Annotated in this window: 32 protein-coding genes and 1 pseudogene (1 of these 33 running past the window's edge); 3 read left to right on the plus strand and 30 right to left on the minus strand. The window is 70.1% G+C overall.

Annotated features, from left to right (window positions below; translation table 11 throughout):
• The 5 genes from JJ683_RS02030 to JJ683_RS02050 form a co-directional block, all read right to left on the minus strand.
• On the minus strand, positions 1–1441 hold the 5' portion of the coding sequence (locus JJ683_RS02030) for an acyl-CoA carboxylase subunit beta (protein ID WP_200170993.1). The gene continues 170 nt to the left of window position 1, outside the view; the window shows 1441 of its 1611 coding nt (coding positions 1–1441); its start codon is at positions 1439–1441; its stop codon lies beyond the left edge, outside the window.
• Entirely contained in the window at positions 1438–2658 is a 1221-nt protein-coding gene (locus tag JJ683_RS02035; RefSeq protein ID WP_372435220.1) for an acyl-CoA dehydrogenase family protein, read from the minus strand. Before JJ683_RS02035 ends, JJ683_RS02030 begins: the two co-directional genes overlap by 4 nt.
• On the minus strand, positions 2655–4415 hold the full coding sequence (locus JJ683_RS02040) for an acyclic terpene utilization AtuA family protein (protein WP_200170994.1): 1761 nt from the start codon (positions 4413–4415) through the stop codon (positions 2655–2657). Before JJ683_RS02040 ends, JJ683_RS02035 begins: the two co-directional genes overlap by 4 nt.
• Positions 4412–5224 carry a TIGR03084 family metal-binding protein gene (locus JJ683_RS02045; RefSeq protein WP_307810632.1) on the minus strand — a complete coding sequence of 271 codons (813 nt, stop codon included), beginning with the start codon at positions 5222–5224 and terminating at the stop codon, positions 4412–4414. The genes JJ683_RS02040 and JJ683_RS02045 overlap by 4 nt, the downstream gene beginning before the upstream one ends.
• Before the next feature lie 222 nt (positions 5225–5446).
• Complete coding sequence (locus tag JJ683_RS02050; protein WP_200170996.1) at positions 5447–6958, minus strand: hypothetical protein; 1512 nt, start codon at positions 6956–6958, stop codon at positions 5447–5449.
• A gap of 219 nt (positions 6959–7177) precedes the next feature.
• Between JJ683_RS02050 and JJ683_RS18820 the strand changes: the two genes are divergently transcribed.
• Complete coding sequence (locus tag JJ683_RS18820; RefSeq protein WP_242474313.1) at positions 7178–7951, plus strand: DnaJ family domain-containing protein; 774 nt, start codon at positions 7178–7180, stop codon at positions 7949–7951.
• Positions 7952–7955: 4 nt separating this feature from the next.
• Here JJ683_RS18820 and JJ683_RS02065 read toward each other — a convergent pair whose 3' ends face one another.
• The 9 genes from JJ683_RS02065 to JJ683_RS02105 form a co-directional block, all read right to left on the minus strand.
• The gene (locus JJ683_RS02065; protein WP_200170997.1) at positions 7956–8948 is read right to left on the minus strand and encodes an MDR family oxidoreductase; all 993 of its coding nucleotides are present in this window, start codon (positions 8946–8948) and stop codon (positions 7956–7958) included.
• Between the two features lie 144 nt (positions 8949–9092).
• A complete protein-coding gene (locus JJ683_RS02070; protein ID WP_242474327.1) occupies positions 9093–10262 on the minus strand; it encodes a lipase family protein in 1170 nt (389 codons plus the stop codon).
• Positions 10263–10437: 175 nt separating this feature from the next.
• Positions 10438–12060 (minus strand): hypothetical protein, encoded by a 1623-nt coding sequence (locus tag JJ683_RS02075; RefSeq protein WP_200170999.1) that lies wholly within the window; start codon positions 12058–12060, stop codon positions 10438–10440.
• Between the two features lie 87 nt (positions 12061–12147).
• Positions 12148–13011 carry a class I SAM-dependent methyltransferase gene (locus JJ683_RS02080; RefSeq protein WP_200171000.1) on the minus strand — a complete coding sequence of 288 codons (864 nt, stop codon included), beginning with the start codon at positions 13009–13011 and terminating at the stop codon, positions 12148–12150.
• Between the two features lie 101 nt (positions 13012–13112).
• Positions 13113–15377: an acyl-CoA dehydrogenase family protein gene (locus JJ683_RS02085; protein WP_200171041.1), complete on the minus strand. Its 2265-nt coding sequence runs from the start codon at positions 15375–15377 to the stop codon at positions 13113–13115.
• A 5-nt stretch (positions 15378–15382) separates the two neighbouring features.
• Positions 15383–16252, minus strand: coding sequence for an SDR family oxidoreductase (locus JJ683_RS02090; protein WP_200171001.1), 870 nt, complete (start codon positions 16250–16252; stop codon positions 15383–15385).
• A gap of 62 nt (positions 16253–16314) precedes the next feature.
• Entirely contained in the window at positions 16315–17235 is a 921-nt protein-coding gene (locus tag JJ683_RS02095) for a MaoC/PaaZ C-terminal domain-containing protein (RefSeq protein WP_200171002.1), read from the minus strand.
• Between the two features lie 9 nt (positions 17236–17244).
• Positions 17245–17676 carry a type II toxin-antitoxin system Rv0910 family toxin gene (locus JJ683_RS02100; protein ID WP_200171003.1) on the minus strand — a complete coding sequence of 144 codons (432 nt, stop codon included), beginning with the start codon at positions 17674–17676 and terminating at the stop codon, positions 17245–17247.
• An 86-nt stretch (positions 17677–17762) separates the two neighbouring features.
• A complete protein-coding gene (locus JJ683_RS02105) occupies positions 17763–18977 on the minus strand; it encodes a lipid-transfer protein (protein ID WP_200171004.1) in 1215 nt (404 codons plus the stop codon).
• Between the two features lie 159 nt (positions 18978–19136).
• Here JJ683_RS02105 and JJ683_RS02110 point away from each other — a divergent pair, with 159 nt between their 5' ends.
• Entirely contained in the window at positions 19137–19838 is a 702-nt protein-coding gene (locus JJ683_RS02110) for a TetR/AcrR family transcriptional regulator (protein ID WP_200171005.1), read from the plus strand.
• A gap of 32 nt (positions 19839–19870) precedes the next feature.
• Here the strand turns inward: JJ683_RS02110 and JJ683_RS19555 are convergent, their stop codons facing one another.
• The 7 genes and pseudogenes from JJ683_RS19555 to JJ683_RS02145 form a co-directional block, all read right to left on the minus strand.
• The gene (locus JJ683_RS19555) at positions 19871–20773 is read right to left on the minus strand and encodes a PaaI family thioesterase (protein ID WP_200171006.1); all 903 of its coding nucleotides are present in this window, start codon (positions 20771–20773) and stop codon (positions 19871–19873) included.
• A 130-nt stretch (positions 20774–20903) separates the two neighbouring features.
• Positions 20904–21464 carry a DUF3558 domain-containing protein gene (locus JJ683_RS02120; protein WP_200171007.1) on the minus strand — a complete coding sequence of 187 codons (561 nt, stop codon included), beginning with the start codon at positions 21462–21464 and terminating at the stop codon, positions 20904–20906.
• A complete protein-coding gene (locus tag JJ683_RS02125) occupies positions 21461–22018 on the minus strand; it encodes a DUF3558 domain-containing protein (protein ID WP_200171008.1) in 558 nt (185 codons plus the stop codon). Before JJ683_RS02125 ends, JJ683_RS02120 begins: the two co-directional genes overlap by 4 nt.
• A 12-nt stretch (positions 22019–22030) precedes the next feature.
• A complete protein-coding gene (locus JJ683_RS02130) occupies positions 22031–22312 on the minus strand; it encodes a sortase family protein (protein ID WP_200171009.1) in 282 nt (93 codons plus the stop codon).
• Positions 22313–22426: 114 nt separating this feature from the next.
• Positions 22427–22770: pseudogene (locus tag JJ683_RS02135) on the minus strand (IS30 family transposase); the annotation flags it as partial.
• A gap of 656 nt (positions 22771–23426) precedes the next feature.
• A complete protein-coding gene (locus JJ683_RS02140; RefSeq protein WP_200171011.1) occupies positions 23427–25016 on the minus strand; it encodes a DHA2 family efflux MFS transporter permease subunit in 1590 nt (529 codons plus the stop codon).
• A complete protein-coding gene (locus JJ683_RS02145) occupies positions 25013–25507 on the minus strand; it encodes a MarR family winged helix-turn-helix transcriptional regulator (RefSeq protein ID WP_200171012.1) in 495 nt (164 codons plus the stop codon). The genes JJ683_RS02140 and JJ683_RS02145 overlap by 4 nt, the downstream gene beginning before the upstream one ends.
• 136 nt (positions 25508–25643) lie before the next feature.
• Here JJ683_RS02145 and JJ683_RS02150 point away from each other — a divergent pair, with 136 nt between their 5' ends.
• A complete protein-coding gene (locus JJ683_RS02150; RefSeq protein WP_200171013.1) occupies positions 25644–26168 on the plus strand; it encodes a SixA phosphatase family protein in 525 nt (174 codons plus the stop codon).
• Positions 26169–26263: 95 nt separating this feature from the next.
• Here the strand turns inward: JJ683_RS02150 and JJ683_RS02155 are convergent, their stop codons facing one another.
• The 9 genes from JJ683_RS02155 to JJ683_RS02195 form a co-directional block, all read right to left on the minus strand.
• Entirely contained in the window at positions 26264–30244 is a 3981-nt protein-coding gene (locus tag JJ683_RS02155) for a DNA-directed RNA polymerase subunit beta' (RefSeq protein ID WP_200171014.1), read from the minus strand.
• 127 nt (positions 30245–30371) lie between these two features.
• The gene (rpoB, locus tag JJ683_RS02160; protein WP_200171015.1) at positions 30372–33863 is read right to left on the minus strand and encodes a DNA-directed RNA polymerase subunit beta; all 3492 of its coding nucleotides are present in this window, start codon (positions 33861–33863) and stop codon (positions 30372–30374) included.
• A gap of 435 nt (positions 33864–34298) precedes the next feature.
• Entirely contained in the window at positions 34299–35033 is a 735-nt protein-coding gene (locus tag JJ683_RS02165) for a hypothetical protein (protein ID WP_200171016.1), read from the minus strand.
• 11 nt (positions 35034–35044) lie between these two features.
• Positions 35045–35797 (minus strand): hypothetical protein, encoded by a 753-nt coding sequence (locus JJ683_RS02170; RefSeq protein ID WP_200171017.1) that lies wholly within the window; start codon positions 35795–35797, stop codon positions 35045–35047.
• Between the two features lie 228 nt (positions 35798–36025).
• A complete protein-coding gene (locus JJ683_RS02175) occupies positions 36026–37273 on the minus strand; it encodes an MlaD family protein (RefSeq protein ID WP_200171018.1) in 1248 nt (415 codons plus the stop codon).
• A complete protein-coding gene (locus tag JJ683_RS02180; RefSeq protein WP_200171019.1) occupies positions 37273–38706 on the minus strand; it encodes an MCE family protein in 1434 nt (477 codons plus the stop codon). The genes JJ683_RS02175 and JJ683_RS02180 overlap by 1 nt, the downstream gene beginning before the upstream one ends.
• Positions 38706–39938 carry an MCE family protein gene (locus JJ683_RS02185; protein WP_200171020.1) on the minus strand — a complete coding sequence of 411 codons (1233 nt, stop codon included), beginning with the start codon at positions 39936–39938 and terminating at the stop codon, positions 38706–38708. The genes JJ683_RS02180 and JJ683_RS02185 overlap by 1 nt, the downstream gene beginning before the upstream one ends.
• Positions 39939–39941: 3 nt before the next feature.
• A complete protein-coding gene (locus JJ683_RS02190; protein WP_200171021.1) occupies positions 39942–40943 on the minus strand; it encodes an MCE family protein in 1002 nt (333 codons plus the stop codon).
• On the minus strand, positions 40940–42010 hold the full coding sequence (locus JJ683_RS02195) for an MCE family protein (RefSeq protein ID WP_200171042.1): 1071 nt from the start codon (positions 42008–42010) through the stop codon (positions 40940–40942). The genes JJ683_RS02190 and JJ683_RS02195 overlap by 4 nt, the downstream gene beginning before the upstream one ends.
• Positions 42011–42151 lie beyond the last annotated feature (141 nt).

Consider the following 42151-nt stretch of genomic DNA (forward strand, 5'->3'; position numbering starts at 1 on the left):
CCATGGCGCGCATCCCGGCGTCGGCCTCCTCGTCGAACGGCCGGCCCTTCGCCTCCGCGCTCGCGCGGCTGACTATGGAGATGACCCCGGCCAGTTGTGCGGGCCCCATCACCGCGGATTTGGCGCTCGGCCAGGCGAACAGGAAGCGCGGGTCGTACGCCCTGCCGCACATCCCGTAGTGGCCGGCACCGTAGGACGCGCCGATGAGCAGGGATATGTGCGGCACCGTCGAGTTGGAGACCGCGTTGATCATCATCGCGCCGTGCTTGATGATCCCGCCCTGCTCGTACTCCGCGCCCACCATGTAGCCGGTGGTGTTGTGCAGGAACAGCAGGGGGGTGTCCGCGCGGTTGGCGAGCTGGATGAACTGCGCCGCCTTCTGCGCCTCCTCGGAGAACAACACGCCGCGCGCGTTGGCGAGGATGCCGATGGGATAGCCGTGCAGCCGCGCCCATCCGGTGACCAGCGACGAGCCGTAGAGCGCCTTGAACTCGTCGAACTCGGACCCGTCGACGATGCGCGCGATCACCTCGCGCGGGTCGAACGGCACCTTGAGGTCCTCCGGCACGATGCCCAGGAGTTCCTCGGTGCCGTGGAGCGGCTCGCGCGCACGGCCTTCGGGGCCGAGGTCCGGCGCGGGCCCCTGCTTGCGCCAGTTCAGTCGCTTGACGATGGACCGGCCGATGCGGAGGGCGTCGTACTCGTCCTGCGCGAAGTAGTCGGCCAGCCCGGACGTGCGGGCGTGCATCTCCGCGCCGCCGAGCGACTCGTCGTCTGCGACCTCCCCGGTGGCCATCTTCACCAGCGGCGGCCCGCCGAGGAACACCTTGGAACGGTCCTTGACCATGACCACGTGGTCGGACATTCCCGGAATGTATGCGCCGCCGGCGGTGGAGTTCCCGAACACCAATGCCACCGTGGGGATTCCCGCAGCCGAGGCGCGGGTGAGGTCGCGGAACATCCGCCCGCCGGGGATGAAGACCTCCTTCTGCGTGGGCAGATCGGCGCCCGCCGACTCCACGAGCGAAATGACCGGCAGCCGGTTCTGCCGGACGATCTCGTTGACGCGGAACGACTTCTTGATCGTCCACGGGTTCGACGCCCCGCCGCGGCTGGTGGGGTCGTTGGCGACGATCATGCATTCGACGCCCTCGACCACGCCGATCCCCGCGACCACGTTGGCGCCGACGGGGAAGTCGGTCCCCCAGGCGGCGAGCGTGCACAACTCGAGGAACGGGGAGTCCTCGTCGATGAGCAGCTCGATGCGTTCGCGGGCGAGCAACTTGCCGCGCTTCCGATGCCGCTCGACGTACTTCTCCCCGCCGCCGGCGAGCGCCTTGTCCACCTCGGTGCCGATCTCGTCGAGCTTGCGCCCCATGGCGTCGGCCGCGGCGCGGTACTCCTCCGACCCGGTGTCGAGAAGCGTCTTCAGTGTGCTCATCGCTGGAACCCCAATCGCTTTGCCGCCAGTCCGTTCAGGATCTCTGTGGTGCCGCCGCCGATGCCGAGGATGCGCATGTCCCGGTACTGGCGTTCCACCTCGCTCTCGCGCATGTACCCCATTCCGCCGAAGAGTTGGACCGCCTTGTGCGCCACCCATTCGCCGGTCTCCACCGCGGTGTTCTTCGCGAAGCAGACCTCCGCCACCAAGTCGGTGTCGCCCGCCGCGTAACGGTCCACGACGTGCCGCGTGTACACCCGGGCGATGTCGATGCGGCGGGCCATCTCCGTCAGCGTGTCCTGCACCGACTGGCGCGCGATGAGCGGTCTGCCGAACGTCTCCCGGTCGCGGCACCACGCCAGGGTCAGGTCGAGGCAGCGCTGGGCCGCCGAGTAGGCCTGCGCGGCCAGCGCGACCCGCTCGGTGACGAAGGCCTGCGCGATCTGCAGGAAGCCGCTGTTCTCGGGGCCCACGAGGTTGCCCACGGGTACCCGGCATCCGGCGAAGGACAGCTCGGCCGTGTCGGAGGCCAGCCAGCCCATCTTGTCGAGTCTGCGGGCCACCTCGAACCCGGGCGTGCCCTTGTCCACCACCAGCAGCGACACGCCTGCGGCGCCGCCGCCACCCGGTGCGCCGGGGTCTCCCGTGCGCACCGCGGTGACGACGAAGTCGGCGCGCACGCCGGAGGTGATGAAGGTCTTGGCACCGTCCACCACGTAGTGGTCGCCGTCGCGGACCGCGCGGGTGCGCAGGTGGCCGACGTCCGAGCCGCCGCCGGGTTCGGTGACCGCGAGCGCACCGATCGCCGTGCCCTCCAGCGTGGGTCGCACCCACCGGTCGATCTGCCCGGCGTCGCCGGCCGCGATGAGGTGCGGCACCGCGATCCCACAGGTGAACAGCGAGGCGAACAGCCCGCCGGAGCAGCCGTCGTAGTGCATCTGCTCGCAGATGATCACCGCGTCCCGCGGCGACCCGCCCCCGCCCCCGGCGGATTCCGGGAACGAGGCGCCGAGCAGCCCCAGCTCCCCCGCCGTGCGGTGCAGGCTCCGGGGGAGTTCACCGGCGCGTTCCCACTCGTCCTGTTGCGGCCGCACGTCGCGGGCCATGAAGGCGCTCACGGTCGCGCGCAGCGCGGACGCGTCGGGGCCGTTCCACAGGTCCTGCGCCGGACCCACGCTCGCCGTGTCCCCCGTACTCGTCATGTTCCCTGTGCTCACAGCGCGGACTCCTCGACGTCGATTCCGGTGGCCGCGACGGACGCGGGCATGTCGATGCGGCGCGAACGCAGCCACTCGGCCAGGCCCTTGGCCTGCGGGTCGAATCGCGCATTGTAGGCGACGCCCTGTCCGAGGATCCCCTCGATCACGAAGTTGACCGCGCGCAGATTCGGCAGCACCGTGCGCGTGATCGGCAGGCCCGCGGTCTCCGGCAGCATCCTGCGCAGTTCGTCGATCGTCAGCGCGCGCGCGAGCCAGCGCCACTGCGCGTCGGTGCGGACCCAGACGCCGATGTTGGCGTTGCCGCCCTTGTCGCCGCTGCGGGCCGCGGCCACGGCGCCCAGCGGAAGATTGCGCGTCGGACCGGGATCTCCGTCGTCCCCGCTCTCGGCCTCCGGCGGACCGGGATCCCGGACCGGTTCCAGCCCGCGGGTCTCGTCGGCCGGCGGAATGTCCACCCGCGTCCCGTCCGGCAGCACCGCCACGTGCGGCACCTTGTGGCGGTCGACGTACCCGGCCGTGAACACGCCGTAGGGTGCGGCCTTCCCGGGCATCGACGTGAGCGTGGCACCCGGGTACCCGGCCAGCGCGAGCTCGACGGCGACATTGGAGAACGCCCGGCCCACCGTGTCCGGGTCCCGGTCCCGCACCGCGCAGGTGAGCAGCGCGCTCGCCTGCTGCTGAGTGGGGGCGTCGGGCCGGTCCACCCGTGCAAGGTCCCAGGTGAGCTCCGCGGGGCGGACGGGCAGCCACGATTCGAGCTGCCGCCGGGACAGCTCCGCCTTCGCCTCGATGTCGAGCCCGGTCAGCACGAAGGTCATCTCGTTGCGGAACCCGCCCAGCGAGTTCAGCGAGACCTTGAGGTCCGGCGGCGGGGGCTCGCCGTGCACCCCGGTGATCGACACGCGGTCGGGGCCGTCCTGCGCGAGGGCGACCGTGTCCAGGCGCGCGGTGGCGTCCGGATTGGCGTAGCGCGCGGTCTGGATCTCGTACATCAGCTGCGCGGTGACCGTGTCGACGGTGACCGCACCGGCCGTGTCCGGATGCTTGGTGATCACCGACGAGCCGTCGCGCCGGATCTCCGCCAGCGGGAAGCCGGGCCGAGACATGTCGGCGATCTCGCGGAAGAACGCGAAGTTGCCGCCGGTGGCCTGCGTGCCGCACTCGATGACGTGCCCTGCGACCACGGCCCCGGCGATCGCGTCGTAGTCCGTGCGCCCCCAGCCGAAGTGGGCGGCCGCCGGGCCGACGATCACCGACGCGTCGGTGACCCGCCCGGTCACCACCACGTCCGCACCCGAGCCCAGCGCCTCCACGATCCCCCACGACCCCAGGTATGCATTGGCGGTGAGCGGTTCGCCCAGTCCCAGCTCCGCGGCGCGCGGCGCCAGGTCGTCGCCCTCGACATGCGCGACCGTCGCGGTCAGCCCAAGCTCCTGCGTCAACTCCCGCAGCCGCGCGGCGAGTCCCGCGGGGTTGAGTCCGCCCGCATTCGCGACGATCCGCACCCCCTTGTCCAGCGCCAGGCCCAGACAGTCCTCGAGCTGACGCACGAAAGTCTTGGCGTAGCCGAGCTCGGGATGCTTCATCCGGTCGCGGCCGAGGATGAGCATGGTGAGCTCGGCGAGGTAGTCGCCGGTGAGCACGTCCACATCGCCGCCATCGAGCATCTCGCGCATGGCCGAGATGCGGTCGCCGTAGAAGCCGGAGCAGTTGCCGACGCGGATCAGGTCCGGGTCGGGTGCCAGAGAAATCATCGGGTCTCCTCCCGTCGCGGCCGTTCCGAATGCGGCGGGCGCCCGCCTCCCGGTGCGCCCGCGAACGCCTGCGCGATCGTCATCCATCGCCGCGCGTCGTCGCCTTCGGCCTTGATGTCGAGGTCGTCGGGATGCCGCCGCTGGGTGACGAGCAGGCAGAAGTCCAGCGCCGGGCCGGTGATCCGCTGCGCCGCGTCGTCGGGACCCCACACCCAGTCGTCGCCGTCGGGGGCCGTGAGTTCCACTCGGAACGCCTCGGCCGGCGGCGGCAGTTCGTGCACCGCATACGCGAAGTCGCGCGTGCGGACGCCGATGTGGGCGACGTGCCGCAGCCGGCTCGTCGGTGCCTTTGCCACACCCAGCGCGTCCGCGACGTCCTCGCCGTGCGCCCAGGTCTCCATGATCCGCGCGGTGGCCATGGACACCGGGCTCATCGGCGGGCCGAACCACTGCACCTTCTCGCCTGCCGGCCTGTCGCGCAGCGCCTGCGTGAGCGCGGCCCGCCCCTCTCGCCAGCGCGTGAGCAGCGCTGCGGGCGCGATGCTCGCCCACCGGTCCGCCCCCGCGTCGACGAACCCGGTCGGGTCGGCCCAGGCCTCCGCGACCAGTTCCTGAAACCGGGGCTCGTCGGTCGCGGCGGTCAGCGATGCGGCATCCGTCCAGGCGAGATGTCCGATCTGGTGCGCGATGGTCCACCCGGCGGCCGGAGTCGGCGTGGACCAGTCATCAGAGTCCAGGCCGGCGACGAGAGCATCGAGTGCGTCGCCTTCCGCGTCGAGGTCCGCCAGGACCGGTTCGAGTTCAGCCACGTGCACAGCATCACACAGGATCAGCGAACAATCAAGCATGCTTGATTGTTTTGGAGCGAGGATCCACAGCTCCGATGCGAAGCCCGCGCCTCGCACGTGCACGGTGTTCGGCAGGTTCAGCGCCTCGCTCGCCGGGCAGGGATAAGGTCCGTCGTGGCCGACGGAAGCGAGTAACGGGGAGCTCAGGGGGCCGGCGGCGCCCCGTCGGCTCCCTGCCCCGTTCTACAGCCGCGCCATCCCCAGCAGCGCCGCGAACCCGAGCACCGTCTTCGGCTCATACCCGGAACGCCACAGCCCCCCGTGCGCCGCCTGATCCGCGAAAAGGCGCTCGGGATGCGTACGCGTGCCGGCATCGTGGTGGAGATCGTGTGCCAGCAGCGCCGCCATGAGCACGCGGGTGGTGTCGGCCGCGAAGATCTCGACCCCGAAGTGCCGCGCCCCCTTGTAGGCGGATGCCAGCACCTTGTTCTTGGTCACCGAGCGGGTCCACGACGCCGGCGCCACGTTGAACGACACCGTGTGCCCGGCACGCTCGGCGGTGACGCCGCGCCATCGCTGCAGCCGCTTGGCCATCGCGTAGCTCGGCCCCTGCTGCGGCACGAGGATGTCGGCCACGCCGGTGCCGTCGGTGTGCACGGACCTGTACGACGGCTCGAACAGCGCGCCGCGGCCCGCGAGGCGCAGCGGCGCCTGCAGATACCGCTTGGCGTCGCGGCGGTCCCAGGCCCCGTGCCCGGCTGCGACCACCTCGGGCGGCACGACGAACGCGTCCGTCGGCGTCTGCAGATAGGCGAGCGCGGTCGACGGGTGCCCGGCCAGGAGCCGCTCGATGATGAGGTCGGTGGCCATGCTGATGCGCACGTGCGCGCCCCGGTCCGCGTAGGCGTACATGCCGAACACCATCCGCGATCCCGCGGCGTCGCCCGCGCCCGCGTGCCCGCCCAGCCAGGCGGTCGCCGCGGCGGGCTCGCCGACGATGTCCAGACCCGGGGCCCCGTCAGCGGACACCGGGAAGCGGACACGCCCCGCCCCCCGCTCCGCCGTCCGTATGATCCGGTCCCACACCCGCTCCGCCGGCAGGTCGACGGCGAGGATGTCCGCGCCCCACCGTGCGAAGGGTTCGAGCGGGCTCAGCTCGCCGCCCGCGCCCATCATCGCGATGGTGCGCCCGGGCAGCGCGAGCCACTCCGGGTTCTCCACCACCCGCGTGATCGCCGCCGCGAACGAGGGCTCGACGGCCCCCGCCGCCACCCACCGGTCGAGCTGTGCCACGAGCGCGTGACCCTCGAGGAGGCCGTCCCGATACGGCACGCGCAGCACCGGGTCGGGCGTCGCCGTGCCGATGACCTGCCCGGTCGCCGGGGCCGGGACCGACCATTCCGCGTCGCCGACCTCATCGAGCGGCACGGCGCCTTCGACGGACTCCCAGACGAGCCGGCGGCGCGCCTGCGCGATCCCGGCTTCCGCGATGGCCCACGCCGTGTCCGCGTCCCGCGCAGAAAGGGAGGTCAGCTCCGCCATCAGCGGAGCGTAGTCCGTGCGCCAGTCGCGGCGGCGCTCCACGCGCGCAGCGAGGTCGTCCGACGCTGCGCCCGCCGCGGCGGCGAGCACGCTGCGCATCGGGTCCGTCGTCGGCCGCGAGTCCCCCGCACGGGCGAATTCCACCCCCGCCGGAGGCGCCGTGGCCGGTGCGTCCGTGCCGTGCGCTCCCGCGGTTGCGGCCGTCTCGCTCATCAGGGTCCTTCCGGTTCGACGGGTCGCGGATCCGGCGGCCCTCCCCCGATCTATACCGGCCGAGAACCGTACGGGCGAGTACACGGTCCGCCGGCAAGACTGCGCACGGCGCTTGCCGCGCCGGGCGCTCACGCCGACAATGTGCACCAGGCGGGGCGAGAGGCACCAGGCGGGGCGAGAGCCGGAGAACCCCGGGATATCGGCCGGAGGGACGGATCCATGACCGAGCGCAAGCCGGCGGGCGTGACCATCGAATCCTGGGTGGAACGGCAGATCCGCGTCGCGGCCGAGCGCGGCGACCTCGACGGACTGCCCGGAGCGGGCAAGCCCATCCCCCCGTCGCCCGTGGAGGACGATACGGGCTGGGTGCGCCGCAAGCTCGAAGAGGAGGGCCTGTCCACCGATGCGCTGCTGCCGATGTCGCTGCAGCTCCGGCGGGAGATCGACCGTCTGCCCCGCACGCTCGCGGACATCGACCCGCGTGCACCCGGCGCGGAAGCCGAGGTGCGCACCCACGTCGCCGACCTCAACCGCCGCATCGCGGAATGGGTGCGCGCCCCGTCGCCGCCGGTACTGCCGATCGCGCCGGTCCCCGTCGACGCCGCCGTCGCCCGGTGGCGTGCGGAGGGCCCGGCCGCCGGTGCGCCCGTCCCCGGCGCCGCACCGATCACCCGCCCCGTACGCGAGGAAGCGAGCCCTGCCACAGTGACCGACGACCCCCGAACCGACGGCTCCCGCCCTCCCGACCGCGAAGTCATCGTCTATTGGCGCCCCGGCTGCGTGTTCTGCCAACGCCTGCGCGCGATCCTGTGGGCCCGGCGGCTGCGCCCCACGATGATCAACATCTGGGACGACGCTCGGGCCGCCGCCTTCGTCCGATCCGTCGCGGACGGCGACGAGACCGTCCCCACGGTGGTGATCGACGGGGTCGCGCACGTCAATCCGGCCCCCAAGACGGTGGTGGCCGCACTGCGGCGGGGACGGCCCGCCTGACCGATCACCCGTTGATGTCGATGACGACGCGCCCGCGTGTCCTGCCCGCCAGAATGTCCTCGGCGAGCTGCGGGATGTCCGCGAACCCGCGCGTGGTGGTGAGGCGCGCCAGCAGGTCCTGCGGGAGGTCCGCGCCCAGCCGGGCCCACGCCTCGGTGCGCACGTCGGCGGGGCACTGCACCGAGTCCACTCCCAGCAGCGACACCCCGCGCAGGATGAACGGCAGCACCGTGGCGGGCAGGTCGTTGCCGCCGGCGAGCCCGCACGCGGCGACGGAACCGCGGTATGCGGTCTGCGACAGCACGGACACCAGCGTCGTGCTGCCCACCGCGTCCACCGCGTGCGCCCACCGTTCCTTCTGCAGCGGACGCCCCGCCCCGGACAGTTCCGCGCGGTCCACGAACGACGCCGCGCCCAGGTCGGTGAGATACCCGTGCGACTCCGGGCGGCCGGTCGCGGCGACCACCTCGTAGCCGAGCTTCGCGAGCACAGCAACGGCCACACTGCCCACTCCGCCCGACGCGCCGGTGACCAGCACCGGCCCTTGGCCGGGTGTCGCCCCCGACCCTTCGAGCGCGAGTACGCACAGCATGGCGGTCAGCCCCGCCGTCCCGATCGCCATCGACTGCTCCGCGGTGAGCGCTTCCGGCCGGGCGACCAGCCACTCCCCGCGCACCCGCTGGCGCGTGGTGTAGCCGCCGGGATGCGTCTCGGAGAGCCCCCATCCGGTGAGCACCACGTCATCGCCCGGCTTCCAGCGCGGCGACTTCGAGGCGGACACCGTACCCGCCAGGTCGATCCCGCACACCATCGGCAACCTGCGTGCGATGGGCCCCTTGCCCGTCACTGCGAGCCCGTCCTTGAAGTTGAGCGACGAGTGCGTGACGTCCACCGTCACGTCGCCGTCCGGCAGGTCCGCATCGGTCAGCCGCCGCAACCGCGCGGGCTCGCCCTTCTCTTCGACGACGTACGCAGGATAGGTGCCGTCTGCGCTCATGTGGCTGCTCCCGTCTGTGCGGCTGCTGTGACCGTGCTCGCCCCCAGACTGCCACGCGCACGCCCGCCGCCGCGCGGCCGCGGCGTCAACATGCCGTTCCATCGGGCCGTCGTACTCCGCCGGGCCGTTCCACCCCTGGAGCGTCTATTCCGCCGAACCGAACGACGGTGCGGGCGGGTTCCCGTCGAACAACGCCCGCACGAACGGTGTGCTGTCCGGCAGCGACGCCGCCATGGTGCCGCTGTGGTCGGTGGGGTACGTCCGGAAGGTGAGCGGCTGTCCGTTGCGCCGCAGCGTCTCGGCGTAGATCAGCGTCGACGGCATGATGATGTCGGTGTCCTTGAGCCCCTGCCCGATGAAGAACGGCTGGCCGAAGCCGTCCTCCGGCATCTTCATGTAGTCGAACAGCACGCGGTGGAAATCCGGCAGCGACGACAGCGGCGCGGTGAACAGCGAGCCCAGGACGGTCCCGACCGCGGTCTCTTCGAAGTCGCCGAGGCATTGCACCTTCGCCTGGCCGAGCAGCGCGCGGCCCTGCTCGGTGAGCACGGAGGGAATGCCCAGCTCGGGGTGCGCGGTGTCGAGGCCCGCGAGGATGTAGAGGCCGTAGGCGGTCATGCCCTTCGGCAGTGCGATCGGCGGCATGCCGGGACCCGCGATCGCGACGATGTTCTCGATGTACGCTGGCACCCCGGTGCCGACCGCGCCCCGATAGTCGAGGTCCGGCCCGCCGTACTCGTCGGCGTAGCGCGCCGTCGTGATGGCCGCGCCGCCGCCCTGCGACTGGCCGATCACCACCCACTCGCGGGACAGGTCCGCCCCGGCGACGTTGCGCCCCGCCTTGACCATGTCGACGACGTTGTGCGCCTCGACCTTGCCGTCCAGGTAGGGCATTCCGCCGGGCGTGCCGAGGCCCGCGTAATCGGTGGCGACCACCGCATAGCCCTGGCCCATCCAGTGCGCCAGGTAGTCGAGGTCGCGCTGCGACCACCCGGTATCGGACGGCGCGCAGGAGTCGCCGAGGCCTGTGGTGCCGTGCGCCCACGAGACCACCGGCCATCCGCCCTCCGGCGCCTGCCCCTCCGGTACATACACCGTGCCGGTGCTCGCCGCGGGCCCGTCGCCGGACGTCGATGTGCGGTACTCGAGCTTCCAGGCCCGCGCGGCGCCCGGGATCCACAGCGCACCGCCTGCGGCGGACGGGTCGATCTCGACGGGGGAGGACAGGAGCGTACCCGGCGCGAGCTGCGCGAGCGCCCCGGCCTGCGCCGCCGCCGGCGCAGGCGCCGGCGCGGCCGACACCGTGGGCGCCAGCGTGAGCGCACCGACCGCGACGAAGGCCGCACTCGCCGCCGCGAAGCTCCGACCGCGGCCGGCCGTCGCGCGGGTATGCGATGCCCGTCCACGGAATCGTGCCGTCAGGTCTCGTGCAACCACTGCTCGCCTCGCCTTCATGCCGCTTCGGATCGTCGCAAACTATACACCCGTCCTATGACGTGCCCCACAGCATTCGCCGCGCCGCGCGGATCGCGATCAGCGCGTAGGCGATGGCGCAGGCGACCACCATGAGCACCATCGCCACACCGACCCCCGGCGACGCCCCGTCCGCGCCGGCCCCCGCCAGGGCGCCCCCGGGCAGCCCGCGCAATTGCGCCGACACCGTCTCCGACAGCGCTGCCGGGGCGGACGTGACGAACAGCAGCGCGGCCGCCGGCACCGCATGCCGTGCGCGGCATCGGGTGCCGGCACAACCGCCAGCCCAGGGGACCGGCGATTCCGCGGAACCGGGCCCCGCCGGCAGCTGCACGACGCACGACGACAGCAGATACGCGCCCCCGACCGCCGCCACCAGAAGCCGGAACACGACAAGCGTCTGCAGATCGCCGAACGTCACGACGCCGAGAACCCCCGGCACGGCCAACACTGCGAAGCCGAGCCCCGCCGAGGGCCACCGCACCCCCGCCACCGCGGCCGCGCCCCCGAGGACGACGAACGCGACGACCACCGGCATCCCCAGGATCATCGTGCCGGCCGCCTCCGCCGCGAGCGGCGCCGCCACCACCGTCGTCGCCAGCGCCGCCGGCAAGATTCCGCCGTCACCGCCCAGCAGCAGGCCGCACAGCGCGAACAGCACCACGGTCAGCGCGAGCGCCGGCGCCATCGCGCCCCACCCGTCCGCCGACCGGGCGAGCCGGTACAGGCCGAATCCGCCCGCCACGAGCAACACCATCGCTCCGGACCGGGCCCCTGCGGCGCGGTCGACGCCCGAGATCTTCGTCGACCGAGGCGCGGTGGCGCCGGCCCGTCGCGTCGGCCGCAGAGCCTCCGCAAGCGCCGCGGCAATGATCAGGGCCCCGGCGACGGCGAGCGGCAGCCACCACGAGCCGGATTCCGGTGCCGCGCCATTGGACAGGAACGCGGACGACCCGCCGCTGAACGTATCCATCGCCCAGGTCACCGCGGCAGGCCGCGCGAGCACGCATGCCACCGCAGCGCCCCCGACGAGCATGGGCAGCGCCCACCGCCGGCCGCTCGAGGCCTGTCCCGCCGCGCCGAGCAGGACTCCCGCGCCCACCGCGAGACCCACCGCCGTCGCCGCGCGTGCGCCGGGCGTGACGACGCCGCGGTCGGCCGCGAGCAGCACGGCGAGCAGGACGACGCCGGCGAGCGCCACCGACCAGGATGCGACGCGCCGGGGCACCGACCTGGCGGGCTCGCCGCCCGAGCCGCCGCCTGCGGATCGTCGCTCTCCGAGTTCGAGCAGCGCGCAGACGCCCACCGCGACCAGAACTCCTATTCCGGGCGCCAGATGCTGCAGCCATTCCCAGGGCACGCGGACGATCCCGCCGTCGGCCCCGGGAACGCCGGAATCGACGAAGGCGAAGTTCACCCGCCTCGGTGCGTGCGGAAACTCGGCCCCCGCCAACACGAACCCGCCGAGCAGCGCGCTCGCCAGTGCCGCGCCCGCGGTCGTGCCGGTACGCAACGGGCCGTCGCCCGCGGCTCCGCCGCCGCCCGCAGCACCGCGTCCGTTCTGTCGCCGGGAATCCTGTTGCCCCCCAGAATCTTGCGGTTCGGCTCCGCCGTCGCCCACCGAATCATCCCCGTTCACAGCCGCTACGGTAGCGGACCCGGGCGCCGCGGCGGCGCACTTCCGCAGGCACCGCCCGATGCCCGCAGGGGTCAAAGGAGCGGCCGGTCAGCGGGCGCGGGCGGTCACCAGCCACGCCGCCGCGCCCAGGTGGACGCCGCCATCGCCGGCGTGCTCGGCCAACTGCTCGCGGATGCGCGCAGTCACCTCGTCGACCTCCGCGGTCGGCTGCCGCGCGAGCAGCCGCCTGGCCATCGGCCCTGCGAGGTAGTGCGCGAGAACTTGGTCGACGTCGTCGCCGACGCGCAGTTGCTGCTCGATCGGCGCGCACTCGACATCACCGAATCCGGCGTCGGCGAGCAGCGCGCGGACATCGTCGGGCTCGGCCATGCTGAACGGCGGCTGGGGGGTGTCCCGGGGCAGCGCGTCGGGGAACGCGGTGACGATGGCGCGCATCGGCAACGAGATGTGCGGGTTGCGACGGGCGGACTGCCAGCACACGAAGGCCAGGATACCGTCTGGTCGCAGGGCGTGTGCGAACGCGCGGAACGCGGTGGGCGGGTCGTCGAAGAACATCACGCCGAAGCGGCTGATCACGGCGTCGAACGTGGCCGGCGCGAAGGGGTGCGCCTGTGCGTCGCCCTGCACGAAATCCACGCCCTCGATCCCCTGTGCCACCGCCAGTTCCCGCCCGCGGGCGAGCATCGCCGAGGACAGATCGAGCCCCACCACGGGGGCCGCCCCGCGCTCGGCGGCCGCCCGCGTGGTGGCCCCGCAGCCGCATCCCACGTCCAGCACCGCGGTGCCAGCCTCGACCCCGGCCGCATCGAGCAGGGGCGCGACGAACGGCCGCAGTACCGCGTCCTGGTGCTCCTGCTCACGCACCCAGAACGCGCCGTGCTCACCGTCCCAGTCCAGAGCTCCCGCCGGTCCCGCTGCCCCTGCAGCGCCGGTTCCTGCATCGTCGTCCATGTCGCGCATCCCGCCTCCCGTCTCGGCCCGATGCACCCATGATCGCCGAAAGCCGCGCAGTCCGTTGGCCTGCCGCGCGATCCCTTCGCGTGGCAAGGCCGTCAGTCCCGCGGCAGGCCCAGCATCCGTTCGGCGATCACATTGAGCTGCACCTCGGTGGTGCCGCCGTAAATGGTGGTGGCCCGCCCGGCGATGAGCTGCTCGATCGCCTTGTCGCTGGGCATGCCCGGCACCGCCACCGCTCCGGCCGGGCCGAGCTGCGCCACCACGTATTCGGCGATCGACTGGCCCAGCCCCATCGCCAGCAGCTTGCCCACGCTCGACGTGGTGCTCACGTCCGCGCCGGAGAGCTGGCCCAGTACCGTGCGCACGCCGAGCAGGTCCACCGCCTGACTCTCCGCCACCAGCTCGCCGAGCTGGTGGCGGCCCACCGGGGTGAGCGCCCGGCCGCGCGCGAAGGCCAGCAGGTCAGCGTCGGTGGCGTAGGCCTCCATCTTCTGGCTCAACGCCACACGCTCGCCTGCGAGGGTCGTGCGTGCGACGTGCCAGCCGTCGTCCACCGCCCCCACCACGTCCGAGTCCGGAATGAACACGCGGTCCAAGAACACCTCGTTGAACAGCGCGGAACCGGTCATCTCGCGCAGCGGCCGCACCGTCACCCCGGGAGCGGACATGTCGAGCACGAAGTAGGTGATGCCCTCGTGCTTGGGCGCCTCCGGGTTCGTCCGTGCGATGAGCATGGCCCACTGTGCGAGCTGGGCGACGGTGGTCCAGATCTTCTGGCCGGTGATCTCCCAGCCGCCGTCGACGCGCACGGCCCGGGTGGTCAGGGACGCCAGGTCGGAACCGGCACCCGGTTCACTGAACAGCTGGCACCACACCACCTCCCCGCGCAGCGTGGGAACGACGAGTTCGCGCTTCTGCCGCTCGGTGCCGTGCGCGACGATCGCCTGGACGGCCCAGCCGCCCATGAGCAGCTGCGGCATGGCGATGCCCGCCGTGCCGATATCCTCGGAGATGACGATCTGCTCAAGGGGCCCCGCCCCACGCCCGTACGGCCGCGGCAGGTGCGGCTGCACCCAGCCGCCGTCGCCGAGCGCGACCAGCTGCTCATCCTCGTCCGCTATCGCCGCGATGTCCCGCAGCGCGTCCGCGATGGGCCCGCGCAGCGCGTCGGCCTCCTCCGGAAGTTCGAGCGCGCACTCGCGGCGGGCGCCGGCGAGCGCGGCGGCCGCCACCCGGCCCGCGCGCTCCTCCCTGGTGCCCAGGACGGCGCGGATCGCCAGCGCCCGCCGATAGTACAGGTGCGCGTCGTGCTCCCAGGTGAAGCCGATGCCCCCGTGGACTTGGATGCACTGCTGCGCCACCTCCACCGCCGCGTCGGGCACCACAGTGGCGGCGATATCGGCGGCCAGCGCAGCATCGCCGTCGTCCGCGTCCAGCGCGCGGGCGGCGTCCCACAGCGTCGCCCGCGCCTTCTCCAGTGCGATGCCCATCCGTGCACAGGCGTGCTTGACCGCCTGAAACCCGCCGATGGGGCGCCCGAACTGCTCGCGTGTCTTCGCATACTCCGCTGCCGTGGACACGCACCAGGACAGCACGCCCAGCGCCTCGGCCCCGAGCAGGACCGTCGCGATGGCGCGCACACGATCGGATTCCAGCGCCGCCAGCACCCGGGACTCCGGCACCCGCAGCCCGGTCGCCTCGATCCGCGCCGACCGGCGCAGCAGGTCCACCCCGTCCTGCTCGGTCCGTCGCAGCTGCGGGCCGTCGACCGCGACCCACACAGCTTCCGTGGCCCCGCCGGCCCCCTCGCCACCGTCCCCCTCGACCACCGTCACGGGCACGACCACCACGTCCGCCGCCGCGGCGCCCAGCACCGCGTCGAGGACACCGTCCAGCACCAGCCCGTCCGCGTCGCGGCGGCCCGTGATCCCCGCGGCCCCCGCGACGGCGGGCCCCAGTGCCACCGCACCGGTCCGCCCGCCGGAGATCAGGCCCGGCAGCAGGTCGATCCCCGCCTTGTCGTCCGCCGCGGCGAGTACCGCCGACGCGAGCACCGTCGGGACGTACGGCCCCGGCGCGACGGTGCGCCCGAGCGCCTCGAGCGCCACTGCGGCGGTGAGCAGCCCGCCCCCGGAACCTCCCTGTTCCTCGGGCACGTGCAGTCCCAACAGGTCCTGCGCGGACAGGTCCGGCCAGTACCACGGGAACTTCTCCTCGGCGGGCGCCGCGAGCGCCGCCCGCACCCCGTCGGCGGTGATGACGCGCTCGGTGAAGGCGCGCACCGATTCCGCGAGGGCTGTGTGCTCCTCGGTGAGACCGAGCCCCAGCTCGTATGCGGCGCGGCGGCGTTCGGCGGCCATGGCGCTCACCCGAGCCTTGCCGCGAGGTCATCGAGCTCCCAGGGGCCGTCCGCCTCGATGGTCGAGACGTCGTGCCATCCCGCGAGCTCCGAGATCGCGCCGCCCTGCACCGCGAACACCTTGCCGGTGAGCGAGCATTTCTGCGACGCCAGGTGCGCGACGACGGGGGAGATGTTCGCGGGGCTGAACGCGTCGAACTCCCCGGCGGGCACCTCCTGGGCGAACAACGCGCCCATGCCCGGCGTCGCCAGCGTCAGCCGCGTGCGTGCGATGGGCGCGATGGCGTTGACGCGCACCCCGTAGCGGTCCAGCTCGTCCGCCGCCACCAGTGTGAGTGCGGCGATGCCGGCCTTGGCAGCGCCGTAGTTGGCCTGGCCCGCGTTCGGCATGAACGTCCCCGAGGCGGAGGCGGTGTTGACGACCGCCGCGTCCACCGGCTCGCCCGCCTTGGTCTGCGCCTTCCAGTACGCGGCCGCGTGGTGCAGCATGCCCGCGTGCCCCTTGAGATGCACCGCCAGCACCGCGTCCCACTGGTTTTCGTCCATGCCCGCGATGAACGCGTCGCGCAGGATGCCCGCGTTGTTGACGAGGATGTCGAGCCGGCCGAACTCGTCGACCGCCTGGTCGACGGTGGCCGACGCGTCGGCCCACGAGGCGACGCTGCCGATGTTCGCCACGGCCTCCCCGCCCGCCGCGCGGATTTCGTCGACCACCTGCTGGGCCGGCCCCGCGTCGGCCCCCGAGCCGTCGTTGGCGCCGCCGACGTCGTTGACGACGACCCGCGCCCCCTCACGGGCGAAGAGCAGCGCGTGTTCGCGGCCGATGCCGCGCCCCGCGCCGGTGATGACCGCTACGCGTCCGTCCAGGATTCCCATATGCAGCTCTCCCTTGCGATGTCGTGGTGGATGGCGGCGCCCGCCATGATCGGGCACGCCGGTCAGGCGTCGGCGATGACGGCGAGCCCGTCGGTGATGACCGTCGCCTCGGGCGCGTCCGCACCGCCCGGGACGACGGTCTCGTACGAATAGGCGGTCTCGCCGGCACCTGCGAGGCCCGGTGCAGCACGCCAGAACCGGGTGTCGATGGTCTGCCCGGGAAGCACCGGGCGCGCGAACCGCACGGCCAGCCGCCGCAGCCGCGCGGTGTCGGCGCCGGCGAGTTCGGTGAGCGCGGCCCACGAGGTGAACGCCATCGTGCACAGGCCGTGATTGATGATTCCCGGAAGGCCCGCCATCTGCGCGATCTCGTCGTCGAGGTGGATCGGCATCGGGTCGCCGGAGGCCGGTGAGTACCGGAAGGTCTGGTCCTCGTCGATGCGCTGGCGCACCTCCGCCGCCGGCGCGGCGGCGCGCAGCGCCGGGTCGAGCGGGTGCGGCGGGGCCTGTTCCCCCTCCCCCGGGCCCGCGTCGACACCGCGAAAGAACGCGGTGAGCCACTGCTCGCCCACGAGTTCCCCGGACTCGGTGCGTGTCTCGGCGTGCACGGCCACGCTGGACCCGCTTCCCCTGCCCGCGTAGCCGACGGGGCGGGCCCGCGCGACGAGCGTGTCACCGGGGACGATGGGCCGGTGGAACCGGAAGTCCTGCTCTCCGTGGACCAACTTCATCAGCAGTTCCGGCGGCGCCACCGACAGCGCGGCCGGCGCCATCGACAGGAACACCGGTACCACTGCGAACACCGGCGGGGCGACGCGTCCCGCCCGGTGCGCGTCGATGGGATCGTTGGTTGCGGCGGCGTACTCGGTGATGCGCTCGGCCGTCACCTCGAAGCGTTCCGGGTCCGTCCACACCCCCAGCCCTGCGCCGTCGAACGCGACAGGCTCGGCGGGGCGCGCTGCCCGCGTGTCCGATGAGGTCACTGCCCCGCCTCAGCCGAAGATCTCGGCGAAACGTGCCAGCGACGCCTCGAGGTCGCCCTTGGCGTTCTTCGCCACCGACTTGCCGATGGGCCCGACGATCATGGTGCCGGTGAACGACGCGTCGATCACGGCGCGGGAACCCTCGCCGTCCGGCTGGACCTGCAGCGTGAACTGCACCTTCACCCCTGCCATGCCGGTGCCCTCGATGGTGACGGACTGCGGGACGGTCACCTCGGTGACGGTCCACTCGATCTTGTTGGCCATGCCCATGACCGAGACGACCTCGGTGAACTGCGCGCCCACCGCCACCTCGGCGGGCAACTCGCTCTTCCACGACTGATGGATGGTCAGCCACTCCTCCCACCGGGAGAGATCCGAGAGCGCGTCCCAGGTCTTCTCCGGCGCGGTGGGCAGGGGCGCGGAGACGGATACCGATGCCATTGGTGAAGCTCCTTCGCTGTGCGTGCTGTTTCCGGTGTGCTGATCTTCGGTGTGCTGCTGATTCCGGCGCGGTGCGCCGCGCGCCTTCAGCGCTCGGCGGGCCGGTATGCAATGACGACGACCGCGCCGCCGAGACCGATGTTGTGCTGCAACGCCACCCCGGACGGAGCGGCGGCCGAGGCGACCTGACGCGCGTCCGCGGCCCCGCGCAGTTGCCAGGTCAGTTCGCTGCACTGGGCCAGGCCGGTGGCGCCCAGCGGGTGCCCCTTGGAGATGAGCCCGCCGGACGGGTTGACCACCCAGCGGCCGCCGTATGTGGTGTCGTCCGCGTCGACCAGCGCTCCGCCCTCACCCGGGTCGCAGAGCCCCAGCGCCTCGTAGGTGAGCAGTTCGTTGGTGGAGAAGCAGTCGTGCAACTCGATCACGTCGACGTCGCCGGGGCCGATCTGCGCCTGCTCATACACCCGCTGCGCGGCCGTGCGGGTCATGTCTGCGCCGACGAGGCTGATCACCGACCTGTCCTCGAAGGTGCTCGGCAGATCGGTGACCATGGACATCCCCGCGATCTCCACGGCCCGCCCGGCGAGCCCGTGCCGGTCGACGAAGTCCTCCGAAACGACGACCACCGCGCCGGATCCGTCCGAGGTGGGCGAGCATTGCAGCTTGGTCAGCGGCCCGTGGATGGGGCGCGAGCCCAGGATCTCCTCCAGCGAGTACTCGTCGCGGAACTGGGCGTGCGGGTTGTTCTTGGAATGCCGGTGGTTCTTCACCGCGATTTTCGCGAACTGCTCGGCCGTGGTGCCGTAGCGCTCGGTGTGCTCGACTCCGGCCGCCCCGAACATGTAGGGGGCGGGCGGCATGGCGAACTCCTGCAGCTCCGCGGTGGCCAGCAGGTGCCGCATCATCGGCTGCTCACGGTCGTCGTAGGTGGCGCCGAGCGATCCCTTTTGCATTTTCTCGAAGCCCAGCGCCAGGGTGCAGTCCACGAGCCCGCCCGCCACGGCCTGCGCCGCCAGGTAGAGCGCGGTGGACCCGGTGGAGCAGTTGTTGTTCACGTTGACGATCGGGATGCCCGTGAGGCCCAGTTCGTATACCGCGCGCTGCCCGGACGTCGACTCGCCGTAGACGTAGCCGACGTAGGCCTGCTCGACCTCGCCGTACCCGATGCCCGCGTCGGCGAGCGCCGCCGTTCCCGCCTCGCGTGCCATGTCCGGGTAGTCCCATTCGCGCGCGCCGGGTTTGACGAAGTCCGTCATCCCGACGCCCACCACGAACACGCGCCGTCCGCGTGGATTCCGCATATGCGGTCCCATCGTCACCGTCCCCTCGGTAGTCTCGGCGCCCCGGAGAGTGTGTGCGACGCCACGTCTCATAAACATAAGTGAGACAGGGTGTCGCGTCAATCTTCGGATGGGTACTGTGATCACGTGCCCGACGACCCCAGGACTGACGAACCGCGAATGACGGCAGAACCCCCCACCGGCGCCGGGCAGACGGACGGGCGCTCCACCCGATGGGCCGGCCACAAAGCGGAACGGCGCGAACGCATCCTCACCGCGGCGGTGGAGGTCATCAGCGAGTCCGCCGACGACGTCGGCGTGCAGGCGATCGCCCGGCGCGCCGGGATTCCCCGCTCCGTCGTCTACCGGCACTTCTCCGGCCGCGGGGACCTCGATGAGCAGATCCGCGAGCGCATCATCGGGATGCTGCTGGAGGCGATCTCACCCACACTGATCCCGCAGGGCACCGTCCGGGAGGCCATCGACGACGCCGTCTCCGCCTACATGCGCTGGATCGTCGAATCGCCTCGATTGCACCAGTTCCTCGGCGTGGGGTCGGCATCGCACCGCACGGTGGGGTCACGCGTGGTGACCGGGACCAAGACGGCCATCGCCGTGCGCCTTTCAGACCTGATCTCCGAGGTACTGGCGGCGCTGGGAAAACCCGCCGACATCGCTGAGACGCTCGCCTTCGGCGTGACCGGCCTGGTGGACTCAGCCGTCAACCGGTGGCTCGGCAACCCCGCGTCCCCGCTCACCATCGACCGGCTCGGCGACTTTCTGCGCGTCGCCATCTGGCAGGTCCTCGACGGCGCACTGCGCGGCGCGGGAGTGTTCATCGATCCCGACGCGCCCGTGGCGGACCTGGCGCCCACCGCCTGATCCGCGGCGCCGGGACCGCCGACGCGCTGACGTCACATGCGCAGCACCGACGCCGAGGCGCGGGTCAGCAGCCGTCCGTCGTCGGTGGCGATGCGGGCTTCCACCAGCTCGATCCGGCGGCCCACGCGCACGACGTTGGCCTCGAGCCTGATGTCGGGGCCGGTGACCGCCGGCGAGCGCACGAAATCGGTGCGCAGGTCCAGCACGCGGTACCCCTCGCCCGGATCCGTGGCGGTCTCGGCAGCGAGACCGCAGATCAGGTCGGCCGCAGCCAGCAGAATCCCGCCCTGGAGGGTGCCCATGCTGTTGGCCATCCACTCCTGCGGGGCGAGAACGGCAGTGATGGCTCCGGTCTCGACGATCCGCACTTCTAGCCCCATGAGCTCGGCCATCGCCCCGCGGGGGATCTCCCCCAACGCGATGCCCTGCACCACGTCGAGCCCCAGCCGATCGCGCAGGTCCTCCCCCGACGCCGGCTCCGTGACGGGCGGCAGCTCGGGGGCGCCGGACTCGGCCCCGTGGTCGAAGTTCCGGTCCACCACCACCCCGCGCGCGCTGACGATCGCGCACACCGTCCCGTCCTCGTCGCGCAGTGAACCGGAGGCCACCCCGATTCCTGCTTCGGTGTCCAAGTTCTCGATGCGCCCGTACACGGCGACCGTCCCCGCCACGGGGACGGGACCGGCCGAGGAGACGGTGAGCGACGCGGCAACGGACCGCTTGCCGGACGGCAGCGCCGCGTACACCGTGCCCGCGACCGCGGTGTCCAACAGCACCCCCACCGAGCCGAGCGTGGACAGCCCCCGATGGTCGTGGAAGCGCGCGCCCAGCGCCTGCTCATACACCAGCCCGCCCTGGCCCTGCTCCCGCAGCTGTACGCCCAGCGCGGCGTTGACTGGATCCAGAAGCGGGGTCTGCCGTGCATCGAAAGTCACATCCCCATTTAAGTCGGCGCGCCGCGTCCGTTTCGACCCGGGTCGGTCAACCGCAGCGGCCGCGCGCCTGTAGCGTCGAAGGGTCGGCCACTGCCGGGGCGCCGAGGCGAACCTCCGGCGCGCCGGGCCGTCACAGCGCGCGGTTGATGCTCAGTTCCACCAGCTTGCGCGCGGCTGCACAGGGGTCCGTTCGCACCCCATGCACCCACCAGCCGACCACGCCGGACTCGCCCGCGCGCGCCACCGCACCGCAGGACGCGGGATCATCGGGCGGGCGCATGACGTAGGCCGACGCCCCGGCAACGCGCACCGCCTCCACCGTGTAGCCGAGCCGCTCCGCCACCGCCTTCTCCCGATGCACCGTGCCGCTTTCGAACCAGTTCAACTGGACGTCGGTATCCCCGTCGAGCGACACCCATCGGCATACGGCGCCCGAAAAGGTGGAATACACACCCAGCACGCCCACCGCCTCCGCGATCGTCTCCGTCGGGACCACGGTGCATTCCCTCAGCAGGTTGACGTACTCCTCGCCGGCGGGGCCCGTGCCCGCCCGGGCCACCGTCGCCTCCCCCGGGATCGCCTGCGTACACCCGGCCGAAAGCAGGCATGCGGCGAGGACTGCGGGCACGCCCCACCGGTGCACGGCAAGCGCCGCACGCCGGGTGCGCGGAGGCCGGAGGTGCGCGTTCATCCGGCACGCTCCGCGGTCATCGTCGCCAACGTCATCGCCACGCCGCACACGCCCCCCGCCGGCGGACTGGGCATGTCCACCCCGTAGGAGACCGACCAGAGGAAGAAGTCCGCACCGTATTGGACGCCCACCTCGCACAGCGACGAATCGGACTGCGAGGAGAAACCGGGCCTGCCGCCGACAGCCACCTCCTGCACGTCGCGCCCCACCGCGCCGTCGATGGCGCGCTCGCGGCCGATGGGGCTGCCCCGGTACCAGGTGAAGCTCACGTGCGATCCCACATCGACCAGCCCGACATCCCATTGGCAGCCGACGGTGTCGCGCACCGCCTCAAGCGGCAAGGTGATCCCGGTGGTCGCGGCCACTTCTCCATCCGTGACGGACCCGCACATCCCCAAAGCCGGGCCGGGCTCGCCGGTCGAGGGTGCAGGTGATACCGATTCCGACGGGTCTGCCGCAAGCGCATCACCGGCCGATCCTCCCGACCCGCCGCACGCCGCCACGGTCACCCCGACGGTGACCGCGAGCGCCCCTCCCCAGACACTTCGCTTCACCCGGCGAGGGTATCAGCGCACGGGTGCGGCATACAGGTAGACGTTGTCCGCGTAGTCGCCCACGCCGTCGGCGTAGGTGCGTTCACCGCCGCAGGCGTAGGCGAGCTCACAGCCGCAGGCGTAGGCGAGTTCACAGCCGCAGGCGACGACAGCCAGGCGGCGCGGGCCGTCCGGCCCGTCGAACACGCTCGGCTCCACCCCGTCCGCCTTGGGCAGCTCGGTCACCGCCGTCACCCGGCACTCGGTGGGCGCACCTGTGTCGTCCGCGGAGTAGATGATGCCCCCGGGGCGCATGCGGGCAAGGTCGAACAGCGCGCCCGACCCCCTGCTACCGCGGCGGCGACTCGGCGGGCCCGGCGACCGGCGCCCCCCGCATCATCCACACTCCGATTCTCCAGCACCGTGCGACGGCCGCTGATCTGCCACGCTTGCCGACGATCAGCTCCCCTTCCCACCAACCGGGAACCGACCGGTCGGATGCCTGCTCGGGTCGGTCGTCCATGGAAATCATGCCGCCGATCCGCCCGCCCTTACGTTCGCCGAGCACCTTTAGGAGATTGTGCCGGGGCCGTGTGGAGCGCAACAGGATTCCCGACTTCGCCCACTCGCCGTTCGGGAGGGCGTAGATCCACCGGTAGATCGCCTCGTGCGAGACGGTCCAGCCTGCGGCATCAGGGGAATGCACCTCGGCGTCCGCGCCGGCGTCCGGCGCCTCGAGGCGCCGGCCGGCCGGCGATCTGTCGGGGCGTGCGGAACGGTCAGCCGATCATCCGGCTTGTTGCCGTAGAGCGGCACGACGTACCCGTTGTTGTCGTTCTCGAGGAGCTCGCCGGCGAGGTTGATCCGCTCGGGCAGCGGCGGGAAATCGGTGCCCTCGCCGAGCGGCGCCGTGAATGCATCCCCTGGCGCCGCGGTCGCCATGCCCGCACCCGCGGCACCGCCCCCGCACCCACCAGCGCGAGTACGCCGACGGTGGCCACCGCCGACCGCACCGCGTGCACGGTGAATTCATCCGACCCGCCACCATGACAGCCGTACTGGAACAGCACGACAGCAAGACTCGCACGCATTCACGCACCGATCGCGTTCCACTTCTCCACGCAGCACGGCGCATGGAGAGCACAATGTTTCCAACGCGTTCCGCGCACTGCAGATCAATGCGTTGTGCACGTTGCGTTGCGGCGGATATCGGCGATCGTCTCACGCCGGACGCGACGCACTCGCCGTCCGGTCACCCCCGAAGCGGGGTGTCCTAACGGCCGGGGCGGGGGCGCAGACGCTACGAGGCCCCACCCGGTGCCGGGTGGGGCCTCGTAGCCGGGAGGACGACTACGTCTTACCTCCTGCTAACTGCGGGCGCGGCCCCTTCGGGACGGCGCGGCGCAGAAACGGCGTCAGGACGTCGCCGTCACTTCGCGACCAGCTCGCGCTCGTCGTCCGTGCCCGCGACGGCGGACGGCGCCGCGCCCGCCTGCTCCGACGGCGCCACCTTCTGCCGCGACAGGAACATCGCGGGGATCAGTGTGCACGCCACGATGACGACGCTCACGACGAAGGTGTCGCTGAACGCGCCGGCCGCGCCGGTGAGCAGTTCCTGGATCTTCGCCGCCATGTCCGCCGGCACCGGGCCGCCCCCCGCCGCCCCGGCGCTCTGCATCGCCGCCGCGTCGACGCCGTGGCTCGTCATCTGATTGGTGAGGATCACCGACATGGTCGCCGCACCGATCGACGCGCCCGTCTGCTGGACGATGTTCATCAGCGTCGAACCCCGTGCCACCTTGTGCTCCGTCAGAGTCGCCAGGGCGGAAGTCATCAGCGGCATCATCGTGAAGCCCATCCCGATGCCCATGATGAGCAGCGAGCCGCTGGTGTACCAGAGGGAGGTGTCGGTCCCGACCTGCGTGAACAGGCCCAGCCCGACGACGATGAGCGAGATGCCGGGGAGGACCACGAACTTGGGGCCGATCTTGTCTATCAGCTTGCCGCCGATCGGCATCGACATCATCGCGCCGAGCCCCTGGGGCGCCACCAGCAGGCCCGCCATCAGCGTCGACTCACCACGCACCTGCATGAAATAGCTGGGGAGCAGCATCATCGTGCCCATGAAGGCGATGACGAACAGGAGCAGCGTGATCACGGAGACCGTCAGGTTCCTGTCTTTGAACAGCGACAGGTCGATGAGCGCGTTGTTCTTGCGCAACGCGTGCAGGACGAACAGCACCATCAGCGCCAGCCCTGCGATGCCGGGGCCGAGCACCCGGACGGCCGCCACCGTGCCCTCGTCCGGGATCGAGGAGACGCCGAAGAGAAACAGGGCCAGTCCCGGCGAAAGCAGCAGCATCCCGAGGAAGTCGAACTTCTCACCAGGATGCGTCCTATCGGACGGCAGGACGACGAACGCGGCCAGGATCGCCAGTGCGCCGACCGGCACGTTCACCAGGAAGATCCAGTGCCAGGAGACCGAGTCGATCAGCCAGCCGCCCAGGATCGGACCGCAGATCGGGCCCAGCAGCATCGGCACGCCCAGCAGCGCCATCATGCGACCGATGCGATGCGGCCCTGCCGCCCGGGTCAGGATCGTCATACTCAGCGGCATGAGCATGCCGCCGCCCAGGCCCTGCAGCACGCGGAAGCCGATCAGCGCCTCCAACGACCACGCCGTGCTGCAGGCGACCGAACCGACGACGAACAGTGCCAGCGCCGTCAAGTACAGGCGTTTGGTCCCGTAGCGATCCGCGGCCCACCCGGTGAGCGGAATGACCGTGGCCAGCGACAGGGTGTAGGCGGTGACCGCCCACGCGACGTTGGCGTAGCTCGCGTTGAAGGCGTCCTGGAAGGTGGGGATGGCGACGTTGACGATCGTCATGTCCAGGGTCGCCATGATCGCGCCGAGGACCACGACGCCGGCCACCTTGAGCAGCCGCGCGTCCAGGGCGGTCGCGCCCGCCGCGGCGTCGCCGGGCGGCGCTGCCGTGCCCGGGGAGTTTTCTGATGTCATGAGGAAGTCCTGACTTGGTCGGGTGAGCAGGCGGCACCTGCACGGAGATGTTCTGGAGTGGCGGCGATGGCGGCCGCAACAGCCTCTCTCAGTCCGTCGGCAACATCGGCGGGCAACGCACGGGAGAACGTACGGATCCGCTCACGCATTCCCTCGCGCTGCGTGTCCGCCAGCCTGCGACCTTCCGCGGTGAGCGAGACGAGTTTGCTGCGACGGTCGTCCGGGTCTTCGCGGCGATCCACCATGCCGAGCGTCACCAGGCGGTCGACGGTGCGGCCCGCCGTCGCAACCGAGACGTTGAGCCGCTCGGCGACCACGTTGATCGGCAGTTCGCTGCCGTGCATCGCCAGCATGAACACGACGCGCACCTGCGTGAGAGTCAGATCCATGCTCACGAACACGTCGAGCACATCCGCGTCGCAGCCCTTGTGGAGAATCCCGATGAACGTGTCGAATACATCGGCGAGGTCTACTTCCGCTGCAACATCCACAGCGAAATACTACCGTTGATGCGACTACTTCACCATTGCAAGCATTGGGGAACGGATCACACCAGACCGCTCGAGGGGTCCCGGTCACATTCCGGACGGGCGTGGCGGCCGCCGGCCTCGCGCTACCGTCGCAGGCATGTCACGCACTCTGATTCTCCTCCGTCATGGTCAGGCCGCTCCGGCCGCCGGCGCACCCGATCACGACCGCCCACTGACCGAGCACGGCGCCGCGCAGGCCGAGGCCGCCGGCGAATGGATCGCCGCGCACGGATGGCAGGTCGGTGCCGCATTGTGTTCCACGGCGGTGCGCACCCGCGAGACCCTCCGCGCCGTGGCCGTCGCCGCCGGCTGGAGTGAGGCCGCAGTCGCCTGCAGCGCCGAGCCCGCGCTGTACGACGCCGGTGTCGACGATGTCCTCGACGCCATCGCACCGGTGGGTGACGACGTGGACACCCTCGTGGTCGTCGGCCACTTCCCCGGGCTGCCCCGAACCGCACTGACCCTCGCGCCGTCCGGCCCTCTCACCGACCAAGTCCGCGACGGAATGCCCACCGGCGCGTGCATCGCGATCGCGACCGACGCCGCGTGGTCCGCGCTCCCCGACGTGCTTCGCGGCACCTCGGATCCGTACGGCACCATCACCGCCGTCCTCACTCCCTGACCCCGCGGCGGCACGGCCGTCGCCGGACAGACCACGGCCCCCGGATCCTGCGCGGATCCGGGGGCCGTGTCTGCGGTTCTGCCAGGCGGGGCGTGCTAGCGGTAGTCGCCGGAGAACGGGAAGTCGTCCAGCGGCACCGCGGCACCGGTGGCGCTGCCGAAGCCACCGTCCGGTCCGTAGAACGCGTCGTCGTACGCAGGCACCGCGTATGCGGCGGCGCGCGCCTCCTCCGTCGGCTGCACCTGGATGTTCCGGTACCGGTTGATGCCGGTGCCGGCCGGGATCAGCTTGCCGATGATCACGTTCTCCTTGAGGCCGACGAGGCTGTCGCTGCGGCGGTTGATCGCCGCATCGGTCAGCACGCGCGTGGTCTCCTGGAAGGAGGCAGCGGACAGCCACGAATCGGTGGCCAGCGACGCCTTGGTGATGCCCATGAGCACCGGGCGCCCGGCCGACGGCTCTTGCCCCTCCTGCACGGCCCGCTTGTTGGCCGCGTCGAAGTCGGCGCGCTCGACCAGCGACCCGGGCAGGAACTCCGTGGCCCCGGAGTCGATGATCGTCACGCGGCGCAGCATCTGCCGCACGATGACCTCGATGTGCTTGTCGTGGATCGACACGCCCTGGGCCCGGTAGACCTCCTGCACCTCGTTGACGAGGTGGACCTGGACATCGCGGGGACCCATGATCCGCAGCACCTCGTGCGGGTCGGCAGCGCCCTCGAGCAGCTGCTGTCCCACCTCTACATGATCGCCGTCCTGCAGGACCCGCTCGTACTGCTCGCCCTCGGGACGATGCTTGGCCAGGCGCTGCCGCTTGGACAGCTTGTCGTAGACCACTTCTTCGCCGCCGTCGTCGGGCGTGACGGTGATCGTGTAGAAACGGTCGTCGTCCTCGATGCGAACCCGGCCCGACTGCTCGGAGATCGGCGCCTTGCCCTTGGGCACGCGCGCCTCGAAGAGCTCCTGTACGCGCGGCAGACCGCCGGTGATGTCGTCACCGCCCGCACCACCCTGGTGGAAGGTGCGCATGGTCAGCTGCGTGCCCGGCTCACCGATCGACTGCGCCGCCACGATGCCCACTGCCTCGCCGATATCCACCAGCTGTCCGGTGGCCATCGAACGGCCATAGCACTTGGCGCACACGCCCGTTCCGGTGGCACAGGTCAGCACCGAGCGGACCTTCACCTTCGTGACGCCGGCGGCGAGCAGCTTCTCGATCGCCGGGTCGCCCAGGTCGCTGTCTTTCGCCACGACCACGTCGCCGTCCGCGTCGAGCGCATCGGAGGCGAGAGTGCGGGCGAACGCGGAGGTCTCCACGTGCGCGTCGCGGACCAGGTTGCCCGTGGGCTCCCCGGCCGCGTCGAGCTCGGGCTCGGCGATGGCGATCGTGATGCCGCGCGGCGTCGCGCAATCGACCTCACGCACGATGACGTCCTGCGAGACATCGACCAGGCGACGGGTCAGGTAACCCGAGTCGGCCGTGCGCAGCGCCGTGTCCGCCAGGCCCTTGCGGGCGCCGTGCGTGTTGATGAAGTACTCGAGCACGGTCAGGCCCTCGCGGAACGAGGACTTGATGGGCCGCGGAATGAACTCGCCCTTGGGGTTGGTCACCAGCCCCTTCATGCCGGACAGAGAGCGCACCTGCGTCATGTTGCCCGCAGCGCCCGATTTCACGATCATCGGGATCGGGTTGTCGTCGGGGTAGTTGGCCTCCATGGACTTGGCGACCTCTTCGGTGGCCTCCGACCAGATCTTGACCAGCTCGCTGTTGCGCTCCGACTCGCCGACCGCGCCGCGCTGGTACAGCTTCTCGGTCTGGTCGGCACGCTTCTCATACGCCTCGAGGATCTCGGTCTTCTGCGGCGGCACGAGCACGTCGGACATGGCCACGGTGACGCCCGAGCGGGTCGCCCAATAGAAGCCGGTGTCCTTGAGCTTGTCGACCGTCTGGGCGACGGTGATCATCGGGTACCGCTCCGCGAGGTCGTTGATGATCGCGGCCTGGCGCTTCTTCGGCATGACCTCGTCGATGAACGGGTAGTCCACCGGGAGCAGTTCGTTGAACAGCACGCGGCCCAGCGTCGTCTCGGCCATCCACGTATCGCCGGGGGTCCAGCCGTCCGGGAACTGCTCGGCTTCGATCGCCGCCGGGGGACGCTGACGGCTCAGGCGCACACGGATGCGCGCCTGCATCGCCAGGTCACCCAGGTCGACGGCCATGATCGCCTCCGCGGGCGCCGAGTACACGCCCGTCGCCGCCTGGTCCGTCACCGACGGGGTGTAGGCGCCCTTGGCGTCCTCCACCTCGCGGGTCAGGTGGTACAGGCCGGTCACCATGTCGAGGCGCGGCATGGCCAAGGGGCGGCCGGACGCCGGCGACAGGATGTTGTTGCTCGACAGCATCAGGATGCGCGCCTCGGCCTGCGCCTCCGACGACAGCGGCACGTGCACGGCCATCTGGTCACCGTCGAAGTCGGCGTTGAACGCCTCGCACACAAGCGGGTGCAGCTGGATGGCCTTGCCCTCCACCAGCTGCGGCTCGAAGGCCTGGATGCCGAGGCGGTGCAGGGTCGGCGCGCGGTTGAGCATGACCGGGTGCTCGTTGATGACCTCTTCGAGCACGTCCCACACCTGCGGACGCTGACGCTCGACCATCCGCTTGGCAGACTTGATGTTCTGCGCGTGGTTGAGGTCTACCAGGCGCTTCATGACGAACGGCTTGAACAGCTCGAGCGCCATGAGCTTCGGCAGGCCACACTGGTGCAGCTTGAGCTGCGGGCCCACGACGATCACGGAGCGACCCGAGTAGTCGACGCGCTTGCCCAGCAGGTTCTGGCGGAACCGGCCCTGCTTGCCTTTGAGCAGGTCCGACAGCGACTTGAGCGGGCGGTTGCCCGGGCCGGTGACGGGCCGGCCGCGCCGGCCGTTGTCGAACAGCGCGTCCACCGACTCCTGGAGCATCCGCTTCTCGTTGTTGACGATGATCTCGGGCGCGCCGAGGTCGATCAGCCTCTTGAGACGGTTGTTCCGGTTGATCACCCGCCGGTACAGGTCGTTGAGGTCGCTGGTGGCGAACCGGCCGCCGTCGAGCTGCACCATCGGGCGCAGCTCCGGCGGGATCACCGGCACGGCGTTGAGGACCATGCCGGCCGGGTCGTTGCCCGAGCTCTGGAAGGCGGCGACGACCTTGAGCCGCTTGAGCGCGCGCAGCTTCTTCTGCCCCTTGCCGGAGCGGATGGTCTCGCGGAGGTTCTCGGCCTCGGCCTCGATGTCGAACGCTTCGACGAGCTTCTGGATCGCCTCTGCGCCCATCGTCCCCTCGAAGTACTCGCCGAAGCGGTCCTCGAGCTCCCGGTAGAGGCTCTCATCGATGATGAGGTCCTTCGGCGCGAGCTTGGTGAACGTCGTCCAGATTTCCTCCAGACGGTCCAACTCACGCTGCGCACGCTCGCGGATGTGCCGCATCTCGCGCTCGCCGGCGTCCTTGACCTTGCGTCGCGCGTCGGCCTTGGCGCCCTCCGCCTCGAGCTCGGCCAGGTCGGCCTCGAGCTTCTGGGCGCGCTCCTCCAAGTCGGCGTCACGCTGATCCTCGACGGCCTTGCGGTCCACCGTCATCTCCGCCTCGAGCGTCGACAGCTCGTTGTGGCGCAGCTCCGCGTCGACGGCCGTGATCACGTACGCCGCGAAGTAGATGATCTTCTCGAGGTCCTTCGGCGCCAGGTCCAGCAGGTATCCGAGGCGGCTCGGCACGCCCTTGAAGTACCAGATGTGGGTGACCGGCGCGGCGAGCTCGATGTGCCCCATGCGCTCGCGACGCACCTTGGCGCGCGTGACCTCCACGCCGCAGCGCTCGCAGATGATGCCCTTGAAGCGGACGCGCTTGTACTTACCGCAGTAGCACTCCCAGTCCCGGGTGGGACCGAAGATCTTCTCGCAGAAAAGGCCGTCCTTCTCGGGCTTGAGCGTGCGGTAGTTGATGGTCTCCGGCTTCTTGACCTCGCCGAAGGACCAGTTGCGGATGTCCTCGGCGGTGGCGAGACCGATCCGGAGTTCGTCGAAGAAGTTGACGTCGAGCACGTAACTTCCTTTCCCCGCTTGCGGGATATGGACCCGTATACCGTGCGGTCGGGGTCCTGACTGCCAAAAAAGTTGAGTATCCGTTGCGCCCTCCCCCGGCCGGAGCGTCTCCGGCCGGGGCGGGCACCTAGTTCACCAGGTCGTCCACCGTGGCCGATTCGTTCTTGGACAGGTTGATGCCCAGGTTCGCCGCGGCCCGCTCGAGATCCTCGTCGTCGGAACTGCCCATCTCGATTGCCATGCCGTCGGAGGCGAGCACCTCGACGTTCAGGCACAGCGACTGCAGCTCCTTGAGCAGGACCTTGAACGACTCGGGGATGCCGGGCTCCGGGATGTTCTCGCCCTTGACGATGGCCTCGTACACCTTCACGCGGCCCACCACGTCGTCCGACTTGATGGTCAGCAGCTCCTGCAGGGTGTAGGCGGCGCCGTAGGCCTGCATCGCCCAGCACTCCATCTCACCGAAGCGCTGGCCGCCGAACTGCGCCTTACCGCCGAGCGGCTGCTGCGTGATCATCGAGTACGGCCCGGTGGAACGGGCGTGGATCTTGTCGTCCACCAGGTGGTGCAGCTTGATGATGTACATGTAGCCCACGGCCACCGGGTACGGGAACGGCTCGCCGGAGCGCCCGTCGAACAGTGTCGCTTTGCCGTCCGGGCCCACCATGCGCTCGCCGTCGCGGTTCTTGAGCGTGCAGCCGAGCATGCCCTCGATCTCGGACGGCTCCGCGCCGTCGAACACGGGGGTGGCGGTAATCGTGTCCGGGCCCGCCTCGTACATCTCCTCCGGAAGCCGCTCGGCCCACTCGGGGTCGCCTTCGACCTTCCAGCCGGTCTTGGCGATCCACCCCAGGTGGGTCTCCATGATCTGGCCGATGTTCATACGCCGCGGCACGCCGTGCGTATTGAGGATGATGTCGATCGGCGTGCCGTCCGGCAGGAACGGCATGTCCTCCTGCGGGAGGATCTTGCCGATGACGCCTTTGTTGCCGTGCCGGCCGGCCAGCTTGTCCCCGTCCTGGATCTTGCGCTTCTGCGCCACGTACACGCGCACGAGCTCGTTGACGCCGGGTGCCAGCTCGTCATCGTCGTCGCGCGACACGACGCGGACACCGATGACCTTGCCTGACTCGCCGTGCGGCACCTTCAGCGAGGTGTCGCGGACCTCGCGGGCCTTCTCACCGAAGATCGCGCGCAGCAGACGTTCCTCCGGGGTCAGCTCGGTCTCGCCCTTCGGCGTGACCTTGCCGACGAGCACGTCGCCGTCGCGCACCTCGGCGCCGATCCGGATGACGCCGCGCTCGTCGAGGTCCGCCAGCACCTCGTCGGAGACGTTGGGGATGTCCCGGGTGATCTCCTCCGCGCCGAGCTTGGTGTCGCGGGCGTCGATCTCGTACTCCTCGATATGGATCGAAGTGAGGACGTCCTCCTCAACGATCCGCTGGGAGAGGATGATCGCGTCCTCGTAGTTGTGGCCCTCCCACGGCATGATCGCCACGAGCAGGTTCTTGCCCAGCGCCATCTCGCCTGAATCCGTGCACGGACCGTCCGCGAGGACCTGACCGGCCTCCACGCGTATGCCCTCGTCCACGACCGGACGCTGGTTGGCGCACGTGCCCTGGTTGGACCGCTCGAACTTCTCAAGCCGGTGAGTGGCGCGGCTGCCGTCGTCCGCCATGACGGTGATGTAGTCGGCCGAGACCTCCTCGACCACACCCGCTTTGGCCGCGACGATGACGTCGCCGGCATCCACGGCCGCACGCAGCTCCATGCCGGTGCCCACCAGCGGCGCCTCGTTGCGGACCAGCGGCACGGCTTGACGCTGCATGTTGGCGCCCATCAGCGCACGGTTCGCGTCGTCGTGCTCGAGGAACGGGATCATGGCCGTCGCTGCCGAGACCATCTGACGCGGCGAGACGTCGACGTAGTCGATCTCCATCGGGCTGACGTACTCGACCTCGCCGCCCCGCTTGCGGACGAGGACGCGTTCGTCGGTGAAGTTGCCGGCCGCGTCGGTGGTCGAGTTCGCCTGCGCGACGACGTGGCGGTCCTCTTCGTCCGCGGTGAGGTAGTCGACCTGATCGGTCATCACGCCATTGTCGACCCTGCGGTACGGCGTTTCGATGAACCCGAACGGGTTGACCCGCGCATACACCGAAAGCGAACCGATGAGGCCGATGTTCGGCCCCTCCGGCGTCTCGATCGGGCACATGCGACCGTAATGCGACGGGTGGACGTCGCGCACCTCGAGGCTGGCGCGCTCACGTGACAGGCCGCCCGGCCCCAGAGCCGAGAGCCGACGCTTGTGGGTCAGACCCGACAGCGGGTTGTTCTGGTCCATGAACTGCGACAGCTGAGAGGTTCCGAAGAACTCCTTGATCGCCGCGACGACCGGACGGATGTTGATCAGCGTCTGCGGCGTTATCGCCTCGACGTCCTGGGTGGTCATGCGCTCACGCACCACCCGCTCCATGCGGGAAAGGCCCACCCGGATCTGGTTCTGGATCAACTCGCCGACCGTGCGCAGGCGGCGGTTGCCGAAGTGGTCGATATCGTCCACCTCGACCGGAACCTCGACGCCGTCGGGGGAGACCATGGAGGTCTCGCCGGCGTGCAGACGCACGAGGTATTCCACCGCGGTGACGATGTCCGACTCGGTGAGCACCAGCGGGTCGTCCGCGCCCGCGGAGTTCAGACCCAGTTTCTTGTTGATCTTGTAGCGACCGACGCGGGCCAGGTCGTAACGCTTCTCCTTGAAGAACAGGTTCTCCAGCAGCGCCTGCGCACTCTCCTTCGTGGGCGGCTCGCCCGGGCGGAGCTTGCGGTAGATGTCCAGGAGCGCCTCGTCGACGCCGCCGGTCGCGTCCTTCTCCAGCGTGGACATCATGATCTCCGAGAAGCCGAACCGCTCGGTGATCATTTCGCTCGTCCAGCCGAGCGCCTTGAGCAGCACGGTCACCGGCTGGCGCCGCTTGCGGTCGATGCGGACGCCCACGGTGTCACGCTTGTCCACGTCGAACTCGAGCCACGCTCCGCGGCCCGGGATGACCTTGACGCTGTGCAGTTCCTTCTCGGTGGACTTGTCGATCGAGTCGTCGAAGTACACGCCGGGGCTGCGCACCAGCTGAGACACGACGACGCGCTCGGTGCCGTTGATGATGAACGTGCCCCTGTCGGTCATCATCGGGAAGTCGCCCATGAAGACCGTCTGGCTCTTGATCTCGCCGGTCTCGTTGTTGATGAACTCGGCGGTCACGAACAACGGGGCCGCGTAGGTGATGTCCTTCTCTTTGCACTCCTCGATGGACGCCTTGACGTCCTCGAAGTGCGGTTCACTGAAGGAAAGCGACATGGTGCCCGCGAAGTCCTCGATGGGCGAGAGCTCGGTGAGGATCTCCTCGAGCCCGCCCTGCCTCTGCGTGTCACCACGGGCGGCGACACGGTCGCGCCATGCCCCCGAACCGATCAGCCACTCGAATGAATCCGTCTGGATGTCCAGGAGCCCGGGCACCTCGATCGGCTCTTGGATCTTTGCGAACGAGATCCTCCTGGGGGCCCCGGGAATCGTCGATTCTTTCCTGGTCTGGCGGGAGACTGCCAAGATGCGTCCTTCCAGCACCTCACGCGCGCCACCCTCGAATCGGGCGGCCGCCGCTGTACCTGTTCTGCGGATTCTGCCGGATGCGCTCCCGACAATTCCGCACCTTCAGGTGACCAGCGGCCTGATCCATGCTCAAGGGGCCCGCACCGCGTTTCCGCACTGCAGTTCCGCAAGAGGACCAGGCGCCAGGACCCGCCGGAGACGGTAAGTGGACAGGAGGCAGCCAGCGCAACGTCCAACGGTAGCGCAATCCGGCAGCGATGTCGAATCCGCTCACGACCACCGGACCCGCCGCCTCCGAGGAGACGCGGCGGGCATCCGCCACCGGGACCCGCGCCGGAAATCTGCACCGGCGATCGGATACGGCCTTCTGTTCCCGGATCAGGGTGACCGGTCCGCGCCGCCACGTCAAGACTCGGCCCGGCGTTTCGTCTCCGGCGGCCCGCTCAGCCCTCAGAGCAGGCGCATGTCCGTGGCCTTCCACCGGCCGTCGACCTTCTCCATCTGCACACGAAGAGGCGCGGCGTCCGAGATCTGCTGGGAGTCGCCGTTGGTTCCGGAACGCTCCATGATCACCACCGCAGTGGCCTCGTCGCCGTCGAGCTTCTCGATCCCGACGTTCCCCTCGCCGACGGTGGCCTTGATGGTGGTTTCGGCCTGCGTGATGATCTGGATGTTCTGATCTGCGGTCTGCTGATAGCTCGCCAGCATGTCCTTGTTCAGGAACTTCGCCAGCGAAGCCTGGTATGCATCGAGGTCCTGGTACGAGTATGAGAAGACCCCTTGGACGATGTCGCGCGCGGACTGCGCGGCCTGCGCCGTCGCGGACTGGTCGACGAACGCCGTGTTGACGTCCGCCGGATGGGGCCCGTTGTGCTCGGCCCACTGCCATCCCGACAACGCCGCTGCAAGCGTGAATACGACGGCGCCCGCCGCTGCGGTGATCATCGCGAGCCGGCGACGCCCGCCCCGCGCCGCGTCGACCTTCCGCTCGCCGTCCGCCGCTGCGTCGGCGGAAACGTCAGCCTCCCCGACTTCCTGCGCATTCCCGCTTTTCTGCGCGTCGGCGTCCGTCTTCGTAGAGCCCGTCTCCGTGCTATCCGTCCTCAGAGCGTCCGTCGGCTCCGGACCATCCGGTTTCTCCACTGCGTCCGCCGACGAGTCGCCGGGCTTCTTGCCGAACCTCATCGAAAGCCTCCTCACGACCCTGCCGGATTCTGCTGGTCGGTGCCCTGCGCCGGGCCGCCGCCCGTACCGGCCGCGCCGTCACCACCCGCACCGTCACCACCCACACCGTCACCACCGGGTATCGGCGCGTCCGCGCCGGGATCGGCGGGCGCCGGCTGCGCGGGCACATCCCCGGCCCCCGTGTTCTTCCCTTCCGCGTCGCCCACGCCGGCGAAGCGCGTGTCGAAGTCCGACACCTTCCACGCGCCGTCCTGCTTGGTCAGCGACATACCGATCCCCTGCCGCAGCACCCGCTCCTGCCCGTCGGTGAGCGTCTGCGTGCGCACGACGAACGCGAGCGCCGAGGCCGTGTCCTTGGAGTCGTCGAAGGACGTCAGCACTGCCGAGTTGAGATCCGTCCGCATCGACACGCCGGTCTCCTTGAGCGCCGCCGCCAGGTCGTCCCTGGCCGTGCCGGGGGCGAACTGCTGCGCGAGCTCACCCGCGGTGACGTCGTACATCCCGTCGAGGCTCTTGTCGATGTCGTCCATCGACACCGTCGTCAGCGCCACGGCGGCCTTGCCGGCCGCCTCGGCCGCCGCATTGCGATCCGCGGCGACGGCATTCTCCGTCGAACCGGACTGCACCGCGGCGACGGTCCACAGCGTCGCCATCACCACCGCCGCCACGAGCGCGGCTGAACACAATGCGACGGTCACGATCAGGCCCTTGTCGCGCGAGCGCTTCCCGCTGTCCGTCGAGGACGCAGCTTCGGTCACAGTCATCCAATCTGGTGTTTCGACTATTCCGGGCCTCCCGGACGGCCCCGGCGCGCACGCACCGGCCACGCGACGCGGCATAGTGCGGGCCTGTCTGCCGGCACGCCCGGCACGCGGCCCCGGACACTCCTGCAGGCTACGTGCCGCGACCGCGCAGCGCCCGTACCGGTTCGCCGGCACCGCATCGCGCGGCCGCGGCGACGCCCCGGCCCGGGAGCGACGTCGCGCCGAAAATCAGCGCGGCGTCACGCCCAGCAGCGCCGCCACCTGCGATGCAATCGGCCGCAGATACAGCTTGTCCGGATCCTGCTTGGGCTTGTCGTCCCACGGCTGCACCGTATCCGGATCCGCGTACTTGATCCGGTCCGAACTCCGCACGCCCGTGGGATTGCCGAGCGGCACGTCGCACGAGGCGTCGAGGTTCACCGGGAACTCGTCCGTGGTGTCGTCGAAGTCGGGGTTCTTCGCCTTCATATCGGCGAGGATCTGCTGCGTGCCCTCGTAGCCACGCGTGCATGCGACCGGGTTGTTGGTCTCCAGCACGACGCCCATGTGGATCGTGTCGTCGCCGGGGGCGACGGTGGGCGACGCCGCGCCCAGCGCCGGCAGCGCGGCCAGCAGGACCCGCAGTCCTTCCCACACGTCGTCGGCAACGCCGCTTATCACGTTGGCACCCGCGAGCAGCGAGGCGATGTCGTCGCCGCTCTCACCCACGAAGTCCCCGACCTCGTCGCTGGCGTCCTTTGCGGTGCCGATGAGCCGCCGCACGTCCGGGTCGCTCGACTTGAGCTGCCGGGTGATGCGGTCCAGATCGGCGCTGTAGGACTGGATCGCCGAGGACTGGTCCGCCTGCGTACCGAGCACGGTGACGCTGTCCGTTATCAGGTCCAGGGTCTGCGGCAGGTTCTTCGACGCCTCGTCGGTGAACGAGTTGACGGATTGCACCAGCGAGCGCAGATCGTCGCCGCGGCCGTTGAACGCCTTGCCCAACTCGGTGAAGGCCGTCCTGAGCGCATCCACCGGGACGGAATCCATGAGCCCCGACACGGACTGGAACAGATCCTCGATGGGGATCGGCGTGGAGGTGTGGTCCGCCGGGATGGTTTCCCCGTCGTCCAGGTACGGCCCGGAATCGCTCACCGGCTGGAAGTCCACGTACTGCTCGCCGATGGCCGAACGGTTGGCCACGACGACGTGGGTGGCTTCCGGGATCTTGGGCCCACCGTTCTCGAGTTCCAGGTCCACCTGGAGCCCGTCCGGTGTCAGCCGCATCTCGCCGACCCGGCCCACGGGGACCCCACGGTAGGAGACCTCCGCATTGGGGAAGATCCCGCCGAAGTGGTCGAGGTTCATGTGCACGGTGTACCGGCCGACGCCGACCAGGTCGTCCAGGCGCGCGTACTTGCCGCCGACGTAGACGATGCCCAGCACGGCAATGACGACGAACGCGATCAGTTGCACTTTCATCAGTCGGGACAGCATCAGTCGCCACCTTCCTGGCCGTCTGCCGGACCGCCCGCACCCGCCTGCTCGTCCTGAGGCGGGGTGGCGACCTGGCCGATCTGCGGCAGCGCGTCGGCTGCGCGGTCCCATCCGTCCTGCACCGCTTGCGTGCCCTGCCGCACGGCCTCCGCCGCGTTGTCGACGACGCCGAGAGGCAGGCTCGCAGGATTACGCTGGAACGGCGGGGCGGTGTCCGCCAAAGGCAGCAGCGTGACCGTGGGCCAGCCGCGCCGCGGCCCGTTCCCATTGATCCATGGGTTGCTCAGATCGACGGGCACCTGGTGCGCGCCGTACGGCTTGACGTACCGGGGATCCGGCCGCCCCACGCCGAGGTTCGCGAGCGTCTCGCCGATGCGCAAGTCGGCCGACACCCACACGTTCGCGTAGCCGCCCTCGATCCCCTGCAGGATCTCGTCGGGAATCGGGAAGGTCGGCAGGATGGGCAGGGCACCCACGAGCGACGGGACGTTGTCGGCCAACGCCTGGATCGTCGGGCGCATCGCGCGCAGGTCGCGCAGCACGTCCTCACGCGTCGTCGTGATGACGTCGGTGCCGGCCTTGCCCAGACGGTCGAGCTGGTTGAGAAGCGCGACGAAGTCGGGGCGCTGCTCGCTGAGGATCCGGACCCCCTCCGGCAGTTCTTCCAGGATGGCCTGAATCTGCTCGCGCTGGTTGCTGACCGTGCCCGTGAGCGTCTGCAGGCTGTCGAGCGCTTCGCTGATCGACTGTCGCTGATCGTTGACGCCCGCGACCAGGTCGGTGAACTGGCCGAGCAAGTCCCGGGTCTGCAACTCGCGACCGCCGATAGCCTTGTTCATCTCCTCGACGATCGGCTGCACCTGCGCCACGCCGCCGCCGTTGAGCAGCAGCGACAACGCGCCGAGGACCTCTTCGATCTGCACGCTGCGGCCGGTCCGCTGCAGAGGAATCTGCGCCCCGTCCTCGAGCGTGCCCGTCGGTGCGACGCCGGTCGGCGGGCTCAGGGCCACGAACTTCTCGCCCAGCAGGTTGGTCTGTTCGATCCGGGCTACCGTATTGGCCGGCAGGCCGAGGTCTCCCTGGATCTCCAGCGTCAACCGCGCAGACCAGCCGTCCGGGGCGAGGTCGATCGCCTTGACCTGGCCGACTGCGATCCCACCGACCTTGACCGCCGACTGCGGCACCAGCGACAGCACGTCCGCGAAATCCGCGGTGATGGTCATCGGATGGTCGCCGGTGTCCGCACCGCCGGGCAGCGGAAGGCTGTAGACGCCGCCCGTTCCGCACGCGCTCAGCGCCAGCGCCGCACCGGCCATGCAGGCCCCCACCGCCAGCCGCCCGCGGCCGGGACCGCCGCCCTTGCCCGGGCGCCCTTCCGGCTCCGGGTGCGGCCGCGTCTGCGACGCGGGCTCCGCGCTCCTATGCCACCGCATCAGTTGCCCCCCTCGAAGCGTGGCGACACGACGCCCGGCTCGGTGCCCGGCACCGGGGACCGCTGCAGGTTGTCGCCGCTGAGGATCCCGAACGGCAGGTTCAGCGTGGGTGTCTTGATACCCGCGGTGATCTTGTCGGCGATGGCCTTGCACTGGTCCATGACCGGCCGCATCTTCTTCTCCAGCGCCTCGTACTCGGGGATGCCCGGCCCCATCTTGCCCATGTTCAGCAATTGACAGCCGATCTCGTACAGCGGATCCTGCAGCATGGGGAAGCCCAACCGCATCTGGATGGTCCCCGAGTCCGGGTCGTATGCGTCGATGAAGTTCGCGATGGCGAGCGGCATCAGGGCGAGCGATTCCTTGAGCCCGTCACGGTGGCTCGCCACCGTCTGCGTGACGGATGCGAGCCCGTTGATATTGCTCTCGAGCAGATCCTTGTTGTCGTGGACGAAGCCGGCGACGTCCCCTAGAGCGTACGACAACTGCTTGATCGATTCGGCCATGTTGCCGCGCTCGCCGTCCAGGAAGTCGGTGAACTGCGCCATCTGGGAATTGAACTTCCGTACCTGGGCATCGTGCTCCGCGAGTGTGCTCGCGAAAGTCTGCAGGTTGCGGACCGTGGCGAAGATGTCCCCGCGCGAATCCGACAGCGTCCGCGCGGCGTCGCTGAGCTTCGCGATCGTCTCGTTGATCGAGTCGCCGTTGCCGTCCAGGTTGGCGGCGGCGCTGTTGACGAAGTCCGTCAGCGCCCCGTTCTTGTTCGCGCCGTGCGGTCCCAGCGCTTCCGAAACCTCTTGGATACTCTTGTACATCTCGTCGATCTCGACGGGGGTGCGGGTGTGGTCGCGATCGAGAGTGGCGTTCTGGGGCAGCTTCGGCCCGCCCGAGTACGCCGGCGCCAACTGCACATACCGGTCGGGGACCACGGAGGGCGTCACTTGCACGGCCGTGACCCCCGCGGGAACGTCCACGTCGCCGTCGACGGTCATCACCACCTTGACATCCGAGCCCGCGGGATCGACGGAATCGACCTCTCCGACCTCCACGCCGAGAACCATCACCTTGGATCCGGCGTAGATGCCGACCGTCCTATCGAAGTACGCGGTGATGCGAGTGGGCTCGGCCCGGAAGAACACGAACCACACTGCGGTCCCCGCCACCGCCAGGAGGAGCAGGAATACCACGATGAGCGCGATGAGCTTGTTCGACACGCGATTGAGCACAGCCATGCGTCAGTTCCCTCCCCCGCCGAGATTGCGGACCGGTTCACGCGGCGACGGCACGTCGGGCAACCCCGGCGGCACCACGTTCCCGACGATCGTGTCCCACCAGCGCCCGTTGCCGAGCGAGTTGTTGAACAGCCGGTAGAACACCGGCGCCTGCACCAGCGCCTTGTCGATGTTGTCCTGGTTCTTCTGCAGCAGGTCCACGACCTGCTGCAGCTGGGTCAGCGCAGGGCCGATCTGCTCCTGGTTGTCCGCGACCAGGCCACGCAGCTGCGTGGACAGGTCCTGCGTGCGCACCAGGAGACGGTGGATGGCGTCCCGCCGCGCATTGAACTCCTCGAGCAGGTCCGCCGAGTGCGCCAGGATCTGTTCGAACTCCTGGTTGCGGTCGGCGAGGATCTGGCTCGTCTGCCGGGTCGCGTCGAAGAGGTGCCGGATCTCCTGATCGCGCGAGGCGATGGTCTGCGAAAGCCGCGTGACACCGTCGAGTGCGCTCTGCACGTGTTCGGGTGTGTTCGCGAACGCCTCCGAGAGCACCTGCATGCTCTGCGCGAGTTGGGCGCTGTCGATCTCGCCCACGCTCTCCGCCGCGTCTGAAAGCGCCTCGACCACGTCGTACGGGGAACTTGTCCGGGAAAGCGGAATCGTGATGTCCGGGTCGGCCCGCTCCGATCCGCGCGGGTCGAGCGCCAGATACTTCGAACCGAGCAGGGTCTTGATCTGGATGCTCGCCGTCGACTGATCACCGACCCACGTGTCGGTCACCCTGAAGGCGACGAGGACTTTGTCGCCGTCGAGCTCGACGCCGGTCACCTGACCGGCCTTGACCCCCGCGACGCGCACCTCATTGCCCTCTTTGAGGCCGGCGGCCTCGGCGAACTCTGCGTGGTAGACGGGGCCGGCCCCGATGAACGGGAGCGACTTGAACGAGAACGATGCGACGGCCAGCAGCACCACCATGAGGATGCCGATGAGGCCCGTCAGTATCGGATTGCGTCGGATTGTCACCGGTCACCTCCCGCATGGCAGCGCGGCGCCATGTTCGTGTAGAGCGCCTGATTGACGGCAGGCAGATTCGACACGCTCGACAGGTCGAGGTTGTCCGAGTGCCCGGGGCCCATCACGATGTCGAGGCCGCACAGATAGAACTGGAACCACGAGCCGTACATCGCCGTGCGGTTGAGCGCCTCGTACTTCTTCGGCAGCGTCTGCAGCACCTTGTCCACGTCGTCTTCTTGCGCGTTCAGTCCGGTCGCAAGCTGGTTGGTCCCGGAAATCAGCCCCTGGATCGACGGCCGTGCCGGTTCGATCAGGTCGGTCGTCGCATCCGTGAGGTCAGCCAGCGAGGAGACGGCGTCGCCGATCGCGTCCCTGTCCGCGGCGAGCCCTGCCACGAGGTTGCGGGTGTTGACGACCATCTGGTCGAGTCCCTCCGCGTGCTCGTTCACCGTGTCGAGCACAGCGTTGAGGTTGTCGATGACCTTGCCGATGACCGCATCCTTGTCCGCGATCGTGTTGGTCAGCGTCGACGTGGTCGCGACCAGGTCGCCCACCGTCTGCCCCTGACCCTGGAAGACCTGGATGATCGAGTACGCAAGTTTGTTGACGTCATCGGGCTGCAGCGTCTGGAACAGCGGCCGGAAGCCATTGAACAGCTGTGTGAGGTTCAAAGCGGGATGCGTCTGGTCTACGGGGATCGTGTCGCCCGCGTCGAGCTTGCCTGCACCCGGGTCGTCGCCCTGGCTCACCGAGACGTACCGCTGGCCGATCAGGTTGCGGAATTTCAGGCTCACGACGCTGTCCGCCGGCAGCCCGCCGTCCCTGTTGACGGTGAATCCGACCTTCGCCTTGTTGTGGTCGACCACCTCGATGCTGGTCACCTGCCCCACTTTGACCCCGCCGATGCGGACGTCGTCGCCGCTGTTGAGCGAGGTGGCGTCTGTGAACTCCGCATAGTATTGCGTCCCGCTGCCGCCGCCGATATTGGCGATGGACACTGCGAGCACCCCGGTCATCAGGATGGTGACGACGCCGAAGATGAGCAGCTTGATGATGGGCGCAGTGAGCCCGCGCAGTTGCCGCCTCACTTGAACACCACCTCGTTGCCGCGCAGCGACGGCGCCCCGAGCACCGTCGTCCACCCCGGAATCGACGCCGCATCCGCACCCGAGGCCGCCGCATACACCTGCGCCAGCGCCTCCTGCTCGGACTGCGAG

It is taken from the genome of Tomitella cavernea (assembly GCF_016599145.1).
Classification (GTDB): Bacteria; Actinomycetota; Actinomycetes; order Mycobacteriales; family Mycobacteriaceae; genus Tomitella; species Tomitella cavernae.

Excerpts from the sequence above, each read along its gene's own strand:
- JJ683_RS02180 (WP_200171019.1), bottom strand. The coding sequence starts at position 38,706 with ATGCGGTGGCATAGGAGCGCGGAGCCCGCGTCGCAGACGCGGCCGCAC.
- JJ683_RS02090 (WP_200171001.1), bottom strand. The coding sequence starts at position 16,252 with ATGGGAATCCTGGACGGACGCGTAGCGGTCATCACCGGCGCGGGGCGC.
- JJ683_RS02105 (WP_200171004.1), bottom strand. The coding sequence starts at position 18,977 with ATGCGGAATCCACGCGGACGGCGCGTGTTCGTGGTGGGCGTCGGGATG.
- JJ683_RS02130 (WP_200171009.1), bottom strand. The coding sequence starts at position 22,312 with ATGCGCCCCGGGGGCATCATCTACTCCGCGGACGACACAGGTGCGCCC.
- JJ683_RS02080 (WP_200171000.1), bottom strand. The coding sequence starts at position 13,011 with ATGGACGACGATGCAGGAACCGGCGCTGCAGGGGCAGCGGGACCGGCG.
- JJ683_RS02100 (WP_200171003.1), bottom strand. The coding sequence starts at position 17,676 with ATGGCATCGGTATCCGTCTCCGCGCCCCTGCCCACCGCGCCGGAGAAG.
- JJ683_RS02065 (WP_200170997.1), bottom strand. The coding sequence starts at position 8,948 with ATGAGCGCAGACGGCACCTATCCTGCGTACGTCGTCGAAGAGAAGGGC.
- JJ683_RS02120 (WP_200171007.1), bottom strand. The coding sequence starts at position 21,464 with ATGAACGCGCACCTCCGGCCTCCGCGCACCCGGCGTGCGGCGCTTGCC.
- JJ683_RS02110 (WP_200171005.1), top strand. The coding sequence starts at position 19,137 with ATGACGGCAGAACCCCCCACCGGCGCCGGGCAGACGGACGGGCGCTCC.
- JJ683_RS02175 (WP_200171018.1), bottom strand. The coding sequence starts at position 37,273 with ATGCTGTCCCGACTGATGAAAGTGCAACTGATCGCGTTCGTCGTCATT.
- JJ683_RS02085 (WP_200171041.1), bottom strand. The coding sequence starts at position 15,377 with ATGGCCGCCGAACGCCGCCGCGCCGCATACGAGCTGGGGCTCGGTCTC.
- JJ683_RS02040 (WP_200170994.1), bottom strand. The coding sequence starts at position 4,415 with ATGATTTCTCTGGCACCCGACCCGGACCTGATCCGCGTCGGCAACTGC.
- JJ683_RS02050 (WP_200170996.1), bottom strand. The coding sequence starts at position 6,958 with ATGAGCGAGACGGCCGCAACCGCGGGAGCGCACGGCACGGACGCACCG.
- JJ683_RS02170 (WP_200171017.1), bottom strand. The coding sequence starts at position 35,797 with ATGACTGTGACCGAAGCTGCGTCCTCGACGGACAGCGGGAAGCGCTCG.
- JJ683_RS02165 (WP_200171016.1), bottom strand. The coding sequence starts at position 35,033 with ATGAGGTTCGGCAAGAAGCCCGGCGACTCGTCGGCGGACGCAGTGGAG.
- JJ683_RS02185 (WP_200171020.1), bottom strand. The coding sequence starts at position 39,938 with ATGGCTGTGCTCAATCGCGTGTCGAACAAGCTCATCGCGCTCATCGTG.
- JJ683_RS02140 (WP_200171011.1), bottom strand. The coding sequence starts at position 25,016 with ATGACATCAGAAAACTCCCCGGGCACGGCAGCGCCGCCCGGCGACGCC.
- JJ683_RS18820 (WP_242474313.1), top strand. The coding sequence starts at position 7,178 with ATGACCGAGCGCAAGCCGGCGGGCGTGACCATCGAATCCTGGGTGGAA.
- JJ683_RS02150 (WP_200171013.1), top strand. The coding sequence starts at position 25,644 with ATGTCACGCACTCTGATTCTCCTCCGTCATGGTCAGGCCGCTCCGGCC.